The organism is Flavobacterium sp. (assembly GCF_043722275.1).
Taxonomy (GTDB): Bacteria; Bacteroidota; Bacteroidia; order Flavobacteriales; family Flavobacteriaceae; genus Flavobacterium.
The window spans coordinates 1-43,241 of sequence record NZ_JAYSPC010000145.1 but is presented as its reverse complement, the minus strand read 5'-3'; the positions used below and the strand labels follow the sequence as shown (position 1 = coordinate 43,241).

The 43,241-nt window shown below is 32.9% G+C and carries 34 protein-coding genes and 1 pseudogene; 18 read left to right on the top strand and 17 right to left on the bottom strand.

Annotation, left to right across the window (positions count from 1 at the left end):
- Positions 1 to 279: 279 nt before the first annotated feature.
- The 3 genes from accD to ACHZDT_RS17505 all read right to left on the bottom strand — a co-directional run bounded on the left by accD (position 280) and on the right by ACHZDT_RS17505 (position 4,901).
- A complete protein-coding gene (accD, locus tag ACHZDT_RS17515) occupies positions 280 to 1,134 on the bottom strand; it encodes an acetyl-CoA carboxylase, carboxyltransferase subunit beta (RefSeq protein ID WP_213294720.1) in 855 nt (284 codons plus the stop codon).
- A 76-nt stretch (positions 1,135 to 1,210) separates the two neighbouring features.
- Positions 1,211 to 2,278 carry a class II fructose-bisphosphate aldolase gene (gene fbaA, locus ACHZDT_RS17510; protein ID WP_394775945.1) on the bottom strand — a complete coding sequence of 356 codons (1,068 nt, stop codon included), beginning with the start codon at positions 2,276 to 2,278 and terminating at the stop codon, positions 1,211 to 1,213.
- 58 nt (positions 2,279 to 2,336) lie between these two features.
- On the bottom strand, positions 2,337 to 4,901 hold the full coding sequence (locus ACHZDT_RS17505; protein ID WP_394775944.1) for a BamA/TamA family outer membrane protein: 2,565 nt from the start codon (positions 4,899 to 4,901) through the stop codon (positions 2,337 to 2,339).
- 37 nt (positions 4,902 to 4,938) lie between these two features.
- Between ACHZDT_RS17505 and ACHZDT_RS17500 the strand changes: the two genes are divergently transcribed.
- Complete coding sequence (locus tag ACHZDT_RS17500) at positions 4,939 to 5,667, top strand: TrmH family RNA methyltransferase (RefSeq protein ID WP_394775942.1); 729 nt, start codon at positions 4,939 to 4,941, stop codon at positions 5,665 to 5,667.
- A gap of 9 nt (positions 5,668 to 5,676) precedes the next feature.
- Here the strand turns inward: ACHZDT_RS17500 and ACHZDT_RS17495 are convergent, their stop codons facing one another.
- The 4 genes from ACHZDT_RS17495 to ACHZDT_RS17480 all read right to left on the bottom strand — a co-directional run bounded on the left by ACHZDT_RS17495 (position 5,677) and on the right by ACHZDT_RS17480 (position 8,536).
- On the bottom strand, positions 5,677 to 6,387 hold the full coding sequence (locus ACHZDT_RS17495; protein WP_394775940.1) for a porin family protein: 711 nt from the start codon (positions 6,385 to 6,387) through the stop codon (positions 5,677 to 5,679).
- Position 6,388: 1 nt separating this feature from the next.
- A complete protein-coding gene (ubiE, locus tag ACHZDT_RS17490) occupies positions 6,389 to 7,120 on the bottom strand; it encodes a bifunctional demethylmenaquinone methyltransferase/2-methoxy-6-polyprenyl-1,4-benzoquinol methylase UbiE (RefSeq protein WP_394775939.1) in 732 nt (243 codons plus the stop codon).
- Between the two features lie 577 nt (positions 7,121 to 7,697).
- Positions 7,698 to 8,180 (bottom strand): dihydrofolate reductase, encoded by a 483-nt coding sequence (locus ACHZDT_RS17485; protein WP_394775938.1) that lies wholly within the window; start codon positions 8,178 to 8,180, stop codon positions 7,698 to 7,700.
- Between the two features lie 11 nt (positions 8,181 to 8,191).
- Positions 8,192 to 8,536, bottom strand: coding sequence for a 2TM domain-containing protein (locus tag ACHZDT_RS17480; protein WP_394775936.1), 345 nt, complete (start codon positions 8,534 to 8,536; stop codon positions 8,192 to 8,194).
- A 239-nt stretch (positions 8,537 to 8,775) separates the two neighbouring features.
- On the opposite strand from ACHZDT_RS17480, the gene ACHZDT_RS17475 reads away from it, so the two are divergent.
- Positions 8,776 to 9,072, top strand: a complete 297-nt coding sequence (locus ACHZDT_RS17475; protein WP_394775934.1) for an isoamylase early set domain-containing protein — start codon at positions 8,776 to 8,778, stop codon at positions 9,070 to 9,072.
- 110 nt (positions 9,073 to 9,182) lie between these two features.
- On the opposite strand, the gene ACHZDT_RS17470 is transcribed toward ACHZDT_RS17475, so the two are convergent.
- The 4 genes from ACHZDT_RS17470 to ACHZDT_RS17455 all read right to left on the bottom strand — a co-directional run bounded on the left by ACHZDT_RS17470 (position 9,183) and on the right by ACHZDT_RS17455 (position 12,702).
- A complete protein-coding gene (locus ACHZDT_RS17470; protein ID WP_394775933.1) occupies positions 9,183 to 10,034 on the bottom strand; it encodes a thymidylate synthase in 852 nt (283 codons plus the stop codon).
- 77 nt (positions 10,035 to 10,111) lie between these two features.
- Positions 10,112 to 10,735, bottom strand: coding sequence for a bifunctional nuclease domain-containing protein (locus ACHZDT_RS17465; RefSeq protein ID WP_394775931.1), 624 nt, complete (start codon positions 10,733 to 10,735; stop codon positions 10,112 to 10,114).
- Between the two features lie 164 nt (positions 10,736 to 10,899).
- On the bottom strand, positions 10,900 to 11,868 hold the full coding sequence (locus ACHZDT_RS17460) for an electron transfer flavoprotein subunit alpha/FixB family protein (protein ID WP_394775930.1): 969 nt from the start codon (positions 11,866 to 11,868) through the stop codon (positions 10,900 to 10,902).
- An 87-nt stretch (positions 11,869 to 11,955) separates the two neighbouring features.
- The gene (locus ACHZDT_RS17455) at positions 11,956 to 12,702 is read right to left on the bottom strand and encodes an electron transfer flavoprotein subunit beta/FixA family protein (RefSeq protein ID WP_394775929.1); all 747 of its coding nucleotides are present in this window, start codon (positions 12,700 to 12,702) and stop codon (positions 11,956 to 11,958) included.
- A gap of 490 nt (positions 12,703 to 13,192) precedes the next feature.
- On the opposite strand from ACHZDT_RS17455, the gene ACHZDT_RS17450 reads away from it, so the two are divergent.
- The 7 genes from ACHZDT_RS17450 to ACHZDT_RS17420 all read left to right on the top strand — a co-directional run bounded on the left by ACHZDT_RS17450 (position 13,193) and on the right by ACHZDT_RS17420 (position 21,917).
- A complete protein-coding gene (locus ACHZDT_RS17450) occupies positions 13,193 to 14,170 on the top strand; it encodes a pyruvate dehydrogenase complex E1 component subunit beta (RefSeq protein WP_394775928.1) in 978 nt (325 codons plus the stop codon).
- 66 nt (positions 14,171 to 14,236) lie between these two features.
- A complete protein-coding gene (locus ACHZDT_RS17445; RefSeq protein ID WP_394775926.1) occupies positions 14,237 to 16,738 on the top strand; it encodes a DUF5686 family protein in 2,502 nt (833 codons plus the stop codon).
- A gap of 49 nt (positions 16,739 to 16,787) precedes the next feature.
- Complete coding sequence (locus ACHZDT_RS17440; protein WP_394775925.1) at positions 16,788 to 17,840, top strand: acyltransferase; 1,053 nt, start codon at positions 16,788 to 16,790, stop codon at positions 17,838 to 17,840.
- Between the two features lie 16 nt (positions 17,841 to 17,856).
- On the top strand, positions 17,857 to 18,000 hold the full coding sequence (locus ACHZDT_RS17435) for a hypothetical protein (RefSeq protein WP_394775924.1): 144 nt from the start codon (positions 17,857 to 17,859) through the stop codon (positions 17,998 to 18,000).
- Between the two features lie 13 nt (positions 18,001 to 18,013).
- Positions 18,014 to 18,613: a DNA-3-methyladenine glycosylase family protein gene (locus tag ACHZDT_RS17430; RefSeq protein ID WP_394775923.1), complete on the top strand. Its 600-nt coding sequence runs from the start codon at positions 18,014 to 18,016 to the stop codon at positions 18,611 to 18,613.
- Positions 18,614 to 18,723: 110 nt separating this feature from the next.
- Positions 18,724 to 19,254 (top strand): inorganic diphosphatase, encoded by a 531-nt coding sequence (locus tag ACHZDT_RS17425; RefSeq protein ID WP_394775922.1) that lies wholly within the window; start codon positions 18,724 to 18,726, stop codon positions 19,252 to 19,254.
- A 113-nt stretch (positions 19,255 to 19,367) separates the two neighbouring features.
- Positions 19,368 to 21,917, top strand: coding sequence for a sodium-translocating pyrophosphatase (locus tag ACHZDT_RS17420; protein ID WP_394775921.1), 2,550 nt, complete (start codon positions 19,368 to 19,370; stop codon positions 21,915 to 21,917).
- Positions 21,918 to 22,128: 211 nt separating this feature from the next.
- On the opposite strand, the gene ACHZDT_RS17415 is transcribed toward ACHZDT_RS17420, so the two are convergent.
- From ACHZDT_RS17415 to ACHZDT_RS17400, 4 genes are all read right to left on the bottom strand, one after another.
- On the bottom strand, positions 22,129 to 22,299 hold the full coding sequence (locus ACHZDT_RS17415) for a hypothetical protein (RefSeq protein WP_394775920.1): 171 nt from the start codon (positions 22,297 to 22,299) through the stop codon (positions 22,129 to 22,131).
- Positions 22,300 to 22,325: 26 nt separating this feature from the next.
- Positions 22,326 to 22,625: a hypothetical protein gene (locus ACHZDT_RS17410; protein WP_394775919.1), complete on the bottom strand. Its 300-nt coding sequence runs from the start codon at positions 22,623 to 22,625 to the stop codon at positions 22,326 to 22,328.
- Between the two features lie 82 nt (positions 22,626 to 22,707).
- Positions 22,708 to 23,322: a deoxynucleoside kinase gene (locus ACHZDT_RS17405; RefSeq protein ID WP_394775918.1), complete on the bottom strand. Its 615-nt coding sequence runs from the start codon at positions 23,320 to 23,322 to the stop codon at positions 22,708 to 22,710.
- A gap of 91 nt (positions 23,323 to 23,413) precedes the next feature.
- A complete protein-coding gene (locus ACHZDT_RS17400; RefSeq protein ID WP_394775917.1) occupies positions 23,414 to 24,136 on the bottom strand; it encodes a hypothetical protein in 723 nt (240 codons plus the stop codon).
- A gap of 222 nt (positions 24,137 to 24,358) precedes the next feature.
- Between ACHZDT_RS17400 and ACHZDT_RS17395 the strand changes: the two genes are divergently transcribed.
- From ACHZDT_RS17395 to ACHZDT_RS17385, 3 genes are all read left to right on the top strand, one after another.
- Positions 24,359 to 25,264, top strand: coding sequence for a GLPGLI family protein (locus ACHZDT_RS17395; RefSeq protein WP_394775916.1), 906 nt, complete (start codon positions 24,359 to 24,361; stop codon positions 25,262 to 25,264).
- 96 nt (positions 25,265 to 25,360) lie between these two features.
- Complete coding sequence (locus ACHZDT_RS17390; RefSeq protein WP_394775915.1) at positions 25,361 to 28,048, top strand: carboxypeptidase-like regulatory domain-containing protein; 2,688 nt, start codon at positions 25,361 to 25,363, stop codon at positions 28,046 to 28,048.
- 95 nt (positions 28,049 to 28,143) lie between these two features.
- Positions 28,144 to 30,369 carry a hypothetical protein gene (locus ACHZDT_RS17385; protein ID WP_394775914.1) on the top strand — a complete coding sequence of 742 codons (2,226 nt, stop codon included), beginning with the start codon at positions 28,144 to 28,146 and terminating at the stop codon, positions 30,367 to 30,369.
- A gap of 39 nt (positions 30,370 to 30,408) precedes the next feature.
- On the opposite strand, the gene ACHZDT_RS17380 is transcribed toward ACHZDT_RS17385, so the two are convergent.
- Entirely contained in the window at positions 30,409 to 32,187 is a 1,779-nt protein-coding gene (locus ACHZDT_RS17380) for a DUF4153 domain-containing protein (protein ID WP_394775913.1), read from the bottom strand.
- Positions 32,188 to 32,367: 180 nt separating this feature from the next.
- Between ACHZDT_RS17380 and ACHZDT_RS17375 the strand changes: the two genes are divergently transcribed.
- The gene (locus ACHZDT_RS17375) at positions 32,368 to 33,834 is read left to right on the top strand and encodes a M28 family metallopeptidase (protein ID WP_394775911.1); all 1,467 of its coding nucleotides are present in this window, start codon (positions 32,368 to 32,370) and stop codon (positions 33,832 to 33,834) included.
- 268 nt (positions 33,835 to 34,102) lie between these two features.
- On the opposite strand, the gene metK is transcribed toward ACHZDT_RS17375, so the two are convergent.
- Positions 34,103 to 35,353, bottom strand: a complete 1,251-nt coding sequence (metK, locus tag ACHZDT_RS17370) for a methionine adenosyltransferase (RefSeq protein ID WP_213294846.1) — start codon at positions 35,351 to 35,353, stop codon at positions 34,103 to 34,105.
- A gap of 530 nt (positions 35,354 to 35,883) precedes the next feature.
- Here metK and ACHZDT_RS17365 point away from each other — a divergent pair.
- From ACHZDT_RS17365 to ACHZDT_RS17345, 5 genes and pseudogenes are all read left to right on the top strand, one after another.
- A pseudogene (locus ACHZDT_RS17365) lies at positions 35,884 to 38,731 on the top strand (TonB-dependent receptor plug domain-containing protein).
- A 472-nt stretch (positions 38,732 to 39,203) separates the two neighbouring features.
- Positions 39,204 to 39,392, top strand: a complete 189-nt coding sequence (locus ACHZDT_RS17360) for a hypothetical protein (protein ID WP_394775910.1) — start codon at positions 39,204 to 39,206, stop codon at positions 39,390 to 39,392.
- A gap of 110 nt (positions 39,393 to 39,502) precedes the next feature.
- Positions 39,503 to 40,807 (top strand): O-acetylhomoserine aminocarboxypropyltransferase/cysteine synthase family protein, encoded by a 1,305-nt coding sequence (locus ACHZDT_RS17355; protein ID WP_394775908.1) that lies wholly within the window; start codon positions 39,503 to 39,505, stop codon positions 40,805 to 40,807.
- A gap of 289 nt (positions 40,808 to 41,096) precedes the next feature.
- Complete coding sequence (locus tag ACHZDT_RS17350) at positions 41,097 to 42,185, top strand: aspartate kinase (protein WP_394775907.1); 1,089 nt, start codon at positions 41,097 to 41,099, stop codon at positions 42,183 to 42,185.
- Positions 42,186 to 42,795: 610 nt separating this feature from the next.
- The gene (locus tag ACHZDT_RS17345; protein WP_394775906.1) at positions 42,796 to 42,999 is read left to right on the top strand and encodes a hypothetical protein; all 204 of its coding nucleotides are present in this window, start codon (positions 42,796 to 42,798) and stop codon (positions 42,997 to 42,999) included.
- Positions 43,000 to 43,241: the final 242 nt, after the last annotated feature.

The following is a 43,241-nucleotide window of genomic DNA, read 5'->3' as shown; positions in this document are numbered from 1 at the left end:
TAATCCCGCTATCCGTTTCAATCTTTTGTGGCGAACCCCGCCACAAAAGGATTTTCACTTCTATCGGGGCTAGGACAATCATTTTCATAACACTATTTTTGTATAGTTTGTCATTCCGAGGAACGAGGAATATCATGTGCTAAATCGACAAAGATTGTCGCTAATCTACGCGGAGCTACTTGATGAGATTCCTCGTTCCTCGGAATGACAAAAATGCGCACACAAAAAAATCCCATTTGCCGTAGCGAATGGGATTTATATGTTTTAGAAGTTTGAAAACTATCTAATTGTATTGTTTTGAATTAAATCGATATATAAGTTAATCTTATCTTTCAATTCTTTTCTAGGCGTGATAAAGTCAAGGAAACCGTGCTCTAAAAGGAACTCAGCGGTTTGAAAACCTTCCGGTAAATCTTTTCCTGTAGTGTCACGAACAACACGAGGACCAGCAAAACCAATCAAAGCACCTGGCTCAGAGATATTTATATCTCCTAACATTGCATATGATGCAGTTGTTCCACCAGTTGTAGGATCTGTACATAATGAGATGTACGGTAATCCTGCTTCGGCAAGTTGTGCAAGTTTTACAGATGTTTTAGCTAATTGCATTAACGAATAAGCTGCTTCCATCATACGGGCACCACCTGATTTAGAAATCATTACAAACGGTAATTTGTTTTTAATCGCGTGATTAATACCTCTTGCAATTTTTTCTCCAACAACAGCTCCCATAGATCCGCCAATAAAGGCAAAATCCATACAACAAATAACAAGTTCTTTTCCTTTAGATTTTCCCACTCCGGTACGCACAGCGTCCTTAAGGTGAGTTTTCTCCATTACATCTTTCAATCTTTCTGCATATTTTTTTGTATCCACAAAATGCAAAGGATCTTTTGATGTCATGTTTTTATCTAATTCAACAAATTCGTTATTGTCAAATAAAATTTCAAAATAGGTTGCGCTTCCAATTCTAACGTGAAAATCATCTTCCGGACTAACAAATAAGTTTCTGGCTAATTCGTCAGCGTCAATAATTTTTCCAGTAGGAGATTTGTACCACAATCCTTTCGGAACGTCCATCTTATCTTCAGTAGCAGTCGTAATCCCTTTTTCCTGTCTTTTAAACCAAGCCATATTTAATGTTTTTTTTGTTTCAGGTTTAAAGTTTAAAGTTGTGAAAACTTTAAACCTGAAACTTTAAACTTTTTGATTATAGTGTATTCACATTGTTTAAATCTGCAAAAGCTTGTTCTAGTCTTGTGTTGAATGTCACTTCACTTTCACGTACCCATTTTCTTGGGTCATAATATTTTTTGTTAGGAACTTCAGAACCTTCGGGGTTACCGATTTGTGTTTTTAAATAGTCAATGTTCTTAACCATATAATCACGAATTCCTTCAGTATATGCAAATTGTAAATCTGTATCAATGTTCATTTTGATAACTCCGTAGCTAATTCCTTCTCTGATTTCTTCAAGTGTAGAACCTGAACCTCCGTGAAAAACGAAATCTACCGGATTAGGACCAGTTTTGAATTTGTTTTGTACGAAATCCTGAGAGTTTTTTAAGATTTTTGGAGTTAATTTTACGTTTCCTGGTTTGTAAACACCGTGAACGTTTCCAAAAGCTGCTGCAATTGTAAATCTAGGGCTTATTTTAGATAATTCTTCATAAGCATAAGCAACTTCTTCTGGTTGAGTATATAATTTTGAGCTATCAACATCAGAGTTGTCAACACCATCTTCTTCACCACCTGTAATACCAAGTTCGATTTCTAATGTCATTCCCATTTTGCTCATTCTAGCCAAGTATTCTTTACAGATCTCGATGTTTTCTTCGATTGGCTCCTCAGACAAATCGATCATATGAGAACTGAATAATGGTTTTCCTGTTTCTGCAAAATGTTTTTCAGAAGCATCTAATAAACCATCAATCCAAGGTAATAATTTTTTTGCGCAGTGGTCAGTATGTAAAATTACAGTTGCACCGTAAGCTTCTGCCAAAGTATGAATATGTTTTGCTCCGGCGATTCCTCCAGCAATAGCTGATTTTTCGTTAGCGTTAGATAATCCTTTTCCAGCGTTAAATTGAGCTCCTCCGTTAGAAAATTGAATGATAACCGGTGCATTTAGTTTTGCTGCAGTTTCAAGTACTCCGTTGATTGTGCTTGAACCAGTAACATTTACTGCTGGTAAAGCAAAACCTTTTTCTTTCGCATAATTAAAAATCTCCTGTACTTGATCTCCTGTAGCTACTCCCGGTTTGATATTGTGTGCCATTGTAATTTTTTTTAGTTGTTTTTAGTTTTTAGGTTGCAAAAATAAGAATTAATTAGCATTAGAAAGGATAATTTATTCCAAAATTTAAAACCGAGTGCCCAAAATTGTATTCTTTGAACCAGCGATCTCCCTTCTCATGTCCTGGATTATAAGTCTTAAACCCTAAATCTAACCGAATAACAAAGAAGCTTAAATCGTAACGTAAACCGAATCCTGAACCTAAAGCAATTTCAGCTAAATCGTTTAAGTTGTTGAATTTTGCCTTATCATCAATCACATTATCCATCACATTCCAGATATTTCCGGCATCTGCAAAGATTGCTCCTTTGACATCGCCAAAAACTTTAAATCGAAATTCGGCACTCATTGCAATCTTCATATTTGCCTCGTTAAAATCATTTACAGCGTTCGTGCTTCCAGGACCTAAAGCATATGGTTGCCATGCGCGGTTATCATTTGAACCTCCGGAATAATAACTTCGTGAAAACGGAATATAATTTGAATTACCAAACGGAATCGCTATTCCAAAAAAGCTTCTTACGGCTAATACTTGCTCTTTTCCAAAATCCCAGTGCTTGATATAATCAAATTCGGTTTTTATATATTCTGAATATTCTAAATTGAATATATCATAGTTTCCATTAGAATTTTTAGGAAGATTTGCTATACTTGAAATAGCAGATAATAAAGTACCTGCAGATTCAATTTTAGTTTTAAACTGATAAAAAGTATTATCAGCAAGATCCTTTTTAGTGGTTTTTGTAAAAGTGTAACTCGTTGCTAAAATAAAGTCATTTTCAGTCAAACGAACCCTTCTTTCTTCGATGCTTTCTACATCTTTATATTCTGGATCTCCGGGAACTAAATCTGTTTTATTTGATAATACATCATTAGTGAAGCCAGTAGTTCCTTTTGTGATAATTAAGTTTTTAGTAGTATCCGGATTGTCGAAGTAATCATTGTTAGTATTGTGATCTTTACCAATATTATTTAATTCATTATAAGATGAAGTATAAACTTTAAAATAATTACCCGGATTTAAATTACGTACAAATTGAGCATTCAGCAATTCAAGTTTAGCCGTATTGTTTCGTTTAGGCGACCAATTGTAAGCAATTCCGCCCGTAAAATTTTCCTTATCTAAACCAATATTCCTTTGTTTAGAGAAACCTCCCGCAATACTTGTAGAAGGAATCATCCTTTTTGGGATAATTTTTTCAGTTCCAAAAGGCAATAAAATCCTCGGGAAATTCAGTTTTAAATCAATACCATATTCAGATACATTGAAGAAATTATCATTAGGATTAGCCATATCTTTAGACGATCCAATATTTAAACGAGTCGAAATTTCAAGAGTTTCAGCCCTGTTAAACACGTTTCGGATCGTTTCAGAAATACTTGCACCAATACCAAAATCCTGAATATTAGAGTGTGTAACATCAAAAGAAGCTCCAAAACTGTATTTTTTTCTTGGTGTCAGATAAACATTTGCAATTAAGGATTGTGCCGTCGAGTCGCGTTTATCAACTTCATATTGAATCGAAGGATAATTAAAAATCTTTAAATTATTTAAATATCTTGAAGAAAGCGTTGTTCTCGTGTCAGAAAAAGTACTTCCTTTATTGATAAAAATAGCATCTGTAATAGCGCGAGGCTTATATTTTAGTTTTTTATAACTGTATAAATTAAAGTTGTTGTACGTTGTACTATCGTTTACTTTGGTTTTTGCATTTGCAGGAGAATAATCCGTATAAATGTTAACATCACTAATTTTATACAACTTAAAAGGTTCAGTTCTGCTGGAATCTCTTTCCTGAATATTATTGTTGTTAATAATCAAAGTTACATCGGCTTTGCTTTTTTTACCAATTGTATCAATATCAAAAGTAACATAAGTAGGCTGGAAAAAATAAGCACCGTGGTTTCTGAAATAAGTAGTAAGACGGTTTTTTTCATCTTCAAAATCAGCCGTTTTATATTGTTTGCCGGATTTTAAAAACGAAGGCTCATTATTGGTTTTATACAATGAATCCAGCGCCGGAGTCTTAATATTAGTATTTATACTGTCTAAAATATATGCCGGTCCAGTCGTAATAAGATAATTTATTTTTGCTTTTTTTCTGGCAACACTATCAATGCTATAATCTGTTGCAACATTGAAATAGCCATTATTAAAATAATAGAATTTTAAACGCAAAAGAGATTTTTTTGTTTTTGCAGTATCAATAACTACAGGAGGTTCCCCCGTATTTTTTAAAAATTCATTAAGACCTTTGTTTAAAAAAGATTGCCCAAGTCTGTCTACTTGTTTTGCAGATAATAATTTAGACTGGCGCTCATAAAGTCCGGGATGATTTTTAAATTTAGCCTGATATGTAGAGTCAGGATTTAAGTTGGCTAAATTGTATAAATTTAAGCGTAAACGATATCCCAGTAATGTTCCGTTTGGTTTTTGGTACATTTGGTTAGAGGCAATTTCATCGTTGGTTGCCTTTCCGTTTACAAGAATAGTATTTTTTACAAGAAGGTTTTTTCCATCGGGAACTCTTTTTACAGCATTACAACCGCAAATAAATGTTGCTATTAGAATAAATGCTGTTATTTTTGTGGAATTCTTTTTCAAGTGTTCTTAAATATTTAATTCAAAAGTACATTATTTTATGGTTAGTAAAAACCAAATAAAACTTATCTCAGGTTTACATCAAAAAAAGCAGCGTTTTGCAAATCAATTATTTTTTGCCGAAGGAGTAAAAGTAATTCAAGAATTGTTGTTATCCAATTTTGAATTAGAGCATTTATATACGACTCAAAATGATTTTGAAGAAGTTCATTCTTCAAAACGAACGCTTATTTATGAGCAGGACCTAAAAAAAATCAGCGCATTATCAACTCCCAATTCATGTTTGGCGGTTTTTAAAATTCCATCCGAAAGCAAAATAATCAACTCAGGGTTAATTTTAGCTTTAGATGATATTCGCGATCCCGGAAATTTAGGAACGATTTTGCGTCTTTGTGACTGGTTTGGCATCAAACAAATTATTTGTTCAAAAGAAACAGTCGATATTTATAATCCAAAAGTAGTTCAGGCAACAATGGGTTCTATTGCGAGAGTAAATGTGAATTACGTTGATTTGAAAACATTTATTGCAGAAACGAATCTTCCTGTTTTTGGAACTTTTATGGACGGCGAAAATATTTATCAATCAAATCTGCCTCAAACCGGAATCATTATTATGGGTAATGAAGCCAATGGGATTTCAGAAGAGATTGAAGAAACGGTTACCAGCCGACTTACAATTCCAAGGTTTGGAGAGCTTCAAAAAACCGAAAGTTTAAATGTAGCTACCGCAACTGCAATTATTCTTAGTGAATTTAAACGAAATAGTTAAGAATTTGTTTTAATGAAAAGTAAAATTAATTAAAATTGCTCGTGATTTCATAGAGTCAATGTTTCCGGTCCATGGACTTGGGCCGTTTGCAGGATTGTCACGAATTAATTCATCGGTAATACCAAACATACCTCTAATAGAAGGAGAGAAAATAAAGTATTCAGAGAAAAGATCTATCCCAAAACCAAGCTCATAAGCCGCAGTCCATTGTTTAACCCTGAATTTCCCTTCAAAATTGTCGTCTTTTGATTTCGCATTACTGGATAAATTTAATGTAGTAGACATTCCTCCAACTAAATACGGACGGATGTTTCCGGTTCGCAAAGCCGAGAATTTTAATAAAAGAGGGAAGTGAATATAAGTACTGTTTACTTCTCTGAAATAATCTTTTTCTAAAGGTAAATTCGGATAATATAAATCACGCTTTGTATAGTACAAGCCTGGCTCAAAACGTAAATTAATATATTCCTGCAATCTTAAATCAGCTACAACACCTACGTTAAAACCCGTAGTTTTTTTTACCTGAATATCCGGACCGGGATTTTTATAGTCAAATTTAAAATCAAAACTATTAAATCCCAGGTAATACCCAAAATACAGGCGTTGTTTTTGCCAGTTTTCAAGATTTATAATTGGATCTTTACTAAACATGCTTTTAGCAAATTGAGAATATCCTTGTGTCGTTAAGACTAATAAAAGTAAGACTACAGTTTTTTTCATACTATTTTTTAGATGCAGAATAAATGGTTGCAACCCCAAAAGTTTGAGGTATAGCTACAACATCTATAAACCCAATTTTTATCAAAATATTGTTCAGAGCTTCTCCATATGGAAAAACAGCAGCAGATTCAGACAAGTAACCATAAGCAGAATTGTCTTTAGAAAACAATTTACCAATAATTGGAAGTATGTTTTTGCTGTAAAATTTATATCCTTGTTTATATGGTGTTTTTTCAGGAACAGAAGTCTCTAAGATCACAAAAACTCCATTTGGTTTTAAAACTCTCAAAATTTCACCAAAACCTTTCTCCAGATTTTCGAAATTCCTAACGCCAAAACCAACAGTAATTGCATCAAAATAATTGTCATCAAAAGGTATGTTTTCAGAATCACCTAAAACCATATCAATTACATTTGATAATTTTTTATCTTCGATTTTCTTTTTTCCAACTTCAAGCATTCCGGCAGAAATATCAAGACCAATTATTTTTTCGGCATTTGTTTGAGTCATCAAAATGGCTAAATCACCAGTTCCCGTTGCAATATCAAGAATGATTTTTGGTTTTTTGTCCGAAACTATTTTTAATACTTTTTTTCGCCATTTAATATCAATTCCAAATGAAATCACACGGTTTAAATTGTCGTAGTTCCCAGAAATGTTATCAAACATTTGGGCAACTTGCTCTTTTTTACCTAAAGAAGAGTCTTTATATGGGGTTATTTTTTCAGACATTTTTTTTATTTACGCAAATATAATACAATCTGACTTAACTGTAATTGAGTTTTTTAATTTGTAAAATCAAATGTTTGCGATCAAGCTTGTAATAGGCTTTTGGTATTTGATTTTGACTATTACTAAAACAGGGTATTTTTAAAAAATCCCTAAAACACGGTATTGTGCACCGTAGATTTTATAACCAACTTTGCTTCAGTTAAAAGATAAAATTTTAATGATTGATAGTAAATAAATGACTTGAATCAGATGAATGCTTTTTTTGCACTGGTAATTCATTTGTTCTTGTAAGTAGTTTTGAAAAGTGTTGTTCTTGGGGTCAATACTCTTTTAAAGTGCGAAGTACGTTCTTAGGATTAAATTTGTTTTTGGAAATTTTAATTTTCTTGCCTTTAATATCTTAGTGGTATTTGTTATTAAAGGCGCTTTTGAGACTAGTTCTCGATATATTAAATGTTATTCATTATTTCAGATGTTTTTAACATTTGTGATTTTTGTTACCAAAACTATTACTCGAATGAGTCAGATCTAAAAATCAATCGTTTCTAAAAAACATCCTCCAAAAGAGGGTGTTTTTTTATTTTTTAATGTATGTTTCGTAAGTATAATCATAAAGATGCTTTTCATCTTTAAAGTTTTCTTCACTTTCTACCAGTTGCCATTCGTCATTATTTATTTCAGGAAAAAAAGTATCAGCTTCAAAAGTATGATGAACCTTTGTTATTTCTATAATATCAGTATAAGGTAAACCCAAATTATAAATTTCACCTCCGCCTATAATATACGAATCTTCATTTTCAGGACATACAGTAATTGCTTTTTCAATGCTGTCTACAATAATACAACCTTCAGGATTGTAATCTTTTTGGCGTGTTATAACAACGTGAACCCTGTTTGGTAGTGGTTTCGGGAAGCTTTCAAAAGTTTTTCTTCCCATAATAATATGATGATTTGTAGTTAGCGATTTGAATCTTTTAAAATCATTAGGCAAGTACCAGACTAATTCATTGTTTTTTCCAAGTGCGTTATTTTCGGCAACAGCCGCTATCATTATAATCATGGCGTATAAAACTAAATTTTATTTTCAGTATCCTCATTTATTCGGGATTCTAATTGAGTAATTCTTTTTTGTTGTAAGCCAACAAGTCGGTCAATTTGTTCTCTTTCCCATTTTTTATTCATGAATCGATCTGTGATGTACACCTTTATAAAATGCAGAATAAAAATGAAAAACCAAATTGTTACACCCCAAATACACCAGTTTTGATCTGTAGTATCACCAAAACCAAAAAATCTGTTAGCAATAAATAAAAACAAACTTCCTAGTAGAAAAAGTACAAAATGAAAATACAGGATTTTTTTTTGTCTAAGTCTTCTTCTGGCGTATTCGTATTGTTCGTGCACTTCTTTTTCCATAAGATATAAATGAGGTCATAAAGTTAAAATTTATTTTGTAAACACCCCTATTTAGATTGTAGAATATTTCTGCTAAAATGAGCGGTTAGTTTGAAATTCAAAATTTTACTGGGAATTAATTATTAATACGGCTAAAAAAATATTCTCTTTTTGATATTATCACAAATCGATTCAGGGCATATCAAAAGTTCATGTGAATTTGTTTAATTTTATTGTATAAATCTAAAAACTAAATAGTTATGTCTTTAAAGAAGCAATTTGTTAAAGCCAAGCCAGTTTGTAAAGTTACATTTTCAATAGATGCTAAAGATGCAAGTTCCGCGGCTGTTGTTGGTGATTTTAATAACTGGAATGTCGAAGAAGGAACTTTGAGTAAGTTGAAAAATGGAACTTTTAAAGCCACTTATGATTTAGTTAAAGATGCAATTTACGAGTTTAAATACGTAATTGACGGAAGTTATGTTAACGATCCTGAGGCAGATTCATATAAATGGAATGATTATGCCGGAAGTGAAAATAGTGTATTAGTAGTATAATTTAAACACGAATTTCCCGAATTTCCAACAAATCTTAACGGATAGCTTAATTCGCATAATTAATTCACGAAATAATTAGTGGCAATTTGTGAAATTCGTGTTTATTTTTTTTATACAGCAACACTTCCTTTTATACCAGCGTGTGGTTCATAATCTAAAAGTGTAAAGTCATCAAAATCAAAATCAAAAATATTTTTAATCTCCGAATTCAAAATCATTTTTGGCAATGGTTTAGGATCGCGAGTTAATTGCAATTCTAACTGTTCAAAATGATTGTTGTAAATATGCGCATCTCCAAAAGTGTGAATAAATTCACCATATTCTAAATCGCAAACCTGAGCGATCATCATTGTTAATAATGCGTAAGAAGCAATATTAAACGGAACTCCTAAAAATATATCAGCGCTTCGCTGATACAATTGACAAGAAAGTTTTCCTTTAGTTTCTCCTTTTTCAGGATCAGGACTTGATACATAAAACTGAAAAAATGCGTGACAAGGAGGCAAAGCAGCTTTATTATTAGCTACATTTTCTTCGAATGATTTTTTAGTATCTGGTAAAACAGAAGGATTCCAGGCCGAAACCAACATTCTGCGGCTGTTTGGGTTTGTTTTAAGTTCGGTAATCAATTCAGATATCTGATCAATTTCTTCACTATTCCAATTGCGCCATTGATGTCCGTAAACCGGACCTAAATCGCCATTTGAATCTGCCCAGGCATCCCAGATTTTTACTCCGTTTTCCTGAAGGTATTTTATATTAGTATCGCCTTTTAAAAACCAAAGCAATTCGTAAATAATAGACTTTAAGTGTAATTTTTTAGTTGTAACCATTGGGAAACCTTCACTTAAATCAAAACGCATTTGGTAACCAAAAACACTTTTAGTTCCCGTTCCTGTTCTGTCTCCTTTTTGACAACCGTTTTCTAAAACATGTTGTACTAAATCTAAGTATTGTTTCATTGTTAGTTTATTCGGTTATTCGTTATTTGTTTAATCGGTTAAACGAATAAACAAATCCACGATTAAACAATAAGAATTTATCTTTTCGAGATTTCGTCTCTGATTTTTGCTGCTTTTTCATAATCTTCCTGAGAAACAGCCTGATCTAAAAGCTCATTTAGTTCTTGCAAACTATGTTTGGCATAAACATCACCGGATTGATTGGTTTCTTCTTCATGACCAAAAGTATCAGGATTAGAAAGTACATCGTCAATTTCCTGAGAACCCTGATCAGCATCTGCGGTATTCGATTTTAAGTAAATTCCGGCTTTGTCCAAGATGTTTTTGTAAGTAAAAATAGGAGCATTGAAACGTAAAGCCAATGCAATCGCATCAGAAGTTCTTGCATCAATAATTTCTTCGATTTTGTCTCTTTCGCAAATTAAACTGGAATAAAAAACACCATCAACAAGTTTGTGAATAATCACTTGTTTAACGACAATATCAAATCTTTCAGCGAAGTTTTTAAATAAATCGTGCGTTAATGGGCGAGGAGGTTTAATTTCTTTTTCTAAAGCAATAGCAATCGATTGGGCTTCAAAAGCACCAATAACTATTGGTAATTTTCTTTCGCCATCAACTTCGTTCAAAATTAAGGCATAAGCGCCATTTTGAGTTTGACTGTATGAAATTCCTTTTATGGATAATTTTACTAGACTCATATATGTGGGTAAAAAGGGCAATTAATGCCTCATTTTAATACTTTTTTTGATTGAAAAATAAAGGTGCAATTTTAATCAAAAAATATGGAACAAAAAAGCTACCTAAAACAAAGATACGATTATCTTGTTTTTAGGTAGCTATATTTTTATAGAGAATTTTTAAATTAAGAATGTTGGGCTTTAAAAGCTTTTAATTTTTCAGTTAATTCAGGAATAATTGTAAATGCATCTCCAACAATACCGTAATCTGCAACTTTAAAGAAAGGAGCTTCAGGATCGCTATTGATAACAACTTTTACTTTTGATGAGTTGATACCTGCAATGTGCTGAATAGCACCAGAAATCCCGATAGCAATATATAAGTTCGTTGCTACAGGTTTTCCTGTTTGTCCAACGTGTTCACTGTGAGGTCTCCATCCTAAATCCGAAACTGGTTTAGAACATGCAGTTGCAGCGCCTAAAACAGCAGCTAAATCTTCAACTAATCCCCAGTTTTCAGGACCTTTTAATCCACGTCCGCCAGAAACTACAATGTCAGCATCAGCAATAGACACTTTTCCGCTTACTTTTTCTACAGATTCTACTTTTACTCCAAAGTCATTGTCTCCAATTGTTGGGCTAAAATCTTCTTCAGTTGCAGATCCTGCGCTTTCAAAAATTCCGTAAGAATTTTTAGCTAAGCCAAGAACTTTTACATCTGTACTGATTTCAGTAATATTGAAAGCTTTGTTTGAAAAAGCATTTCTTTTTACCTGAAACGGTGAAGTACTTACTGGTAATCCCACAACATTAGATGCGAAACCAGCATTTAATGATACTGCAACTAATGATGAAAGATAAATACTATCTGTTGTAGAAGATAGTAAAACAACTTTTGTTCCTTCTTTTTCAGCAGCTTGTTTGATAACATCGGCGTAAGCCTTAGCGGTAAAACCAGCTAGTTTATCATTGGTTACTTTTAATACTTTATCAACTCCGTATTTAGATAATTCGCTTACATCACTAATGTTAACGGTTAAAGCGGTTACGGTTGTTCCTAAAGATTCTGCTATTTTTTTAGCGTAAGAAGCTAATTCAAAAGCAACTTTTTTAAATTTTCCTTCTGCAGATTCTGCATATATTAATATTGACATGATTTTTTTGTTTAAAGGTTGTTAGTTTCAGGTTTCAGGTTTCAAGTTGTAAACTGAAGTCTGAAAACCGAGACTGAAAACTGTTTACTAGATTACTTTCGCTTCGTTGTGTAATAAATTGATTAACTCATCTAAATTGTCAGGAGAAATTAATTTTACTGCTGATTTAGGAGCTGGTTTTTCAAATTTCACTGCTTTTGTATTTACAGGTGCGTCAACTGGCTCAAGAATCGTAAGTACTTTTGTTCTTGCAGTCATAATTCCTCTCATATTAGGTATACGAAGATCTTTTTCTTCAACAAGACCTTTTTGACCACCAATAATTAATGGTAAAGTAGTGCTTACAGTTTCTTTTCCGCCATCAATATCACGAACTGCTTTTACATTATTTCCATCAACAGTTAAACTTGTACAAGAGTTTAAAAAGTTAGAACCTAAAATTCCTGCAATCATTCCGGGAACCATTCCACCGTTATAATCTAAAGATTCTTTTCCTGCGATTACTAAATCGTAACCACCATTTTTAATTACTTCAGCCAATTGTTTTGCAACAAAAAAACCGTCTGTTGGATTAGCGTTAATACGAATTGCTTCGTTTGCGCCAATTGCCAATGCTTTACGCAAAGTAGGTTCAGTATCAGGTCCGCCTACATTTACTACAGTTACAGTAGCGCCTTGTTGCTCCTGAAACCAGATTGCACGTGTTAAGCCAAACTCGTCATTAGGATTAATTACATATTGAACACCATTGGTATCGAATTCTGAGTCACCATTGGAGAAGATGATTTTTGAAGTAGTATCAGGCACGTGGCTGATGCAAACTAATATTTTCATAAGTATATATTTTATAGTTCTAAAAATTCATTGTCACAAATTTAGAATATTATTTGGAATAATTATACTATGCATGCATAATATTTTTAAAAACTATTACGATTTCGGAAATTATGAAATTTTGAGCTGTTATTGCTGTAATCAAAAAGAAATAATTGATGCATTGCTGTTGATCCTTAGCAATTTCGCAAAGTACCAGATTCAAACAACTGTTAAACTGCGCTTGTTTTATACTGCTTTTTGAATTGTTGCGTTTTTAGAGAAGAATTTTATCAAAACAATATTAAACAAAAGAGCTGATATTGTTTGAAAGTGTTTATGAACGAAATAACTGTTATTATATCGATTTCGTAAATATCATAATAAATTTTAAAAAGTTAAAAAGCGCAAGAGCAGAAGAAGATCGTGTGATTTTAAATTCGATTTATGCTTTTAAGTTATTTAAAATAATTATTTTTGCTCTTCAGAAAATTCAACATACAATATAAATATGAGAACAATACAATTTAGAGAGGCCATTTGCGAAGCGATGAGCGAAGAAATGCGTCACGATGAATCCATATATTTAATGGGCGAAGAAGTTGCAGAATACAACGGAGCATACAAAGCTTCAAAAGGAATGCTTGCTGAGTTTGGCGAAAAAAGAGTAATCGATACTCCAATTGCTGAGCTTGGTTTTACAGGAATTGCAGTAGGATCAGCTATGAACGGTTGTCGTCCTATTGTGGAGTACATGACTTTCAACTTCTGTTTAGTAGGTATTGATCAAATTATAAATAACGCTGCTAAAATGCGTCAAATGACAGGAGGACAATTTAATGTACCTATCGTTTTTCGTGGACCAACTGCTTCTGCTGGTCAATTAGGAGCGACACACTCACAAGCTTTAGAAAACTGGTTTGCTAATACTCCGGGACTTAAAGTAGTCGTGCCTTCAACTCCTTATGATGCAAAAGGACTTTTAAAATCTGCAATTCGTGATAATGATCCTGTAATTTTTATGGAATCTGAGCAAATGTATGGTGATAAAGGTGAAGTGCCGGACGGAGAATACACAATTCCACTTGGAGTTGCTGATATTAAACGTGAAGGAAAAGATGTTACAATTGTTTCTTTCGGAAAAATCATTAAAGAAGCTTTTATCGCTGCTGATGAATTAGAAAAAGAAGGAATTTCATGTGAGATTATCGACTTAAGAACAGTTCGTCCTATGGATAAAGATGCTATTCTTAAATCTGTTAAAAAAACAAACCGTTTAGTAATTTTAGAAGAAGCCTGGCCATTTGCAAGTATTTCATCTGAAATCACATATATCGTTCAGGAGCAAGCTTTTGATTTTCTTGATGCGCCAATTCAACGTATTACAACTGCAGACACACCTGCACCTTACTCTCCTGTTTTACTAAAAGACTGGTTGCCAAACGCAGCTGATGTAGTAAAAGCAGTAAAGAAAGTAATGTACAAATAGTCAATAAACAATACTCTTAAAACTTCATCAGTCATATTAATTGATGAAGTTTTTTTTTGCCAGATTATGAAAAAAATAATTTTACTCAGCCTATTTTTTGTATTTGCGCTTGCAAATATTGCTACTGCACAAACGAAAGTGAGTGGAATTGTTTTGGACAAATCGAATCAGCCTGTTCCGTTTGCCAATGTTGTTTTTAAAGGGTCAAACACAGGAATAGTTTCTAATGAAGACGGTCGTTTTTATTTGGAATCTCCAACTACCTATACCGCTTTATTAATTACATCAGCAGGATTTTCAGACAAGGAAGTTCCGTTAGAAAAAGCCGTAAATTATGATTTCAAAATAGTTTTAAGCGAAGCTGAAGCACTTAATGAAGTTGTAATTTTTACCGGAAAAACATCTAAAAAGAACAATCCGGCATTAGATATATTGAGAAAAATTTGGGAACGAAAACGTAAAAACGGTTTGTACCAATTCAATCAATATCAAATGCAAAAGTACGAGAAAGTTGAGTTCGACATGAACACAATTGACAGCGCTTTTATGAAAAATAAACTCTTTAAAGGAATGGAGTTTGTGTTTCAACACGTTGATACATCTGATATTACAGGTAAAACTTATTTACCAATTTTTATCAACGAATCATTATATGATGTTTACGGAGATAATAAATTAAAGAAAACAAAAGAAAATATTACCGGAAGTAAAACCTCTGGATTCAATGGAAATCAGCAGATTTTATCTTTTGTAAAAGACCTTTATTCAGATTATAATATTTACGACAATCACCTTAAGTTTTTTGACAAGAGCTTTACAAGTCCGCTTTCAAAAACCGGAATTGATGTTTATAATTATGTCCTGAAAGACAGTGCTTACATTGATAAAAAATGGTGTTATAATATTGTTTTTTATCCAAGACGTAAAAACGAATTGACTTTTAAAGGAGATTTTTGGGTAAATGACACCACTTTTGCGATCAAGAAAATTAATATGGCAGTTACCAAAAGTGCTAATATTAACTGGGTAAAAGATATTTATATCGAACAGGAATTTGAAGTAGAAAACGACTCCGTTTTTCTATTGACCCGCGATTATATGATGTCTGATTTTGCTTTGAATAAAAAAGAAAAATCAAAAGGAGTTTACGGTAAAAGAACCACCTTATATAAAGGTCATAAATTCAATATTCAAAAACCCGAAAGTTTCTATAAACAGGAAGTCAATTATATAGACAACGCCGTTTATGACCGACCGCCCGAATTTTGGGAGGAAAATCGTTTTGAAAAATTAAACAAGGATGAAGCCGGTATTTATAAAATGCTGGACACTTTACAAACTGTCAAGCGATTTAAGCAGCTTTATAGTTTAGTTTCTATTTTAGGAAGTGGTTATGTCGAGTTTAAAAACTTTGATTTCGGACCTATATTTTCCACATTTGGTTACAATGAAGTCGAAGGTTTACGAATCCGTGCAGGAGGAAGAACCTATTTTGGACCAAATGATCCGTGGCGTATTCAGGCATATACCGCTTATGGTTTTGACGATAATAAATTTAAATATGGACTTTCCGGAAAATGGATGGTCGATAAAAAAAATCGGGTTATTATTTCCGGAGGAAACAGGCGCGATATTGAACAAATTGGAGCCAGTTTAACTACAACAAACGATATTTTAGGACGAAGTTTTGCGTCTTCGGCATTATTTACAACAGGAAGTAACGGAAAATTAACCAATATTAATTTAACCAACGTTTCGGTAGAAATGGAACCTATAAAGAACTTTGTCGTTCAGGCAGGTGTTTCATATAGAACGTTAGAATCGGCTTCACCAACTTTTAGTTTAGATTATTATACCACATTGCCAACTGCCGCAAATCCTGCCGGTGTTATTGCAAGTGCAGTAAAACAATCAGAAGCAAATATTCAGTTTGAATATATGCCAAATCGTAAAACAATTGGTTTTGGAGTAGAAAGAGATTTAGTAGATAGTCCGTTCAGCCATTTCTTTGTCAATTTTAGTTATGGACTTAAAGGAGTTATGAATAGTGATTTTGCCTACGAAAAAATACAGCTATTCTACAAACAGCCTATTATAATTGGACCATTAGGAAGATCGAATATTATTCTTGAAACCGGAAAAACCTTTGGTACAATTCCGTTAGGATTAATGAGTGTAATTCCTGGAAACCAGACTTATTTTACAATCGAAAATACGTTTAGTAACTTGAATTTCTACGAATTTATTACAGATCAATACACGACTTTACAATGGAATCATGATTTTGGAGGACGATTATTCTCCAGAATTCCATTCATGAGAAAACTAAACTGGAGAGAATTTGTAGGCGTAAAAGGAGTTTATGGAACTATTTCAAACGCAAACAGAGCCATAAATGCATCAGATCAGCCGTATAATGCACCGGAAAATGTGTATTGGGAATACAATGCCGGAATTGGGAATATCTTTAAAGTTTTCCGTATTGATTTCTCCTGGAGAGGAAGTTATTTAAACGATCCGGGCGCTAATAAATTTGCGGTAAAAGGATCTTTCGGATTCTACTTCTAATAAATTTAGATAGTCTGATTTCATATTATAATTAACAAATAAACATTTTATGAGTGAAAACCAGAATGGTAATAAAATGGCATGGACAACTAATTTAAGAGTTGTTGCAACAATCAGTGTGATTTTTTTGCATGTTTCCTCAGAAATTTTATACCAATTTGGACATATTTCTACTTTTATCTGGTGGACTGGAAATATTTATGACAGTTTAGTTCGTTTCTGCGTTCCTATATTCGTTATGCTCACAGGCGTATTAATGTTAAGCAGAACGTATGAATTAAATGATTTTTTAAGAAAAAGATTTTCAAGAATAGTTTTACCTTTCTTATTCTGGAGTATTATTTATGCAATTTTTGCCGTAAATGATAAAATTTCCGGTGGTAGCCAAATGTCTTTTTTTGCCATTATAAAATGGATAATTCATCAGCTATTAAATGGTGCTTCCTATCATCTTTGGTACATTTATATGATTATTGGCATCTATCTTTTTATTCCAATACTAAGTAAATGGGTTCAAAATGCTACCGAAAACGAGATTTTATATTTTATAATTATCTGGATATTTACCCTGGTTATTAATCAGCCAATTTTATCAGAATTCAGAATTAACATTGATCTCATTTATTTTTCAGGATTTATAGGATATGTCGTTTTAGGATATTATTTATCAATTAAGTCCTTCGCGGTTAGTAAAAGAACGATTAAGGTAATTGCTATCCTTTTAATAATTGTTGGAATTAGTATTACGATTCTTGGTACTTATTTTTTGTCACATCGTAAAAATCACTTTGTAGAATATTTTTATACTAACAATACTTTGAATGTTTTAATGGTTTCTATTGGAGTTTTTATGTTTTTTAAGAACTTCGAAATTTCTAATTTACGAATCATAAAAGCTGTAAATTTCATTAGTAAATATAGTTACGGAATTTATCTGGTACATGTTTTAGTTTTGACTTTCCTGAAGACATTCAAAATAAATTATGGCTTTATAAATCCCATATTGGCAATTCCGGTAACGACTTTACTTTGTTTATTAATATCTACCTTGATTATATATTCTCTAAATAAGTTGCCTTACGGAAAATATATAGCAGGATAAATAATAAAAAATCTGCGTGAAAACAAAACTTTTCGCCTTTGCGTCTTTGCGAGATTTTTTAATTAATTTAGGAGCAATTCCCGCTATCCGTTTCAATCTTTTATTTTTAAAAGAAAAAAACAAAAGGATTTCTCCCGAAGCCTGGGGACTATCGGGCTAAAAAACTCATAGTTATGCAAGGAGCCATAGATTTTCTATCCACAAAAAATCCCATCTTTCAGGAAATAATCGAGAAATACGGATTACCGCAAATCCCAAAACGTCCGCAGGGTTTTGAGACTTTGGTATTATTAATCCTCGAACAGCAAGTCTCTATAGATTCGGCGAAAGCCACATTTTTAAAAATCAAAGCCTATACAACCTGTTACCCTGAAACAATGTCAGTTTTATCAGACGAAGAGTTTCGCGCTTTGGGAGTAAGTCGGCAAAAAACAAAATATATTAAAATTTTGGCGGAAGCTGTTTTAAGCAAAGAACTGGATATTGAAAGTTTAGCGACAAAAACGGCAAAACAAGTCAGGGAAGAACTTATTAAATTAAAAGGAATCGGAAATTGGACGATTGATATTTACCTAATGTTTTGCCTTCAGGAACCGGATTTGATTCCGTTAGGAGATATTGCAGTTATAAATACAATCAAAGAATTGCTTAATATTCACGATAAATTAGAAATGGAAATCCATGCACAACAATGGAGTCCGTATCGATCTTATGCAACATATTTACTGTGGCATTATTATTTAAACAAACGAAATAGGAAGATTACATATTAACTACCTGTTTTTTAAAAGAAAAGTAGGTAGATTAATGTAGTTTTTTATTGTAAAAAAGGATTCTTTAGTTACTTTTGCAATCGAAATTATAGAAATAATAAAAAACGAAAATGACCGCAGACAAACTAACAACTTTCGATGTATTAATCGAAATACCAAGAGGAAGCAGAAATAAATACGAGTACGATTTTGAAATTAAAAGAATGCGTTTTGACAGAATGTTATTCTCTTCAATGATGTATCCTGCAGATTACGGATTTATTCCGGAAACTTTAGCACTTGACGGAGATCCTCTTGATGTATTGGTTTTAATAAACGAACCAACTTTTCCAGGATGTGTTATAGAAGTAAAACCAATTGGTGTTTTCCATATGGCAGATGATAAAGGACCGGATGAAAAAATTATTTGTGTACCGGTTTCTGATCCAATATGGAATTCATTAAATGATCTTTCAGATATAAATGCACACTTATTGAAAGAAATCGAGCATTTCTTCCAGGTTTACAAAGATCTTGAAAACAAACAAGTAGATGTTGAAGGTTGGGGAGACGTAAACGAAGCATTTACTATTATTGCAGAGTGTACAAAACGTTTTAACGATATTGAAAACAAACCGGCAGGATTATTTAGTATTAAATAATTTTAACCCTATTCTATTATAAAAAAAGCAATATTCCGTCAGGAGTATTGCTTTTTTGTTTAAATTCGTTTTAGTTAGTTTATTGAATATTAACCAATAACCATTATAATATTATGAACGAATTTATGATTTACTTGCCAATTGTTATGGCAATTATAGGATTGCTTTTCATGGGAATAAAAAGGACTTGGGTTTTAAAACAAGATGCTGGCGATGGCAAGATGAAAGAGATTTCAGATTACATTTACGAAGGCGCTTTAGCATTTTTAAAAGCCGAATATCGCTTACTCACTTTTTTTGTAATTGGCGCAAGTTTAGTTTTAGCCGGAATTTCTTTTATTGTTCCTACTACACATATATTAATAGTTGTGGCATTTATTTTTGGCGCATTTTTCTCGGCTTTAGCCGGAAACATGGGAATGAAAATAGCAACTAAAACAAATGTTAGAACGACTCAGGCAGCACGTACAAGTTTGCCGCAAGCCTTAAAAGTTTCTTTTGGCGGCGGAACTGTAATGGGTTTAGGCGTTGCAGGTTTAGCAGTTTTAGGACTAACAGGATTTTTTATTATTTTCTTTCAAATATTCATGCACGGAGTCTGGACTTCATCTGAAGATATGACCAAAGTTTTAGAAACTTTAGCAGGATTTTCTCTTGGTGCAGAATCAATTGCTCTTTTCGCCAGAGTTGGTGGCGGAATCTACACAAAAGCAGCTGATGTTGGTGCAGATTTAGTAGGTAAAATTGAAGCCGGAATTCCGGAAGATGATCCTCGTAATCCCGCAACAATTGCAGATAACGTAGGAGATAATGTAGGAGATGTTGCAGGAATGGGAGCCGATTTATTTGGTTCGTATGTAGCAACTGTTTTAGCAGCAATGGTTTTAGGGAATTACGTAATCAAAGATATGGGCGGAAACATTCAGGATGTTTTTGGCGGAATTGGTCCCATTTTATTACCAATGGCAATTGCCGGTTTCGGAATCTTATTTTCGATTATAGGAACTACACTTGTAAAAATTTCTGATGATAACGCCAAAGAAGCACAAGTACAAAAAGCATTGAATATAGGAAACTGGGTTTCGATTGTTTTAACAGCAATTGCGTGTTATTTTTTAGTGCAATATATGTTGCCGGAAACCATGCAAATGAGCTTTTTTGGCGAAGGTTCTAAAGATATTTCCTCAATGCGTGTTTTCTACGCTACGATAGTTGGTTTAATAGTTGGCGGAGCAATTTCATCAGTAACAGAATATTATACAGGATTAGGTACAAAACCCGTTATGGCAATTGTACAAAAATCTTCAACCGGAGCAGGAACAAATGTTATTGCGGGTTTGGCAACAGGAATGATTTCTACTTTTCCAACCGTAATTTTGTTTGCCGCTGCAATCTGGATTTCGTATGCCCTGGCAGGTTTTTACGGAGTAGCGCTGGCAGCATCAGCAATGATGGCAACAACGGCAATGCAATTAGCGATTGATGCTTTTGGACCAATATCTGACAACGCGGGAGGAATTGCTGAAATGAGCGAATTACCCAAAGAAGTTCGTACCAGAACAGATATTTTAGATTCAGTAGGAAATACAACAGCCGCAACCGGAAAAGGTTTTGCAATTGCATCTGCAGCATTAACTTCATTAGCATTATTTGCTGCTTATGTAACTTTTACAGGAATCGACGGAATCAATATTTTTAAAGCACCGGTTTTAGCGATGTTATTTGTCGGCGGAATGATTCCCGTAGTATTCTCGGCTTTAGCCATGAATTCTGTTGGAAAAGCTGCGATGGATATGGTTTATGAAGTGCGTCGTCAATTCAAGGAAATTCCGGGAATTATGGAAGGAACCGGAAAACCTGAATACGGAAAATGTGTTGAAATTTCGACAAAAGCTGCTTTACGCGAAATGATGTTGCCGGGAATTCTAACAATTGGTTTCCCTATTGCTATTGTACTTTTAGGCAAATTAGTTTACGGAGATAACAATCAATTAATTGCCGAAATGTTAGGCGGATATATGGCTGGTGTAACGGTTTCAGGAGTACTTTGGGCAGTTTTTCAAAACAATGCCGGAGGTGCGTGGGATAATGCTAAAAAATCTTTTGAAGCCGGAGTTTTAATCAACGGAGAAATGACTTATAAAGGTTCTGATGCGCATAAAGCAGCAGTAACCGGAGATACAGTTGGAGATCCGTTTAAAGATACTTCAGGACCGTCGATGAATATTTTAATTAAATTAACTTGTTTGATTGGTTTAGTAATTGCACCTATTTTAGGCGAAGGACATTCATCTTCAATAATAGCTGGAAAAGATTCCTGTTGTGCTAAAACAGAAATGCTCGCAGGTGGAGTTTCTAAATGTGGTGATTTATCCGGAATGACAAAAGATGAATGCATTAAGATGTGCAAAGAAAAAGGTTGTACTGCCGAAGAAACTGCAAAATGTTTGGCACATTATGATGCAAAAGGAAAATATGCTCATCAAAAAACAGATTGTTTTGACACAAGTAAATACGAGAAAAACCGCGTTGAAGTAAATTTATCTACTACAAACGGCGTAACCGTTGGAACCGTAACTAAAACAGAAAACGGTAAAACAACTACAGAAGTTTATGAAGGAACAGAAGCTGAAGTAAAAGCAAAAATTGAAGCTGCGAAATAAAAGAATTTTATAATTTTTTAGTTGAAAAAATAAGCGCACAAAAAAGCCACAATCATTGTCATCCCGAGGAACGAGGGATCTCCGCAAGTAGCTCGACAATTTAGGAAAAAAACTTTGCGTTAGTTTCTTGTGAAGATTCCTCGTTCCTCGGAATGACAAAAAAATGCTTAAAAAAAATGCCTCTAAAATTTTAGAGGCATTTTTATTGCTTTTAATCGGGCATTGGAATTGGATAATGTATTTCTTCATATTTCTCTATGAGTGTCACTAAAGCATCTAATTCTTTAGCCTCGTTTGTATTTGGTTTAGCCTCAAAAAGAATATTTACTCTTGATAAAGCTAAATCGTAATCCTGCTCTGTTTTAATTGATATAATTTCCATTTCTATAATTTTAAATTGTAATATCTCTATCCCTTCATTGCCCCCATTGCGCTGCGCATTCCCATACCGTATAACAAAATACCTGCAAAGAAAAGAGTCAGTAAAAGTGCAATGATTAAATTAATCAATGCTATAATCCATGTTTTTTTAATTTTTGTTTTTCTACTTAAATAAAAAACATAACATTGAATAAGGAAATAAACAAACAATGGAATCCAATAATACATTTCAAACGCGCGATTGTCAGTTATAAAAACGGCTATGGTTACAGCAATAATACAAGATACAAGGCTGATAACAAATATTCTGGTTTTAGTTATGGACATAAATAATATTGTTTAAAATAAAAAATCCCGACAGAATCAGGATTTTTGAGTTATATGTTTTTTAAGAATTAAGGATTAGTTTCTAAAACAATCCATTTAATTCCGCATCAATTCTATTAATGATGTTTCCTAAATCTTCAGGATTATCAACGAAATTAATGTTATCAACATCAATAATTAATAATTTTCCTTTAGTATAAGTCTGAACCCAGGCTTCGTATCTTTCATTCAAACGGCTTAAATATTCGATCGAAATTGAATTTTCATATTCACGTCCGCGTTTGTGAATTTGCCCGACAAGATTAGGAATAGAACTTCTTAAATAAATCAATAAATCAGGCGCTTTGACCAATGATTCCATTAATTCAAAAAGAGAAGTATAATTTTCGAAATCTCGACTTGTCATTAAACCCATTGAATATAAGTTGGGAGCAAAAATATAAGCATCTTCATAAATCGTTCGATCCTGAATAATTTTCTTACCGCTTTCACGAATCTGCAATACCTGACGGAAACGGCTGTTCAGGAAATAAATCTGCAAATTAAACGACCAACGTTCCATTTGATGGTAAAAATCATCTAAATAAGGATTGTCAACGACATCTTCATAATGAGGTTCCCATTTAAAATGTTTGGCTAATAATTTAGTCAGAGTTGTTTTTCCAGCTCCTATATTTCCTGCTATTGCTATGTGCATTACGGTGTTACGATTTTATAATTTGTTATTTCTTTGGCTGTAAAAATAGATAAAATTTGGTCTTTGTAGCAGAATTTATCAAACGATTTTTCTAAAATTTCAATTTGAGAAAATGCATTTGAATTTGTACTTGTAATGTCTTTAAAATACAACAAATAGCTTTGCTGAAAAGATATTGATGGTTGTTAATTATCTCGATTGAATCAAAATCAGCAACATTTCCTAAAGCAGTTGTTTTTCCGAAAATATCACAGGAAAACCAATTGTTTTTTTTATCAATCCAATAAAAAGTATTGAAATCAGTCTGGTAATATTTTATAGGTTCAATTAAAGGCGTAGAAACCGTTTTGTACTCATTTTTTAAATAATCAAAAAGACTAATTTGCTGGTTTAAAGCATTGTAAATCCATAGCTGATTTTGTGTTGACATTCCGATTGCCGAAACTACAATTGGCGTATTATCTAAGGAAAAATTAATTTCGGTGATTTTATTCAGTTGATTGTCTAATAAAACTACGGTATTAAAATCTTCGTAAAATAAAACAATTTTAAGTGGATTTTGTAAATCGACTTTAGTAATATTTCCTAATGACACATTTTTATATTCAAAAACCTCTTTTCCTTTAATTTTACTAAAGACATTGTTTTTAATCTGATAAGAAAATCCAAAAGAATCATATCCCAAAAATTCATCGGCATCAATTGTAAAATGAGAAACGGAAGGCGCTGTTATTCTTTGACTTTGCGAAAATAAAGCCGAAAAAGAGCAGCAAATAAAAAGAATATAAAAAATAAAAGACGCAGTTTTACTCATTAGAATTGGGTTTCTGAAGAGCCAAATTACAAAAAACTAAAGTAGTAATCGCGAAATGCCAGAGATTAAGTCGTGAATCTATCTATATCGTAATAGTCTAAGTAATAGCGGGTTTTGTCTATATCTTATAAGGATTGATATATTTAACTTTCGGGATTTTAAAATAAACAATACATTTGAGTGTAAGTTTTATTGGATTAACTCAATTTTAAAGAAAACGCAATGAAAAAAATAATCTATTATATGTCCTCAATGCTTGTATTTACTCAAATGCAGGCACAAAAAGACTTTCAGGGAATGGCTGTTTATGAATCAAAAACCCAGCCGCCAAAGTTTGAAGGCATGCGGGGAAATCGTGATATCACGCCGGAAATGCAGAAAAATATGGAAGAGCGAATGAAAAAAATGCTCGAAAAAACGTTTATTCTCAATTTTGATAAATCGGCTTCAATCTATAAGGAAGAAGAAAAACTGGAAGCTCCCGGACAACAAAATGGCGGAATGCGCGTCATGATGAACTCATTTATGGGCGGCGGCGGAACTTTTTATAAAGATGTAAAAACAAAATCATATACAGTTGATAAGGAATTTATGGGAAAAGAATTTCTTGTGATAGATTCTTTGCCAAAACTAAACTGGAAAATGGAATCTGAAACCAAACAAATTGGCGGTTATACTTGTTATAAAGCAACGGCGGTGAAAGAAGCCAGTAAAACTGATTTCAGAAACTTCAGACCTAAAAATAATGACGATAAAAAGCCGGAAGAGAAAAAGGATGACGCAAAGAAAACTTCGGGAGAAACGAAAACCAACTTCGAGGATAATTTTGAAATGCCAAAAGAAGTAACAATTACCGCTTGGTATTCGCCGGAGATTCCGGTCAATCAGGGACCGGAAAATTATTGGGGATTACCAGGTTTAATTTTGGAAGTAAATGATGGAAGAACAACCATTTTATGTTCAAAAATTGTTTTGAATGCAAAAGAAAAAGTCGAGATAAAACCCTCTAAAAAAGGCAAAGTGATTTCTCAAAAAGATTATGATGATACCGTAATTAAAAAAATGGAAGAATTTAGAGAAATGAATCGTGGTCGTGCAGACGGACCGCCTCCAATGATGGGAAGATAAGAATTCATAAAATTCCAATTTTCAAATTCCAAATTCCAAATTTCAATTGCTTCGCCTGTTCGCTATCGCTCGGGTTCAAATTCCAACATTTTTATAATGAACAAAATACTTTGTGTCGTAACCTTTTTATTGACTTCTGTTTCCTTTTCTCAAAGTATTCGTTTTGATGGTTTTATTCAGGACGAGCAAAAAAATCCGTTGGAAATGGCCAATATTATGGCGGTAAACAATGAGACAAAAGCAATGGATTCGTACGGAATCACTAATGATAAAGGAAAATTTCAGTTAACCTTAAAATCTAATACTTCTTACTCGATCAAAGTAAGTTATCTGGGTATGAAATCGAAAGAAATTGCGGTTGCTACACAAACTGCAAATATCGTTCAGAACATCGTTATGGATGATACCGGAATTGAACTTGAAGGCGTTGAGATTGTTCGTGAAATGCCCGTGTCTATAAAAGGAGATACTATTGTATATAATGCCGATTCGTTTAAATCCGGAACGGAAAAAAAACTGGAAGATATACTGAAAAAATTGCCCGGCGTTGAGGTAAATGCCGATGGAGAAATTGAAGTTGAAGGTAAAAAAGTGAGTAAATTAATGGTTGAAGGCAAGGATTTTTTTGACGGAGATACAAAACTTGGCGTTAAAAATATTCCTGCTGATGCGATTGATAAAATTCAGGTTCTAAGAAATTATAATGAAGTTGGCGCATTAAAAGGTTTAGAAAACGATCAGGATAATGTGGCGATGAATATTAAACTGAAAGATGGTAAAAAGAACTTTTGGTTTGGGGATGTAACCGCCGGAACCGGAGTTGGAGAACTTGACAGCCGTTATATTATTAACCCAAAATTGTTTTATTACAGTCCAAAATACAGCATTAATTTAATTACAAATTTCAACAATATTGGTGAATTACCACTTACGGCTCAGGATTATTTTAAGTTCACGGGAGGATTTAAAAATATGATGAAAAAAGGCGGAAGTAATTTTAATGTTTCATCAAATGATTTAGGGATTTCGATTTTAAGAAATAATCGCGCGAAGGAAATCGAAACGAAATTTGGCGCAACAAACTTTGCTTATTCGGTTACTAAAAAATGGAATATTAGCGGTTTTGGAATATTATCTACTTCAAAAACGGATCTGGAAACAAAATCTCAAACTACGATTTTAGATTCCGGAGATCAGCAAAAAAGAGACGAAGAAACCCGTCAAAAAAACAATTTAGGACTTTTTAAATTAAGTTCGACTTATAAACCTAATGACAAATTTCAGTTTGATTATGACATCTTAACAAAACTGTCCAAACAAAATGAAGACACAGAATTGTTGCGTGAATCTGTTGTGAGTAATGTTTCGAGTTTAGAAACAATTTTGACTAATAAAAAACAAGATCCAACATCGATAAATCAAAACCTTAGTTTGTATTATACACAAAGCGCCAAGAATATTTTTGCTTTTGAAATGCAGCATTTGTATCAGGATGAAAATCCATTTTATAATGCCAATTTGCGTACACAGCCTTTTAGTTTGTTGGGTTATACTTCCGGACAAGAAAGAAATGACCTGAATCAGGATCGATTTGTAAAAACAAATAAGGTAGATGCTAAATTGGATTACTATTATATGGTAACGCCAAAAAGTAACATCAATATTACGTTAGGAAATACATATTCATATCAGGATTTTAATTCTCATATTTTTCAAATGTTGGATAACGGAGATAAAAATGACCTGAATAATGCCGAAAATAACAACAATGTCAATTATAATTTTAATGATGTGTTTTTAGGATTTCATTACAAAATTTTATCGGGAAAATTTACTTTAACTCCTGGTGTCAGCGTGCATTCGTATACGATGAAAAACACACAATTAGGAACAGATTATTCTCAGAATTTCACGAAAGTATTACCTGATTTTTTTGCTTTATATCAAATCAAGAAAGCTGAAACGCTAACTTATAATTTTTCATTGTCCAATGATTTTACAGATATTAATCAATTGGCTGCGGGTTATGTTTTATCAGATTACAGCAGTTTGTTTCGCGGAAATCGTTTGCTGGAAAATGCAACTTCGCAAGTACATTCACTTCGTTATTTTAAATATAATATGTTCAATTTTGAGAACATTTTTGCCAATGCAACTTATACTAAAAAAGTGGACGCAATTAAAACCAAAGCCGATTTTGAAGGAATTAATCAGTCTTCATCACCTTATAATTCAAATCTGGCAGATGAAACTTTTACCGGAATGGGAAATTACGGTCGTTCGTTTTTAAAGAATTATAAAGCTTCGGTTAATGCGACTTTCAATTGGTCAAAATTCAATAATATTCAAAATGAAGTATTGGCAACCACAGAAAGTTTTAGTCAGAGTTACACCGTAAAAGCTTCAACAAATTATAAAGGATTGCCTAATATTGAGTTTGGTTATAACGTTTTGATTAACAAATATAGCGGTTCAACTTATTATACAGATAAACCTTTTGCAAGATTAGATTATTACTTTCTGGATAGCTTTTCGTTTGTTTCAGAATATGAGTTTTACCATTATTACAATGGCAATAAAACAGTCAATAACGAATATGATTTTTTAAGTGCGAGTTTAATTTATCAAAAAAAGGACAGCAAATGGGAATACAAAATAGCGGCTACAAACTTGCTAAATACTAAATATCTTAATGATGACAGTTTCTCACAGTTCTCAACAAGAGTTTCTCAGTATACCGTGCAGCCCCGCTACATCATGTTTTCGATGAAATATAATTTATAGTATATATTAAGTATCTATTTCAAATTTTAAGAGACTTGGTTTCCATAATAATCAAATATCTTTACGCTTAATATTAACAAGCCAAAATTTATATTATGCGCAATTATATATGGAGTTTCTTAGCGTTCTTTTGTTTAATATCCGTTTCCTTTTCTCAAACAAAAAATATTGAAAAAGGATCTTATTTGTCTACAAACAAAGGTCAGAAAATCAAGTTAAATTTATTGGATGATAATAAATACGAGTTGGTTTTTTATTCAGGTAATTATGAGATTAAAGGCGATTCATTATTGTTTACTTCAAGTGCAAAGACAGAAAGTGGTTTTGAACTTGCCTTTAAAAATGATAAAAAAGCAAAAAAAATAAAACTAAAATTCTCAGATGCTGTTTACTATTATTCTTTTTATGTAGGAACTCAAAACGGTTCGGGCAATGTTGAATATCAAAGATTATCAGATATTAAGGATAAAGTAAATCCTCAAGATGATAAAACCGATGTAGATTTTGAAATTGAAAAAGCCGATTATCTGTATTTAGTTTACGAAGAATTTGGAGGAAGCAGTAAAGTTTCGAAATTTGCTTTACCAAAAGATGTTTCAGAAGTTACCATCAAATATCTGATGGATATTGCCGGGGATTTGAATATTTCAGGGTTTTATGATCAAAAGACAAAAGAATTGATGATTGCTGAACAATCAGGAAAAAGTCCGTTGGTTTTTCGTAATGCAAAAGATACTCAGCCGGAAAAACCATCTCAGGTAACTCCATTAGAAAATAAAACAATTCCTAACTGGACATATCCCGGAAAAGAAGCTTTGGTAAGTGAGGATTTTGGTACCGCTGTTGATTCTACCGTTGTGGAAACTGATCCTGTTCCTGCAACATATGATTTTAAATTAAAAATCGAAAATAATTTAAAAAGCGCTCTTTCATCTAATAAAACAGCTAAAAATAAATATTTAATAGTTGCGGTTGACAGCAAAAACACTTCGGCGAAAGCTGATTTTGATACTTTTATTAAAGATCAGCAAACACAAATAGGGTATACAATGTACGATTCCTATCATCCTGAATATGACTTGTACAATTTTTATTTGGCTACAGCCGATGATAAAAAATGGTTGAAAACAAATAAAATTACAGATTCTCCAAGTGTAGTTATTTTAAATAATAACGGAGATGTTTTGGCTGTTGCAAAATCTAATTTGACAGATAAACAATATCAGTTCAATTATTATGACGGACTTTATAAAAAATTACAAAGAATAGAAAGATTCTCTGCTTTTAATAAAACAATAAAAAACAAAAAAGCTACGGATGCTGATTTAATTCAGGCTTTTAATAAAGTTGCGGTTCTTGAAATAACTTATGATTATGAAACAGAAGTAAATGATGAAAATCCAACTGAATTTAAGTTTGTAAATACTGCTTTGGATAAAAAAGAAGTGAATCAAACGTGGAAAAATCTAATTACAGCACATCAAAAAGACGCAAAACCAAATATGTATCTGGTTGAAACTATCTTGAAAGAAATTAAAAATCAGGGATTCTCTAAACAGTTTTTTAAAGATGAAAAAGTTTTAAACGACACTGATTTTCTTTCGATAGATTATTTAATCAAACATTATGACGCTATAGATGCGGAACGCGTAGCATTTAATGCAAAAGAAGGCGAAACGCACTTAATAGGAAGTTTGAATACTGAAATTGCGAGCGCATTACAGCAAAATAAATATGTATCTGAAAATAATATTGCAGCAGATAAAAATGAAAGCAAAACAATTTCGGTTTATAAAAAGTTAATCGCTGGCGGAAAAGGAAACTTTGAGGCTTATCAAAATTACTTTGAATTTCTGGAAGGAACGCAAGATAAAGATGGTTCTAATACCACTTATTTAAAAGAGTTCAGCACTTATTTTAATTCGAATCTGGCAACGGATAAAGGAAGTGCGATCGAAAAATTAGACGATATGTTTACGTCATTAGATCCTAACTCTGATTATTCGTATAACGGATGGAATTCATTTAAGGAATATCATTCTAATTTGGCTAATTCAGCAGCGTGGATCGTAGTTTCAAAACCCGGAAATAATGGTTTTATAAAATCGGCAATTACATGGTCAGAATATAGTTTAGTGGTAGCAAAAAACAATCCTTATTATTTAGATACGCTGGCACAATTATATTATAAAGACGGACAAAAGCAAAAAGCAATTGAAACACAAACTCTGGCGGTTAAATATTTAACCGCTGAGGTAGAAGAAGAAACAGCAATTGAAATAAAAGAAACGTTAAGCAAAATGCAAAACGGAACGTATTAAAATTAGAAAGCCTTTGAATTATTTTCAAAGGCTTTTTTTTTAGTTTTTGATTTTTACCAGAACTTTTATATTGTAGTTGTTTAATACTTTTTTATTGTTTACAATTTTACCATTAGCATTCATATAAGTTATCACTATTTTATACTTTGGAGTTTCTACATTCTGAATCATTTTTTTATTTTGATTAGAGTTTCTGTTAAACTCAGGATTTTTATTCACAAAATAGGTAATTGGAAGCGGAATAATCTCCTGGTTAATTTGTAACGTAAATCCAGAATCAACAACTGTAGATTTTAGGGTATAACTTTTATTTTCAATTGTTAAGCAATCTTTACATTCAAAATTTTTCTCGTATGAAGAAAGAGTAAACGACATATCATATCCGTGAATATTTTCTATAGCATTTTGATCATTATCATAATAATAGTAATAAAAGTCGTTTTTGTTTTTATCTTCTCTGTCATATGAAGCTCTGTATTCGTAACCCAAAGCTTCCATAATTTTATAATCGCCGGGATTTTTATCTTTTTTAAGAAGTGCATCTAATTTATTTTTCGCATACGGAATCATAATTTCTACACCATAATTATTTTCTAAAAAAGAAACAATACTGCTTAAATCCTGCTCTTCTTTAAAAGAAAGTTTTTTATGATTTGTGTTTTGCATAAAAGTTTCAAAACGCGATAACTGGCTGATTTTCGAAATAGAATTGGCACTTTGCGGACCAACAATTGAAAACAATCCTGCCAAACACATACTTATTGGGATAAACTTGATTTTTGGCTGTTTTTGGATTAAAAAATAAGCGACAACAATCGATAACCAAATCGATAATAATAATACGTAATAACGTTCATGCGTAAATCCGTAAAGATTGATTCGGTACAAAATTGCCCAAAAAAGTAATCCCAATAAAGGAATTAAAAGAAAATAAAACCAACGATTGAATGTTCGCATCCATAAATTATTAGTTTCAGCCGCAATAGGATGAACCAATAAAAAAGAAAGGATTCCGAAAATGGCAAATACCAAAACAAGGTAAGAAACCCAGCCAACAGGCAAAGAAAGTGTTACCAGAATTTTAGCTTCGTAACATATTAAAATCACCAAATACAGACTTATAAGTGGTAATAAAACATATTGTGTAAAGTTTTTAAGTCCTTTAGGATAATTTAAAACCAAAGGATCTTCGCTGTTATTAGTTTCGGGAACTCCGTTTAAGAAGAAAATAGTATTAAAGATTCCTGCAATTACAAAAAACACATGCAAATAAATATGATCGTAAAATTCAACCTTAAATAATTTATCAACCGCCAATATTGCCAATGCTAAACCGGAATAAAGTACAACGCTGTATAATCCGGCTGTTAAAATCCTGAGAAAAAGTTGTTTATTGAATTCCCAAAATTCATCCTGATTATAAGTTCTGGGTATAAAACCGGCAAAAGAAACTAATAAATGCAGTGAAATATTCAGAACAAAGAATAGTTGGATTTCGAGATCTGTGACGTTTTTGTGAAAATTAAAAATAAAGAGAACAATAAGGCTTCCAAGTACTAAACTAGTCAGGAAACGCAACAGATTATTTCTTTTTGAAGCTAAGAAATACAAACTCACAGAAAGAAATAAAACCAAACATAAAGAACAACTCATTAAAGCCTTTTCGTAAAGCTCTTTATTGGGATCGTTGTATTCTTTTTCGTTAAGAATAATGGCGATAATAGTTCCTAAAATTGCGGTTATGGTTTCTAACGGAAATCTTAAAACTGTTTTTAGTGTTGCGTTTAGAACGTTTTGTAACGAAGGAAGTCGGCTCATTTTTTAATCAGTTATATTGTACTAAGAAAGGTAAATTGTGAGAGATAACCAAATAAAAGTAATAATCATAAAAAATTGTTCAAAGCATTTTATTGAATTAACATTTCAGTACTATTTCAATTATAAACAGACGTTTTTTTCTCTATAAATTAGTAAGTTTGGGTTACTAAATTAAAACGTATGAAAAATAAAATGATCCTCGTTTTACTTGCTTGTGGAGGTGTAGTTTTTTCGCAGGCAATTAAAAAACCGCTAGTTTCAGCAATTACAGATAAAGACCTTAAAACCGATATGTACCAGATGGCTGGCGATCATTTTAATGGCCGTGAAGCAGGAACTTTAGATGAGTTAAAGGTATCGATGTGGCTGGCAGATAAAGCCAAAGAAGCAGGAATGGCTCCGGCAGGTGATGATGGAACTTATTTTCAGTTTTTTGATATGTACAGGCATCAGGTAACTTCAAACACAAAATTTAAAATTGGACAAAAAGAATTTAAATTGTGGAAAGATGTTCTGGTAGCAGAAACAACAAATATAAAAGTGGATGCATCTTTAATTTATTTAGGAGCTGCAACAAAAGAGGAAATTGAAAAAGCAGATATCAAAGGAAAAGCAGTTGTTATTTTAGCTTCAAAACAAGGAATTGCAGATGATATTTCGTTGTTTGACAGACGTTATCCTGGTCTTGTCAGAAGCAAGTATTACGATCTTGTAGCTAAAAAAGGCGCAGGGGCATTAATTATTGTGGCGGATGCATTAGCAGAAGAAAGCTGGTCGCAGGTTGAACCGCAAATGACAAGAGGTGTTTACGGAATTGAAGGATTTAGAGATAAAATTGGCGCAACAATTCCGGTTTTCTGGGTTCATAACGATCAACTGGAATATTTAAAAAACACAAAAGATCTTTTGTCTGCCGAAGTTATTTCTGAAACTTATAAATATCCTTCAGTAAATATTGTGGGTACAATTGCAGGAACTGATGCTAAATTAAAAAATGAATATGTTCTTTTTAGCGGACATCAGGATCACGATGGTGTAAGACAAAAATACGGAAAAGACTCTATTTATAACGGAGCTGATGATAATGCAAGTACTTGTGTAGCAATGTTAGCGATTGCAAGAGCCTACAAAAAACAACCCGGAAAAAGAACCGCTTTATTTGTATTTCACGGTTCAGAAGAGCGTGGATTGTTAGGTTCAAGATGGTATGCGTCGCACTCAACAGTTCCTGAAAAAGATATTATTGCAGTATTAAACGGCGATATGATTGGCAGAAATAATGTAAACCAGGCAGCACTTTTAGGTTCTAGTTCTCCTCACGAAAACTCATCAGATTTAGTGGCTATTGCCAAAAGAGCAAATGATGAAGGTCCAAAATTTGACTTGGATAAACTTTGGGACAGACCGGAACATCCTGAGTATTTTTACTTCCGTTCAGATCATTTACCTTATGCAAAAAGAGGAATTCCATCTGTTTTCTACACCAGTGTTTTGCACAGTCAATACCACACACCAATGGATGAATCTGAAAATATTGATTTCGTAAAATTACACAAAATGACAGAATGGATGTATCGCACAGGCTGGATTTTATCTAACGATGCAGGTCGTCCTAAAACATTACCAAATGTACAATTAGAGCGATAACCTACAGGTTTAAAAGAAAGAAGTTTTTTTATCCATCTCGAATTATGACGCGGATGAAACGGATTTTTTCTTAAACTGGTGGAATAAAACTAATGCTTTAATTATAGTATATCTTCATTAAATAAAATCCGTTTTTATCCGCGTCTTCGCGATAGCGAATCCGTTTAATCAGCGTCGAGTTAAGTCACAGATAAAAATACAAAAAATAAAAATGGCTGTCTAAATGAATAGACAGCCATTTTTTTATATAAAATGTTTTCAGATTGGATTACAATCCAAATTCAGCTTTTACTTTGTCAACAAAATCAAGTTTTTCCCAAGTAAACAACTCAACAGTAACAGTTTTTACGTGTCCTCCCGGAGCCGAAAAAGTTTTAGTTACAACTTCTGGTGTACGTCCCATGTGTCCGTAAGCAGCAGTTTCGCTATAAATAGGATTTCTTAATTTCAAACGTTGCTCGATAAAGTAAGGACGCATATCAAAGATAGCTTCTACTTTTTTAGCGATTTCACCGTTAGTCAAGTTTACTTTTGCAGTTCCATAAGTATCAATAAAGATTCCCATTGGTTCAGCAACACCAATTGCGTAAGAAACCTGAACTAAAATCTCGTCAGCAACACCAGCAGCAACTAAGTTTTTAGCGATATGACGTGTAGCATAAGCAGCACTTCTATCCACTTTACTTGGATCTTTTCCAGAGAATGCACCACCACCGTGAGCACCTTTTCCACCGTAAGTATCAACAATGATTTTTCTTCCTGTTAAACCAGTATCTCCGTGAGGTCCTCCAATAACGAATTTTCCTGTTGGGTTAATATGGTAGTTGATTTTATCATTGAATAAATGCGCGTGAGTTGGATTTTTAGCAATGATTCTTGGAATCAAAATATCGATAATATCCTTTTTGATTTTAGCAAGCATTGTAGCTTCTTCATCAAAATCATCGTGTTGCGTTGAAATTACAATCGCATCAATACGAGTTGGTTTATTATCATCGCTGTACTCTAAAGTTACCTGCGATTTTGCATCAGGACGTAAATAAGTGATTTCACTGTTTTCACGTCTTAAAATTGCTAATTCCTGTAATAATTTATGGGATAAATCAAGTGCCAAAGGCATGTAGTTTTCAGTTTCGTTAGTTGCGTAACCAAACATCATTCCCTGGTCTCCTGCACCTTGCTCTTCTGGCTTAGCTCTGTCAACACCCTGATTAATATCTGCTGATTGCTCATGAATTGCAGAAAGAATCCCACAAGAATTTGCTTCAAACATATACTCGCTTTTTGTATATCCAATTTTACGGATTACATCGCGCGCAATTTGCTGCACATCAAGATAGGTATTCGATTTTACTTCACCAGCTAAAATTACCTGACCTGTAGTAACAAGAGTTTCACAAGCTACTTTTGAGTCAGCATCAAATGCCAAAAAGTTATCAATTAATGCATCCGAAATTTGATCTGCAACTTTGTCTGGATGCCCTTCACTAACAGATTCTGACGTAAATAAATAAGCCATAATAATTTATTAAATTAAAATTAAGTGAGGAAAAAAATTGCTTAAAAAGGGCTAAAGGAGAATATCTGCTTTAGCATTTTTTACTACTGAAATTAAATTCTTCAGTATTCATAACGAACCATTTCATTATGAAGAGGTTGCAATCAGTTCAAATTTTTCCTCTGTATTAGGGTGCAAAGGTATAAAACCATTTTGATTTGCAAATTAAAGTTCCCTTTTTTTTAATTTTATATGCAGAAATTTAACATAACATACTATTTCGATAGGGTAATAGAAATTATTTCAGTTTTTGTTTGGTCGATTAAAAAATAGTTTGCAAATTTGCCCCATCAAAATAAAAGAAAAGATGAAATTAACTATTTGCAATATGTCTTGTATGATGCCGGAGCCTTCCGCAGAGACGCTGTTGTAGTTTTTTTTCAAAAATATATATAGAGCCTCTGCCAACCGCAGAGGCTTTTTTATTTGCAAAAAACTCAAAATAACGAATCACTTTTCAAACCAAAATAATAATCAATCAGAAAAAAGCAATGAAAAAAAATGTATTACTAGCATTAAGTTTTTTGACAATTTCGGGCGTTTATGCCCAGGAAAATAAAAAAGAGCAAGACAGCTTAAAAAATAACGAATTATCAGAAGTTACCATAGTGGGATCCAGAAGTAAAAACCGCGTAAAAACCGATGTTCCAGTTCCGGTAGATGTTTTTAATATCTCTGAAATTCACAAAAGGTTCTCCGCAAACAAGCGTTACCCAGATCTTAAATTATGTTGCACCATCTTTTACAAGTAATGCAACTTCAACCGCAGATGCTACAGATCACGTTGATCCTGCACAATTAAGAGGATTAGGACCAGATCAGGTTTTGATTTTGGTAAACGGAAAACGAAGACATTCAAGTGCGTTAGTAAACATTAACGGATCGCCGGGAAGAGGATCTGTAGGAACAGATTTAAATGCAATTCCGTCATTTGCAATCGAAAGAATCGAGGTTTTGCGTGACGGCGCAGCAGCCCAATACGGTTCTGATGCGATTGCGGGAGTTATTAATATTGTACTGAAAAAGAACGCTAATTTTATTTCAGGAGGAATTCAGTACGGAACTAATTTATCTTCAGGATCAAATAATTTCAAAGGCGGAGCCGATGGACAAACTTTACAAGTAGATCTTAATTACGGAACATCATTAGGTAAAGCAGGAAGTTTCCTGAATGTTACCGGAAGCGCCGTAACCAGACAAGCAACAAGTCGTGCCGGAATTAGAAACAATGGTATTTTTAATGCTTATAACGCAGTCGAAAACAGAGCGGCTCAAAATGGAGTTGCAATCAATTCATTGTTTAGCAATATTAATAACACACCAAATTCGGCACAAATTATAAGTTCATTGCAACAATATGCGCCACAGGTTAGCTACTTTACACCGGCACAACAAACTGCAATTTCATCGGCTACGACACTTACGCAAATGCAAACCGCTTTGAATTTTGATGTAACCAATAATGAAATCGCTTACAGAGGACAAGAAAGAAGCGATTATAATATGAGCGTTGGTCAGTCAGAACTGGCATCTGGGCAATTGTATTATAATACAAAATATCCTTTGACCGAAACTACCGCTTTGTACTCTTTTGGAGGAGTTTCGTATAGAAATGGTAAATCATATGCTTTTAACAGATTGCCAAATGGTTCAGGAACTTTCACGCAAGTGTATCAAAACGGATTTTTGCCGGAAATACAATCTAATATTTTAGATGCTTCATCTGCGGTTGGAGTTACAACAGAATTATTTGGTTTTGATACTGATATTAGTACAAATCTTGGAACAAACTCTTTTCAATATGATGTAAATAATACGATCAATGCAACTTTAGGAACTAATTCTCCTTCAAGTTTTGATGCAGGTAAAGTTTCGTTTTTGCAAAGTACAACCAATTTAGATTTCAGTAAAAAGCTGGATGTTTTAGAAGGATTAAACGTTGCTTTTGGAGGAGAATTCAGATATGAAAATTATCAGATCAAACAAGGAGAAGAAGCTTCGTACGGATTATATGACACAAATGGAAATGTAGTTCCGGGATTGTTGCCAAGTACATCTCCATTAATTGTTACCGACTTTTTTGGCAATAAACGTGGAGCAGGAGCACAAGGTTTTTCAGGTTTTCAACCAACAGATGCTAAAGAAAAAGACAGAAAAAGCGGCGCTGCTTATGTAGATTTAGAATTAAATGCGACTAAAAACTGGCTTATAAACGGAGCAGTTCGTTATGAGAATTATTCAGATTTCGGGAGCACCGTTATTTTTAAACCTGCATCTCTTGTAAAAATAAATGACAATATTAATTGGAGAATTTCTGGACAAACCGGTTTTAGAGCACCATCGTTACAACAAAAATACTTTGAAGCAAGTTCGACTCAGTTCATCAACGGATCTCCTTATCAGGTAGGTTATTTTACAAATGATTCGCAAGCGGCAAAAAGTATTGGAGTGGAAAATTTAAAACCTGAAAAATCAAAAAGTATCAGTACAGGATTTACATTTAAAATTCCTGAAGCAAATATCACTATTGCAACCGATGCTTATTTTACAAGAATCGACGACAGAGTAGTTTTAACAGGACAATATTCAAGACCAACAGATGCGCAAATAACCGGAGCAACATCGCCGGCACAAGGAGAAGCTTTGACATTGTTTCAACAAGCCTTTGATTTAAAAGGAGTAGAAAGAGCTTCGTTCTGGACTAACGGAATCAACTCTGAAACAAAAGGGATTGATATTGTAATTTCTCAAAAATACGATGTTATTCAGGATTTTACTATCAGAAACGATTTCGCTTTAAGCTACAATACAACCAAAAGAGTTGGAGATTTAAATGTTCCTCAATCTATTATTGATGCTGGTGGAGACGCTTATAAATATTCATTTTTTCCGGAGTCAAGCCGAATTTATTTAGAAGAAGCAATTCCGAAATTGAAAGCGAATTTAATGACAACTTTCAATATCAAGAAACTGGATATTTATTTAAGAAACAGTTATTTTGGAGAAGTTACAGATCCGGGAGCAACAGATGTAAATTTAGACGGATCATCATCCGTTTACGAACATCCTGTTTACAGCGCAAAATTGGTTACTGATTTATCTTTCGGATATCAAATCAATGAGAAATTCAGATTAACAGTTGGATTTAATAATATAGGAGATGTTTATCCGGACAGAAATAATCCTGCAACTCCTGCATTTACAAATACAACTCCAACATTGTCGCCGGCACCAAGCGCAGATTTAACAAATGCGAATCAGTTTGCTTATTCAAGAGCAGTTTCACAATTTGGATTAAACGGAAGATTTGGCTTTGCCAGATTAAGTTTCAAATTTTAAAAAATTGCCCACAGATTAAAACGGATTGAACAGATTCGCACAGATTTTTTTAGTCATTTTAATGCTAGAGAAAAGGCTAATGTTAAATAGATACAGGAAGATAAAATAACCTGTGTAAACCAGTTCAAACCCGTGCAATCAGTGGGTAAAATTTAAAGAAATACATCACTGTTTACAGGCTAATAAAACTTTTTAATGTTAAATGTCAGTTTTTGATTTGGTAGATCTGAAAATAGTTTATATATTTACTCTATCAAATTAGTCGAGTTTAAAAAGAGAATTAATTTAAAATAAAATGAAAATGAAAACAATAGCGAATAATATGATTATATGTTGTGAGATGATGCAAATGTGCATCCCAAATCGCTGTTGCCAAAAGTGAAAGAGTAAATCTTTGTTATAGTTAGACTATAAGCCCTTTTGGTAGCCATCCGAAAGGGCTTTTTTTTTCCACACTTTTAAAATTCAAATTATGAAAACATTAAATTCAATCGCAATAGAATATTTATTGAGAAACGATTCTAAAAAAAACAATAATACATCCGAAGAGATAACAAGAGAAGTTACCAGAATAAATGCAGAGCAGAATACCAAAATTCAAAAATCATTACTGTTTCAAATGTATGATCTTGAAGAAGAAGCAGAAGATTTTTTTGCATAAAACAGTCAATTACAATTTCAAAAATCAATTACAATAACAGTATCAATTGCAATTTTAAATTTCAATTACACAATATAAAGTATTAACAATATCTAAAAAAAACTAAGATCATGAGCACACAAAAATTCGCAACAAACGCACTACACGCAGGACACGATGTTACTAAAAATGCTGGAACAAGAGCAGTGCCTATTTACCAGACATCATCATATGTATTTAACGATTCAGATCATGCTGCCAATTTATTTGGTCTTGCCGAAGCAGGATTTATCTACACAAGATTAAATAACCCAACAAATGATGTTTTAGAACAACGTCTTGCAGCGCTTGAGGGCGGAATTGGAGCTGTTGTAACAGCATCAGGAGCATCGGCAATTTCGACCACTTTTTTGACTTTGCTAAAAGCGGGCGATCATATTGTAGCTTCAAATAGTTTGTACGGAGGAACTTATAATTTACTAAATGTAACTTTGCCTCGTTTAGGAATTACAACCACTTTTGTAGATCCGTCTCAACCGGAAAATTTCACTAAAGCCGCCAAAGAAAATACAAGAGCCTTTTTTGTAGAATCTCTGGGAAATCCAAAATTAGATGTATTAGACCTGAAAGGAATTTCGGCAGAAGCCAAAAACTTCAAAGTACCTTTTATTGTAGATAATACGGTTGCTACACCTTATTTATTGAACCCAATTCAATACGGAGCAGATATTGTAATTCACTCCTTAACCAAATATATTTCAGGAAACGGAACTTCATTAGGAGGCGTTATTATTGATGCAGGAAATTTTGACTGGTCAAACGGAAAATTCCCTGAATTTACAGAACCTTCAGCAGGATATCACGGATTGGTATATCATGAAGCTTTAGGAAATGCGGCTTTTATTGCAAAAGCAAGAATCGAAGGATTACGTGATTTTGGCGCAGCTTTGAGTCCGTTTAATGCTTTTCAGATTATTCAGGGATTAGAAACATTACCAATTAGAATCCAGAAACACAGCGAAAATGCTTTGGCTTTAGCTTCTTGGCTAGAACAGCAAGATGAGGTTGTTTGGGTAAATTATCCGGGATTAAAAACCAATAAATATTATGACTTAGCGCAGCAATATTTACCTAAAGGACAAAGCGGAGTAGTGACTTTTGGCCTAAAAGGAGGTTTTGATGCTGCTAAAAAAGTAGTAGATCAAACGAAATTATTCTCTCTTTTAGCGAATATTGGTGATACAAAATCATTGATTATTCATCCTGCAAGTACAACACACCAACAATTATCTGATGCGGATCAATTAGAAACAGGAGTTTCAAAAGATTTAGTCCGGCTTTCTGTTGGAATTGAAGATATCGAAGATTTAATAGCTGATTTGCAAGCCGCTTTCGCAAGCGTTACCCAATCGCAATACAGCGTTAATAAAAATTAGGTTTTTTTGTTTTTTGTTTGAAAAATTGCCTTTAGCAGCGTGAGTTCTGCTAGAGGTGATTTTTTATAAAAACACAGCATATATTTTTTACCATATAAGTGATATAAGTTCATTTTTAGTAGAGGCGTACAGCTTAGCTTAGTAGAGACGCACAGCAGTGCGTCTAAATATAGGAACAGCAGTGTAACAAAATATAGGAACAGTAGTTCGTCTAAATATAAACGTTCATAATATTAAATGAACTTATATCTCTTATATGGTTTAATTAACCCCCAATAAATTAAAAATTATGTCAAAGCTTAAAATAAATATCATCCTTTTTGGAATTGGAAATATCGGAAGTACTTTGATCAATCAAATTATAGAAAGTCAGGAGTTTTTTCTTGAAAGTAAAAATGTCGATTTTCATTTTCCGATTATTACAAATTCAACAGTAGCTTTTTTCGAGAAAGAAGGCGTAGGATATGCCTGGGAAACCAATTTTTTGGAATTGGCAGTTCCGTTTAAAGTGCAGGATATTATTGAATTTGCCAAAGAAAATGAATTTGAGAATCTAATCGCGGTTGATGCAACGGCAAGTGACCAACTAATTCATCATTATAATACTTTGATCGAAAACGGATTTAATATTGTGGCGGTAAATAAAAAAGCCAATACATTACCAATTGATTTGTATAAAGAAATCAGGTCGAATTTAAAAAAACACGACAAAGAGTTTTTGTATGAAACATCAGTAGATACGGGATTTCCGGTATTGCAGACTTTAAGAGATTTGTATTATTCGGGCGAAAAAATCACTAAGATACGAGGTGTTTTTTCAGATAATCTAAGTTATGTCTTTAACAGGTTTGCCCATGAAGAAGCTACTTTTTCCTCTCTTTTAAAAGATGCCAGTTTACTCGGATTAATGCGTTCGACATTTAAGGAAGACTTATCCGGAAATGATACAGCAAGAAAATTACTCATTTTGACCAGAGAAATTGGGAAGGATTTTGATCTTTCGGATATTAAAATCAATTCTCTAATTACAGAAGAACATCTGGAGAAAAACGGAATCCTGAACAAGGATGCAATTGATAGATCATTTAAAATTGCTAAAATTACCCAGAAAGATAATCACGTATTAAGATATGTGGGAGAATTTGATGTAGAGAAAAGCACCTTAGAAGTCAAATTAGTTTCAGAACCCATAACATCGGCAATTGGTCAATTGAAAGGTTCAGATACTATTTTTGAAATCTACACACAATCTTACGCAGATGTTCCAATTGCAATTCAAAGTGCTTCGGCATGCAAACAAGCCATTTCAAGAGGGATAATAACTGACATTTTGAAAGTAGCTGAAAAAATTAAAAATAAAGAAGCAGTTTGGTTGTAAGTGGTTTCAAATAGTAGTGAGTTGTTCTTTGATATAATGAAACAGGAAAGTTCGTTGAGTTATTTTTTGTAGGTTTTAGCTTTCAAATTTATAATTGCTAATTTTGTAAGATGTTTTTTAACGTTTAAATCGTGTTTTTTAACGATTTTTATGATTAATGTGTTGATCATCACTTGCATAATTGAAAAAATATTCGCACATTTGTAATACCTCAAACTGCAAAAACATAAAACTTAACTTTTTAACATTAGTTATGTGAATTGAAACAAAAGTTGATACAGCTTTATTTCTTTTTTGATTTTTGAAAGAAGGATAAGATTTAAAATTTCAACAGTTTCGAGAAGCTTATTAAAATAAAACAAATGCAAGAATTTTTTAAAATAGCAAGTAAATCACAGATGAATAAATCCCTACAGATGAACAAGATGTTTAACGTCGCACGTATTTGTGTGCGCGTCTGTTGATACTAAAAGTATATATGAGTTGTAAAACTTAAACCCTTTTGGTATTCGCGTCCAAAAGGGTTTTTTTATTCCATTTGGTTGCCATAACAAAAAATTAAACAAACAATAAAGATTATAAAACGCAAACTAACATAAACTTAAATATTATGAGCACATTAAACTACTTCACAAAAACTTTTTCTTCATTGAAAAACTTGAGAACTAAAAGAAACAATCCGCCACCGCCAACAAATGAATTGGTACATCCAAGATTTGGTATCAGCGAGGCAGATAAAACAGCAGAAAAAAAAGAGTCAAACTCATTATTGTTTTTGATGTATTCAAAAGAAAATGAAACACTTTTTATCTAAATCAAAAAGTATCATAAAATAGGGAATACCTGCTTAAATTTACTGGGCTAATTGTTCGGTAATTTTTTGCGTGCAAGAGTTTGTGTTTGAATTATCTTTAAGAAAATGATGAATCAGTTTCGATAAAATTTGTTTGTTTAAGAAATTAGTAGTTAATTTGCACCTTTAAGTTCAAAAACGTATTGAAATGTTATAAAGAAAGGACGAGGGATTAGACCCGATGAATCCTTAGCAACCCTTCG

What these genes read in the sequence shown, in the direction of transcription:
- accD (WP_213294720.1), bottom strand. Translation starts at nt 1,134, where the DNA reads ATGGCTTGGTTTAAAAGACAGGAAAAAGGGATTACGACTGCTACTGAA.
- fbaA (WP_394775945.1), bottom strand. Translation starts at nt 2,278, where the DNA reads ATGGCACACAATATCAAACCGGGAGTAGCTACAGGAGATCAAGTACAG.
- ACHZDT_RS17500 (WP_394775942.1), top strand. Translation starts at nt 4,939, where the DNA reads ATGGTTAGTAAAAACCAAATAAAACTTATCTCAGGTTTACATCAAAAA.
- ACHZDT_RS17495 (WP_394775940.1), bottom strand. Translation starts at nt 6,387, where the DNA reads ATGAAAAAAACTGTAGTCTTACTTTTATTAGTCTTAACGACACAAGGA.
- ubiE (WP_394775939.1), bottom strand. Translation starts at nt 7,120, where the DNA reads ATGTCTGAAAAAATAACCCCATATAAAGACTCTTCTTTAGGTAAAAAA.
- ACHZDT_RS17485 (WP_394775938.1), bottom strand. Translation starts at nt 8,180, where the DNA reads ATGATTATAATGATAGCGGCTGTTGCCGAAAATAACGCACTTGGAAAA.
- ACHZDT_RS17480 (WP_394775936.1), bottom strand. Translation starts at nt 8,536, where the DNA reads ATGGAAAAAGAAGTGCACGAACAATACGAATACGCCAGAAGAAGACTT.
- ACHZDT_RS17475 (WP_394775934.1), top strand. Translation starts at nt 8,776, where the DNA reads ATGTCTTTAAAGAAGCAATTTGTTAAAGCCAAGCCAGTTTGTAAAGTT.
- ACHZDT_RS17470 (WP_394775933.1), bottom strand. Translation starts at nt 10,034, where the DNA reads ATGAAACAATACTTAGATTTAGTACAACATGTTTTAGAAAACGGTTGT.
- ACHZDT_RS17465 (WP_394775931.1), bottom strand. Translation starts at nt 10,735, where the DNA reads ATGAGTCTAGTAAAATTATCCATAAAAGGAATTTCATACAGTCAAACT.
- ACHZDT_RS17460 (WP_394775930.1), bottom strand. Translation starts at nt 11,868, where the DNA reads ATGTCAATATTAATATATGCAGAATCTGCAGAAGGAAAATTTAAAAAA.
- ACHZDT_RS17455 (WP_394775929.1), bottom strand. Translation starts at nt 12,702, where the DNA reads ATGAAAATATTAGTTTGCATCAGCCACGTGCCTGATACTACTTCAAAA.
- ACHZDT_RS17450 (WP_394775928.1), top strand. Translation starts at nt 13,193, where the DNA reads ATGAGAACAATACAATTTAGAGAGGCCATTTGCGAAGCGATGAGCGAA.
- ACHZDT_RS17445 (WP_394775926.1), top strand. Translation starts at nt 14,237, where the DNA reads ATGAAAAAAATAATTTTACTCAGCCTATTTTTTGTATTTGCGCTTGCA.
- ACHZDT_RS17440 (WP_394775925.1), top strand. Translation starts at nt 16,788, where the DNA reads ATGAGTGAAAACCAGAATGGTAATAAAATGGCATGGACAACTAATTTA.
- ACHZDT_RS17430 (WP_394775923.1), top strand. Translation starts at nt 18,014, where the DNA reads ATGCAAGGAGCCATAGATTTTCTATCCACAAAAAATCCCATCTTTCAG.
- ACHZDT_RS17425 (WP_394775922.1), top strand. Translation starts at nt 18,724, where the DNA reads ATGACCGCAGACAAACTAACAACTTTCGATGTATTAATCGAAATACCA.
- ACHZDT_RS17420 (WP_394775921.1), top strand. Translation starts at nt 19,368, where the DNA reads ATGAACGAATTTATGATTTACTTGCCAATTGTTATGGCAATTATAGGA.
- ACHZDT_RS17415 (WP_394775920.1), bottom strand. Translation starts at nt 22,299, where the DNA reads ATGGAAATTATATCAATTAAAACAGAGCAGGATTACGATTTAGCTTTA.
- ACHZDT_RS17410 (WP_394775919.1), bottom strand. Translation starts at nt 22,625, where the DNA reads ATGTCCATAACTAAAACCAGAATATTTGTTATCAGCCTTGTATCTTGT.
- ACHZDT_RS17405 (WP_394775918.1), bottom strand. Translation starts at nt 23,322, where the DNA reads ATGCACATAGCAATAGCAGGAAATATAGGAGCTGGAAAAACAACTCTG.
- ACHZDT_RS17400 (WP_394775917.1), bottom strand. Translation starts at nt 24,136, where the DNA reads ATGAGTAAAACTGCGTCTTTTATTTTTTATATTCTTTTTATTTGCTGC.
- ACHZDT_RS17395 (WP_394775916.1), top strand. Translation starts at nt 24,359, where the DNA reads ATGAAAAAAATAATCTATTATATGTCCTCAATGCTTGTATTTACTCAA.
- ACHZDT_RS17390 (WP_394775915.1), top strand. Translation starts at nt 25,361, where the DNA reads ATGAACAAAATACTTTGTGTCGTAACCTTTTTATTGACTTCTGTTTCC.
- ACHZDT_RS17385 (WP_394775914.1), top strand. Translation starts at nt 28,144, where the DNA reads ATGCGCAATTATATATGGAGTTTCTTAGCGTTCTTTTGTTTAATATCC.
- ACHZDT_RS17380 (WP_394775913.1), bottom strand. Translation starts at nt 32,187, where the DNA reads ATGAGCCGACTTCCTTCGTTACAAAACGTTCTAAACGCAACACTAAAA.
- ACHZDT_RS17375 (WP_394775911.1), top strand. Translation starts at nt 32,368, where the DNA reads ATGAAAAATAAAATGATCCTCGTTTTACTTGCTTGTGGAGGTGTAGTT.
- metK (WP_213294846.1), bottom strand. Translation starts at nt 35,353, where the DNA reads ATGGCTTATTTATTTACGTCAGAATCTGTTAGTGAAGGGCATCCAGAC.
- ACHZDT_RS17360 (WP_394775910.1), top strand. Translation starts at nt 39,204, where the DNA reads ATGAAAACATTAAATTCAATCGCAATAGAATATTTATTGAGAAACGAT.
- ACHZDT_RS17355 (WP_394775908.1), top strand. Translation starts at nt 39,503, where the DNA reads ATGAGCACACAAAAATTCGCAACAAACGCACTACACGCAGGACACGAT.
- ACHZDT_RS17350 (WP_394775907.1), top strand. Translation starts at nt 41,097, where the DNA reads ATGTCAAAGCTTAAAATAAATATCATCCTTTTTGGAATTGGAAATATC.
- ACHZDT_RS17345 (WP_394775906.1), top strand. Translation starts at nt 42,796, where the DNA reads ATGAGCACATTAAACTACTTCACAAAAACTTTTTCTTCATTGAAAAAC.